This window comes from Gallibacterium sp. ZY190522, assembly GCF_054166015.1.
Window position 1 is genome coordinate 1,032,783 of the sequence record NZ_CM135118.1, and the last position, 57,671, is coordinate 1,090,453.

Below are 57,671 nucleotides of genomic sequence, written 5' to 3' on the forward strand. Positions count from 1 at the left end.
TGGTTGTTCTGTACTCATCGCCGAAAGTGATTTGCTTGAATTTATGAAGCCACATCAGAACGAAGCTCATCAAACAACCCTCTAGCATATTCCTCTACATAATCTGCCCAAGCCTGAAAGGTTTTAATATTCCGCCCTATTGTAAGCATTACGAACTTTGTCGCTATCTAAATGGCTTAGGCAGATTTCAATCACATCCTTATCCAACCCCAATTCAAGACGGTTATCATTACAATAACTACTAAATACGGTTCTAATGCCGTGATTTGTCATCACCCCTTTAAATTTCCCACCTGCCATTGTTTTAATAACATCATTAGGTGTTTGCGCATTTAAATGCGACAACGGTGCGGTTCTTTTCACCGCAGGAAATAAATAACTATTTCTAGCCTGTTTTTTGGCATAATGAAGTAAGGTTTTCGCCTGTTTGCTTAATGGCACAAAATGTTCTCGTTCCCCTTTCCCACCTTTTGACACTTTGACGATCCATACAGGCATCCCATCCATTTCCACAATATCATCCAGTTTCGCACTCACGGTTTCACTTGCTCGGGTGACATTTAATAGCCCCCACAAAATCGCCAACAGTGAAGAATAAGCTAATCTGGCTTGGCGCAAGGTTTGCAGAAAATCAGGTAAATCTTTATAACGTATCGCAGCGTGATGACTATCTTTTGGCGGTGTAGGCAAATCTGTCCCCAAATAACGCCAAACATTCTTATCCCAATAACCGAAACGCTCTGCATATTCCGCAATCATTTTCAGCACAAGATAACGTTTTTTTAATTCAAACAATGCACCAGCAGTTCGGAACGGCTCTAAAACAGCAAGACCGTGCTTCAGCGTAATATGATCAAACGGAATCTCGCCAATCACATCAATCGCCCCATTCACACGGCGAGTCGTATCAATTCTTGTTCTTTCCGAATAATTCTTTTGCTCTTTACCGATCTTCTCACGATAAATAAGCCATTCACGCGCCACCGCTGCAAACGTATTGGTTAGCTTATTCCTTTCGATAATCTCCTTTTCCTACTCAACGGTATGCGGATCAAGATTTTTCGCTAAATATTCTCGATACAATAGCTAAACGCACCCCTTGCCCATCAGAAAGGTAGTAAACTTTTTCCCTACTTTTTGCATTATTAATTTGAGTAACGGTAAGCTGTTTGACGGTTCGTGCCATATAAATCCTGTCTTCTCATCATTTTAGTAGTAAAAAATATTACTACTAAAAATCTTACTACTATTTTTACTACTAAAATTTTAAATTCATATGATACCGATTGACACTTTATGACGCAATAAAAAAGCTCAAATCCTTATTTTTCCTAAGATTTTGAGCCATTTGACACTTGATGAAATATTTGAGTGGTGGAGCTGGGGGGAGTTGAACCCCCGTCCGAAATTCCTCTACCTTCAGCACTACATGTTTAGTCTAGTCTTTAATTTCACTTAATCACTGCGGACAGACACGCGATAACTAAGCTAGTTTGATTCAATTTAGTGTTTCGATCCTCAAACGGCGGCTTCCACACGATCTCGTTTAAGTTGACTCCTCTTTAATCCCCGTCTTACGAGCGGAAGCTAGGGAGAGAAGGCTTTACGCAGGTTATTAAGCTGCTAAAGCGTAGTTTTCGTCATTTGCGACTATTGTTTTGCGGTTTATTTACGAGGCCTACCGCACCTCGACATGCACCTTGGGCTTTGCTAATCCCGTCGAATCCTAGATCAGCCCCAAAATTGGGCAACAGTTTAACAGAAAGAAAAAAAAAGAAAAGTTAAAGTTATCCTTTCTTTATTAGAAAGAATAACTTTTAAGCTATAAATTTAATAAACGTTCTAGAGAAGGTGCAAAATAGTAACTGCCTGTTACTGGTTTAGTAAAACCTAATAGTCGATCTGTTTTTCCGTCTAATTCTCCAAACATACTAAGTAACTGCTGTTCAATATTGTGAAGCTTACTGCAATAAGCAATGAAATATAAACCGTGTTTACCACTTGCTGTACCATAAGGTAAGCTTTGGCGAATGATTTTTAAGCCTTTTCCATTTTCTTTTAAATCAACACGTCCAACATGCGAAGTTGATGGAACGTCATCTAATTCAACACTATCCGGTTTCGTTCTTCCAATAACTTGTTCTTGTTTTTGCTGATCTAATTTTTGCCATTTATCCAATTGGTGTTCCCAACGTTGAGCGAATACATAACTACCATCTTTATCTATTCCGTCAGCCACCAGCCCAATTGATCTGCGTAATTCATCTCCTACTGGATTTTCAGTTCCATCAATAAAACCTGTAAGATCTCGTTCTTCTACCCAGCGGAAACCGTGAGTTTCTTCTTTAACCTCAATTGCTTCACCAAAAATTTGTAACGCTTGCTGTGCAAGAGAAAAATTTACATCATGTCGCAACGAGAGAATATGAATTAATAAATCATTCTGTGTTGAAGGCGCTGCCAAATTTCCCTTTCCTAATTGAGTAAAAGGTTTTAATTCTGTCGCATCAGTTTGATTAGATAACTCTCTCCAGGCATCATTACCAAAGGCTACAATACTATAAAGATGTGCATCAGGATATTGTTGTTGTAATGCTTCTGTTGCTTTGACCAAAGCTCTGCAGGATTGAGCAACTATCGAAAAATCAATAATGTTTGCTTCAATAAAAATTGCTGCTTTGCAGTGTTCTAATAAAATGCCTGTTTGTGCTGTCATACTTTCCCCTATTGTTTCAATAAAAATAATTAAACGTTATTATAATGCAAATGGGGAAAAGGTTGAGTCATTATTTTTAAGCAAACGTTTGCTTAAAAATATTAAAAGAGATTTTCATTTCAATCAAAAATCTGTATAATGCCGCCGCAATATTTTTCAATCATTTTATTTATTAACTTTTAACAAAGAGAGATATTGCAAATGCTTAGAGTAATTAAAGAAGCCCTCACTTTCGATGATGTTCTTCTTGTTCCAGCACATTCCACCGTATTACCGAATACGGCAAATCTTTCAACCCAGCTTACTCAAAAGATCCGTTTAAATATTCCTATTTTATCTGCTGCAATGGATACCGTAACTGAAGCAAAAATGGCGATTGCATTAGCACAAGAAGGCGGAATTGGGTTTATCCATAAAAATATGAGTATTGAGCGTCAAGCGGAGCGCGTTCGTAAAGTGAAAAAATTTGAAAGCGGTATTGTTAATGATCCAATTACCGTACGCCCAACTACGACACTCGCTGAAGTAGCAGAATTGACAAAGAAAAATAAATTTGCTGGATATCCAGTGACTTCAGAAGATGGGGATTTATTAGGAATCGTAACCGGTCGTGATACTCGTTTTGTTTCTGATTTATCGTTACCAGTTACATCAGTAATGACACCAAAAGAACGACTTGTAACTGTAACTGAAGGCAATTCATTCGATCGGGATCATATTTTTGCCTTGATGCATCGTCATCGTGTGGAAAAAATTTTAGTGGTTAATGAGCAATTTAAATTAAAAGGGATGATTACCCTTAAAGATTACCAAAAATCTGAACAGAAACCAAATGCCTGTAAAGATGAATTTGGACGTTTACGCGTTGGTGCAGCGGTTGGTGCCGGAGCTGGTAATGAAGCTAGAATTGATGCTTTAGTAAAAGCAGGTGTAGATGTTTTATTAATTGACTCGTCTCATGGTCATTCTGAAGGTGTGTTACAGCGTGTGCGTGAAACACGTGCAAAATATCCTGATTTACAAATTATTGCTGGTAACGTAGCGACTGCTGAAGGTGCGATTGCTTTAGCTGATGCTGGTGCGAGTGCAGTGAAAATTGGAATTGGGCCAGGTTCAATTTGTACAACTCGTATTGTGACAGGGGTAGGTGTGCCGCAAATTACAGCAATTGCTGATGCAGCAGAAGCATTAAAAGATCGCGGTATTCCTGTTATTGCAGATGGTGGTATTCGTTATTCAGGTGATATTGCCAAAGCGATTGCTGCTGGTGCATATTGTGTTATGGTGGGGTCAATGTTAGCTGGAACAGAAGAAGCTCCAGGCGAAATTGAACTTTATCAAGGACGTGCTTTTAAATCTTACCGTGGTATGGGGTCTTTAGGGGCGATGGCAAAAGGTTCATCAGATCGCTACTTCCAAAGCGATAACGCCGCCGACAAACTCGTGCCAGAAGGCATCGAAGGACGCATTCCATACAAAGGCTACTTAAAAGAAATTATCCACCAACAAATGGGCGGTTTACGTTCTTGTATGGGCTTAACGGGCTGTGCCACCATTGAAGATCTCCGCACCAAAGCCCAATTTGTGCGAATCAGCGGTGCAGGTATTAAAGAAAGCCACGTCCATGATGTTACCATCACCAAAGAAGCGCCAAATTATAGAATGGGGTAATTAGGCTTAAGAGATGAATAATATTTCTTTGCTAGAACGAGCCAAAGGTTGTCTTTTAGGATTGGCTTGTGGCGATGCTGTTGGGACAACCTTAGAGTTTAAGGCAAGAAAATGGATTAAAACACCACTAACCGATATGGTTGGTGGTGGGAAGTTCAACCTCGAACGAGGAAAATGGACTGACGATACCTCAATGGCTATTTGTTTAGCAGAAAGTCTTATTCATTGCGATAAGTTTGATCCAATAGATCAATTAGAACGTTACTATTTATGGGCAAGTACAGGGTATAACTCAAGTACAGGTAATGCTTTTGGAATAGGTAAACATACGGTTCAAGAGTTAATTAACTTTCATCGTACCAAGCGAGCATATAGTGAAAATATAAATCCTAAATATTCAGGGAATGGTTCATTAATGCGTTTAGCTCCAATAGCTTTATATTATTTTAATCACCCTGATTTAGGAAAGTATGCTCAGCTAAGTTCTAAAACAACACACGCTTCATCAGCTTGTTTACAAAGTTGTGAATATTTTGCGTATCTGTTGCAAAATGCACTGCAAGGAAAAGCTAAAACTGAATTATTTGTTATTGATGATGATCTTGATCGTTTTGATACATTGCAAGGAGTTATTGATTTAAGTTTTCAAACAAAAAGTGCCGAAGATATTCAAGGGAATGGTTATGTCATTAATAGCCTTGAAGCTGCTTTGTGGGCTTTTTGGCATACTGAAACATTTAAAGATGCGATTTTATTGGCAGCAAATTTAGGTGATGATGCAGATACAACTTCAGCAATTTGTGGACAGATTGCTGGTGCTTTTTATGGTATCAACCAGATCCCTCAGACTTGGTTATCTTGGTTATATCGTAGGTATGATATTGAAAGTTTGGCTATGAATTTAATCTCACGATCGATGGATAACGATACCTGTGTATGAACCAGAATGAGATACAGGTTATGCTGCTGGTAATTCGTTACAAATAAAAGCAATAAAAACAGATAAGGGAAAGAATATAATTATGCTGCAAGCAATTATCTTTGATATGGATGGCGTCATTGTCGATACTGAATATGTTGAGTTTAATGCACAACGAGAATTTATTGAACGTTTAAAGCAACATAATCAACCAATTACATTGGCACAACAATCAGAGGTTGTTGGCAAATCATTAAAAGATATTCCAGCTGTGATTAAAAAATTATCTGGTTCATCTCTATCATTAGATGAAATTAGAGAACAGTATTATCTTTTTTGGGATGAGCTGTTTGAACGTCTAGATTATCGTGCAATTTTTCGTGAAGAGATTAGTTATATTATCCAATTTGCACAACAACAGCAGATAAAACTGGCGGTTGCCTCTTCTTCTTCACAACAGCACATTGAACGAATTTTAATGACTTGCGGAATTAAAGAGGTGTTTGATTGCATTGTGAGTGGTGAGATGTTTGTTCGTAGCAAACCCGATCCAGAGATTTATCGTTATACCTTAGATAAACTAGGTGTGGCAGCCGAAAATGCGGTCGCAATAGAAGATTCATTTTATGGTATGCAAGCAGCAAAAGCAGCGGGATTAACCGTGATTGGCTATGAAGAAAAGCGTATGTTAATTGATCAATCATTAGCTGATTATATGGGCAAAGATATGCAAGAAATTTTAGGCATAATTTGTCAATTACATCAGGAAAAGTAACTAATTTTAGCAGTACATCAGTAATTACTTTAATCAACTAGAGAAATAACATGAACAACATTCACCAACATAAAATTTTAATTTTAGATTTTGGTTCACAATATACCCAATTAATCGCACGCCGTATTCGTGAAATTGGCGTTTATTGTGAATTATGGGCATGGGACGTTGCAGAAGACGATATTCGCCATTTTGCACCAAATGGGATCATTCTTTCAGGTGGTCCGGAAAGTACAACTGAAGCAGGAAGCCCACGTGCACCAGAATATGTATTTAAAGCAGGTGCACCTGTACTTGGTATTTGTTACGGAATGCAGACAATGGCAATGCAGTTAGGTGGTTTAACAGAAAGCTCTGATCACCGCGAATTCGGCTATGCTTCCGTTACGTTAAAAAATGAAACTGCATTATTTAAAAATTTGAATGACGGTGAACATAAGCTTGATGTTTGGATGAGCCACGGCGATAAAGTCACTAAACTTCCACCTAAATTCCAAGTAACCGGCTCTACACAAACTTGTCCTATCGCTGCAATGTCGGATGAAAAACGGCATTTTTATGGCGTGCAATTCCATCCTGAAGTAACACATACACAAAGCGGATTGGCACTTCTAACCAATTTCGTTGTTGATATTTGTGGCTGTGAGCGTAACTGGACGCCTGAAAATATTATCGAAGATGCCGTTGCTCGCATTAAAGCACAGGTGGGCGATGATGAAGTGATTCTCGGTTTGTCTGGCGGGGTGGATTCCTCCGTTACCGCACTGCTGTTACATCGTGCCATCGGCAAAAATTTGCATTGCGTGTTCGTGGATAACGGGCTGCTTCGCTTAAATGAAGCGGATCAAGTGATGGAAATGTTCGGTAATAAATTCGGTTTAAATATCATTCGTGTCGATGCGGAAGATCGCTTCCTTGACGCATTAAAAGGCATTGCTGATCCTGAAGCCAAACGCAAAATGATTGGCAAAGTGTTTGTTGATGTATTTGATGACGAATCGAAAAAACTCACGAATGTCAAATGGTTAGCACAAGGCACGATTTATCCTGACGTGATCGAATCTGCCGCGAGCAAAACGGGCAAAGCACACGTTATCAAATCTCACCACAATGTGGGCGGCTTGCCTGATTATATGAAACTAGGTTTAGTTGAACCATTACGCGAATTGTTCAAAGACGAAGTGCGTAAAATCGGTTTAGCACTTGGTTTGCCTGCTGAAATGCTCAATCGTCATCCATTCCCAGGTCCGGGGTTAGGTGTACGTGTACTTGGTGAAGTGAAAAAAGAATATTGCGATTTACTTCGTCGTGCCGATGCAATCTTTATCGAAGAACTTTACAATTCGGGTTGGTACTATAAAGTTAGCCAAGCGTTTACCGTATTTTTACCAGTCAAATCCGTTGGTGTAATGGGAGATGGACGTAAATATGATTGGATTGTTTCCTTGCGTGCGGTAGAAACTATTGATTTTATGACAGCACATTGGGCTCATTTACCTTATGATTTGATCGGTAAAATCTCCAACCGTATTATTAATGAAGTAGATGGCATTTCCCGTGTAGTCTATGATGTCAGCGGAAAACCTCCTGCAACGATTGAGTGGGAATAGAAGCTATTTCATCGACAATGACTTTACAAAGTAAAATAAAAATTAGACCGTAGCTTAGTCGTTACGGCCTTTTTATGCCCTTCAATTGCCAAGAGTGATAAAAAAATTTGGAAATGTAGCGTGAAAATGATATGAAAGCAAAAGAAATAAACCAAATAACAGATCTATTGAAAAATATTTAAAGAAAGGATGGTGAATAAATTGAAGTTAGGAAAATTAGAGGAAGTTGACATTAGAGAACTATGGAAGCACGAACAGTATGATTTTTCTGAATGGCTTGCCAAAGAAGAAAATATAGAAATGCTAAGTAATAAAGTAGGATTAACATTGACTGATATAAATAAAGAGGTTTTTGTTGGTTCATATCGCTGTGATTTAGTTGCAAAAGATGAAACTACAGAAATTAAGGTTATCATTGAAAATCAGTTGGAAACGACCAACCATGACCATTTAGGAAAAATTATAACGTATGCTTCTGGGTTAGATGCAAATGTAGTAATTTGGATTGTTAAAGAAGCAAGAGAAGAACACAGAAGTGCGATAGAGTGGCTAAATAATAAGACAACTACAGATATTTCCTTTTTTCTAATAGAAATACGTGCATTTAGAATAGGAGATTCTTTGCCAGCACCTCAATTTGTGGTTGTAGAAAAACCTAATGATTTTGTCAAGGTAACAAATGTGGGCGTAGATAATGGAGAATTAAGCAAAGCTCAATCCGAAAGATTTAACTTTTGGAATAAATTTAATGAAATTGTAGCTTCAAGGAATAAACCTTTTAATATAAGAAAAGCAACAACAGATCATTGGTATAATGTTGCTCTTGGTACAAGTGAGGCACATATATCTATTACATTAGTAAATAAAACAAACAGCATTGGGATAGCAGTTTATATAAATGATAATAAAAAACTTTTCAACAAGCTGTACTCTGAATCCGAATCAATACAAAATGAATTAGGATTTAATATGGATTGGCAAAGATTAGATGATAAAAAAGCTTCTAGAATTATTTACTATATTGATGGATTAGATTTTAATAATCATAAAAACTATGATGAACTTATAAATAAAGTAATAGATAAAGTGATTGCTATCAGAGATGCTTTTAAAGATCGCTTATAGTAGAACTAGAATAGGAAGAAAAAATACAAACGAGCTTCAATTAAACAAATTTGCCAGTAAGTAAGCTAACCCAACGCAAGAAAGAAATTTAATTGGAACTTGCGTTGGGATATTTTTAGATAAAAGGAAAATTATTTTCGGCGTTGTTGCAATTCTACCTGACGCATTCCCCAGATACATAACGGAATAAAGACAAGTAACACAAGTGAACCTAAAATAACGCTATGCCAAGTAAAATGTCGCCATAAGAAAATCAGATAGAAACCGACAACGCTGGAACCAAAATAATAAAAAGAAAGATATAACGCTGAGGCTAATGCTCTCGCTTGTTTAGCTTGTTTGCCTACCCAACCACTTGCCAATGCGTGTGTAGTAAAAAAACCAACACTACAAATTAATAATCCAACAATAATTAATGGCAATGATGACACCAACAACCATAACACACCAATAACCAATACACACCATCCTAAAAACATCCCTTGCAAAGGCGAATAACGCTGTGTTAATTTCCCGGTCAAACTGGCTGCGAAAGTTCCGCTTAAATAGCATAAAAACAGCAAAGATACTTGTGTGGTTGAAAAATTATAAGGTTCGCTAAGCAGACGCAAACTCACTACAGAATACAAATTAATAAAGACACCGAAACCTAACCCTCCAATAAAAAATGTCCTCCATAATTTTGGATTTCGGATATGTCCGCACAAATTATTTCTTAAATTAGTAAATTCCAATGTCTGTTTCTGAAAATTCTGTTCTTTAGGCAGGCAATAAATAATCAGCAACGCACCAATGACTGCTAATACCCCACAAAATAACATTGGCATATTCAGACCAAAATGCTCGGCGAGGAATCCACCCAACAAACGTCCTGAAATACCACCTAATGAGTTTGCTGCTATATATGAACCGACAACAGAAGTAATAGAACGAGGTTCAAATTCCTCACTAATGTAAGCCACCGCCACTGCCGGCAAGCCTCCCAATGTTATTCCTTGAATAACACGCAATGTAATCCAACTGCTTACGCTATCTGCAAAATAAAGAATTATCCCCAAAATTGCCGTTAAAATAAGACTAATCATCATCATTAGTCTACGACCGAAACGATCTGCCAATAATGCCCACGGAATTAAACTCAAACTTAAACCTAATGAAGCACCAGCAAAAATCCAATTCGATAATGTAATAGATACTTGATAGGTTTTAGCAAACTCAGCCAGAATTGGTTGTGCCGAATATAAATTACAGAACACTAAAAAAGAAGAAAATGCCAATGCAACACTAGCAAAATAGAATTCTCGGGAATGGAGTGTAATCATAATGTTTTATCATTTTAGGAAAGCGTGATTTTATCTTAATCCTTTAACATTTCTTTTACAAATATTTTATTCCGCACAATATTGCAATACAACCACTTCATCGCCGACTCGCACTACTCCACTATTTATCGGCACTAAATTAATACCGAATAATGGCTCACCATCAGCATTAGTATGAATTTTCTTCAAGGTACGAAAAGGCTCACACTTTGCATCCAATTCTCCACTTTGCAAATTTCTCGTTGTTAAAACACAACGAGATGATGGCTTGGTGTGTAAAAATTCTATTTCTCCAATCTTAATTTTTAGCCACTGCTCTTCGGCAAATGCCTCCTCTCCGGTTACCACCAAATTAGCACGGAATTGATCAATGCTGATTGAGGCAGGACAAACCGCCTGCACTGCATCAAAGGAGCTTTGCGTAACTAATAACAATGGATAGCCATCCGCAAATGAAACACTTTTGTTAGGCATTTTTTTTACAAAACGTTGATCCATTTCCCCTAACCAGCGTAATACCACTTCTTCTTGCAATTTCTCGCTAAACCAACGATTAATATTCGCTGGAGCAATGAATGAAGGGAAATGCGTTCCCCAAACTTCACAGCTTTCCTGAACATTAAAATCACGATAACGCACAACAATTTTCGACCCATCACAATGACGCACAATCAATCCCTGAGCCACAGGAAATGCAGACAGTTGATACAACGCTCCGTGCTTACGCGCAGTAATAAATCTTCCATTAACATCCGTTAACATAAATTCACGATCAAAATTCAAACCGCGAGATTGTACATAAGCTTGTTGCACAAAATAGGGTTGTGTCGATTTAATTGGGAATAGGGTAATTTTTTGCACTTGATTCATTTTGCGTTTCCTCTTTTTTCTCCTGTATCGGCACTAATCTATAACGTTTTCAACTTAAAAACCATATTTTTAATAAAAACATATCTTTTAAGCAGATCTGATAAGGATTAAACAAAAAAATCGTGATATCTTAATTTCTTTATAAAAATTACAAAAAATTATTTGACATCATCTAATTTTTGATTTTATTATCTATAAAAAATTTAAATAAAAACCAATTTTAATAAAAAATATCTAATTAAAATTAGATTTTATTAGAAAAACCACGATTACCCCATAGATTCTTATAAAAACATACAGGAGAAAATTATGAAACTCGTTAGTGCAATTATTCAGCCATTCCGTTTGGATGAAGTTCGTGAAGCTTTAACCGACATTGGTGTACACGGCATCACGGTTAGTGAAGTCAAAGGTTTCGGCCGTCAAAAAGGACATACTGAAATTTATCGTGGCAGCGAATATACCATCGACTTTTTACCAAAAATTCAGATCGATATTGCTGTCAGCAATGATTTGGTGGAAAACGTGATTGAAACCATTGTGGAAGCTGCCCAAACCGGTCGTGTCGGTGATGGCAAAATTTTTGTATTGCCACTTGAACAAGTCGTCCGCATCCGTACACGCGAAATCGGAGATGATGCACTCTAAATTTATTCAATAATGCAAATACAACACTTAGGGGAAATTAAAATGAGAAAATATCGTTGGTTATTAGCATTTCTACCAATCACTGCTCACGCAGAACTAACTGATTGGATACAACCAATCTCCGCTATCAGTGCTGGAGATACCGCTTGGGTAATGTTAGCTGCCATTTTAGTGCTATTTATGACTATTCCGGGGTTAGCTCTCTTTTATGCTGGAATGGTTCGTAAGAAAAATATCCTTGCCACAATGGTGCAAAGTTTTGCTGTTTGCTGTTTAGTGGCTGTTATTTGGTTGATCTGTGGATATAGTTTAGTCTTTACACCAAATAACGCCTTTATTGGTGGATTGGATCGCCTATTCTTAAACGGATTGAATGTTTTTACTGAACAAGAAAAACTCACTATTTATCCGGGTGCCGCTTCGATTCCAGAATCAGTATTTATGGTATTCCAAATGGCATTCGCCATCATTGCCGGTGCGATTATTACTGGTGCTTTTGCTGAAAGAATTAAATTCAGTGCAGTTTTAGTTTTTGTTGGAATTTGGACATTATTAGTTTACGTCCCGACTGCCCACTGGGTATGGAGTATCGGAGGTTGGTTAGCGGAAGATGGCGTTCTCGACTATGCAGGTGGAACCGTTATCCATATTAACGCCGGTGTTGCCGGATTATGTGCAGCACTCTTTATAGGCAAACGCATTGGTTATGGCAAAGATGCAATGCCTCCATACAACCTTACATTAACCTTAATCGGTTGCGCAATGCTTTGGATTGGTTGGTTTGGTTTTAACGCTGGTTCTGCCCTTGCTGCCGACAGCCGTGCCGGAATGGCATTAGCCACCACACAAATTGCTGCTGCTGTTGCTGCATTAACTTGGATGCTTTGTGAAGTGATCAGCAAACATAAACCTTCCGCATTAGGTTTGGCATCCGGTGCAGTTGCAGGATTGGTTGGCATTACGCCTGCAGCAGGTTTCGTATCAGCACAGAGCGCAGTTTGGATTGGCTTAATCACTAGTGTATTCTGCTTCATAGCAGTAACAAAAATAAAATATAAATTAGGCTATGATGATTCACTCGATGCATTTGGTATTCACGGAATCGGCGGTATTGTCGGCGCAATATTGACAGGCGTCTTCGTTTCAACTGACATCACTGGCGGCGATGCCAGCATATTAGCTCAAGTAGAAAGTGTCCTCATTACCCTGATCTACAGCAGTGTAATGTCTGTCTTCATCCTTTGGGTAATGAGCAAATTTACAGACATCCGCGTTTCAACCGATGAAGAACGCCAAGGTTTAGACCTCGTTTCTCACGGCGAACGCTTAGAATAATAAGAACCGAATACTTTCCTATTGCTGTACCAATAAAAAAGGTGCAGCTTTTTTGATCTGCACCGTTCTCTATTCTGCTTATTCAGCAGCAAACTTAATAAAGATTAGCCCGTTTAGAATGCAAAATCGTCCGTAAATTAGAAGAAGTAAGATAATCTTTTTGTTTCATATCAGAACTCCTAGAGACAAAAAAGTGCGTTTACACGCACCTTTCATTATTTAATGTTCACTAATTCTATTTAATAATTTATAAAAAATAGTTTCCTGATGACTTGCCAACGTTTGAAAATCGCCTTGCTCAACCACTTGGGCATTATCCATTACTACAAGTTGATCAAACTGTTCCAAACCGCTTAACCGGTGGGTCACCATAATCAATGTTTTATCTCGGCAGTGTTGCAATAACAGGGCAAGAATATGACGTTCCGTTTCACAATCCAAGCCCTCCGTCGGTTCATCTAATAAAATTATCGGAGGAGATGATAATAAAACTCGTGCAATGCCCAAACGGCGTTGTTCACCACCAGATAACGTTCTGCCACCATCACCAAGCCAGCTATCCAACCCCTGCTCTTGTTCAAGCAAATACTCTAACCCCACTTGCTTAATCACCTCATTAAGCTTTTGATCATCGGCATTAGGATTTGCCAGTAACAAATTTTGACGTAACGTATCACTAAAAATATGAACACGTTGTGTCAGTAGGATCATCTGTGAACGCAATGTTGGCTCACTATAAGCCGCTATCGGTTCACCTGCCAACAAAATTTGCCCCTGTGTTGCATCATAATTACGAATCAGAAGCTGCAATAATGTTGATTTACCACTACCGGTTTTTCCCAAAATGGCTATTTTTTGTTGTGCGGTGAAAGTGAGATTAATGCCTGATAACGCCTGTTCGGTACGATCCGGATAATGAAAATGAACATCTTGAAATGTTAATAATTTATCTGTGTGGCTTAGGTTGATTTGTTCAAGGTTGCCGTCAAATGTGACTAACGGCTGCTGCGTAATAATATCATTTACACGTTCCGCCGAAGCAATAACCTGCCCTAAGTGTAAGAATGCCGCACCAATCGGCATTAAAATTTCAAACGAGGCTAACGCAGAAAAAGTGACCAAGGCAATCAATGCCAATTTAAATTCATCATTGCCCATTGGCGTTGCTGCCGCCATCCATAACGTGCAAACAATCATTAAGCCATTGATAAACAACAAAATCGCACTGGATAAGCCTGATAACTGTGCCTCTTTTTGTTGATATTGCAACCAACTTTTTTCTGTTGTTGCTAATTGTTGTTTTAAATTATCGCTGGCATTAAACAGCAATAATTCAGCTTGAGCTTGGATATATTCAACAAATTGACTGCGGTATTGCGCTCGGCTTGCCGTCAATTTTGCCCCGAACTTTCTGCCCAAACGATAAAAAATTGTCGGTAGCACCACTAATAACAATAAAAGCGTGCCTGCAATGAAACAGGCAATAGTTTTATCGAGAAAACTTAAGCCAATGCCGATAAAAAGAATCATCAAAACTGCACTGACGAACGGTGCAAACAACCGTAAATAAAGGGTATCCAGCGTATCCACATCCGCTACTAACCGATTCAATAATTCGCTATTACGATAACGACTCAACACTGCCGGACTTAACGGAATAATTTTGGAAAAAATCATTACGCGCAATTTCGCTAAGATCTCAAAGGTCACATCGTGGGTTACTATTTTCTCAAAATAACGTGCCACCGTGCGTCCGATCGCCAATCCTCTTACTCCAGCAGAAGGATAGAAAAAATTGAACATTAACGACACCCCGGCAATAGCCGCTGCTGCTAAGAACCAACCGGAAAGGGTTAATAAACCAATACTCGCTGCCAAACCGGTCAACATCAAAATAATGCCTAACACCAAACGTGCCGGTGAATGTTTAAACATCGCTAAAAATGGTAATAATGATCGCATCACTTTATCCTTAATTCACTTCCGTTTGTCGTTGTGCCAACAATTCAGCAAAAAATCCTTGATGTTGTAACTGAGTAAATTGTCCCTGTTGCACAATTTCCCCTGCTTGCATCACTAAAATACTATCGGATTGTTTCAAATCCTCAATGCGATGGGTGATCATTAATGTAGTTTTCGCTTTGCCTAATTGTTGCAAACTGTTCAACACCTGATTCTCAGAACGGGCATCCAAACTAGCAGTTGGTTCGTCCAACAGCAATAATGGCGTATCCTGCTTCAATAACGCTCTTGCCACCGCTAAACGTTGTGCTTGCCCAACTGATACCCCCAAACCGCCATCCTGTAGTGATTTATCCAATAAAGGGATCAGTTCTTCAACATAAGCCTGTTGCAAAGCAGATTTGAGTTGTTCATTGCTAGCATTCTGATTAGCAAGACATAAATTTTCACGAATTGTGCCTTGCAACAACAATGGATTTTGCCCAACCCAAGCCAGTTTTTGTCGCCATACATTCAAATCCAGTTGATTCAGTTCAATACCATTAATCAATAAACTTCCTCGATAAGGTAAAAATCCCAATAACACATTCATCAATGAGGTTTTTCCAGCACCACTTTGCCCTACCAATGCGATATTTTCACCTGCATTAATGGTGAAAGTTAATGGTTTGGTCAATGCCTTACCTGCCGGAGACAACACCTCTAACGCTTTTGCTTCGATATGAATCGTGTTGCTATTAATTGTTTCATTTCCTTGCTGTGCGATTAAAAAATCTTGAGAAAGGAACTCTTCTATCGTATCCGCCGCCCCGATTGCTGCAGCTTTGTCGTGATAATAAGTACCGAGATCACGCAATGGCTGATAAAATTCGGGCGCTAAAATTAAGCAAAAAAAGCCAGCAAACAATGTTACCCCCGTATCATAACTACCGAATTCGATTTGACCTAAATAACTGAAACCGAAATAAACTGCCGTCAAGGCAATAGAAATTGAAGTGAAAAATTCAAGTACTGCTGAAGAGAGAAAAGCGATTTTCAATACATCCATCGTTGTTTCACGGAAATCTTCAGTACTATCTTCAATTTGTTCCGTCTGTTGATGCGTTCGGTTAAAAATACGTAAATTTTCCAATCCCTGTAAACGATCTAAAAATTGACCACTTAGGCGAGAAAGCATAGTGATATTACGCTGATTGGCTTCCGCTGCCTTCATACCCACCAACGCCATAAAAATAGGAATCAATGGTGCCGTCAACAATAAAATCAAACCTGCCGCCCAATTTACCGGAAAAATAGCGATCAATAGGATCAATGGTGCCACAACCGACAAATATTGTTGAGGTAAATAACGAGCATAAAAATTATGTAGATTCTCTACCTGCTCCAAAGCCAGTGTTGTCCAACTACCTACCGGTCTATAAGCCAATGTTGCCGGTCCGACTTGTTGTAATTTATTTAAAATCTGTTGGCGTAAATGCTGACGTAACAGTTGCCCGCTGTAAAAGCCAACTTTCTCTCGAGCATAAAGCAACCCTGCCCTAACAAGAAAAATAATCGGCAATACGATAAATGAAGGTAAAAGCTGTTCACGCGGTAACTGTACAATAATGAGGTCGTGCAGTAATCCTGCCAATAACCAAGTTTGAACAACTAATAGAATTGTTGAAATAATCGCAAATAGAAGGTTTAATCTTAATGGTTTGCGAATCAGATTATTCTGCTGTTTTAGCCAGTTTTGTAATTGCTTTTGGCGTGATTTTTCCATAACGGTTTAAAGACAAAAAGAGAAACAAAATCCCCTCAAAAGATTGAGGGGAATGACATCATTAAGCACCTTTCGCTGATTGTGCATCAAGATAACGTTCAGCATCCAACGCTGCCATACATCCAGTTCCCGCTGAAGTAATTGCTTGACGATAATGTTGATCCATCACATCGCCGGCAGCAAATACCCCCTCAACGGAAGTAGCAGTTGCATTGCCTTGTAAGCCTGATTTCACCACAATATAACCATTATTTAACGCTAATTGACCAGCAAAAATATCGGTATTCGGTGCGTGACCAATCGCTACAAAAACACCATCTACACTCAAAGTTTCTTGTTGTTCAGATTGTGTGTCTTTTAACTGTAAGTGAGTAACCCCCATATTGTCCCCACAAACCTCCGCTAAAGTACGATTAGTGTGCAACACGATTTTCCCCTCTTCCACCTTCTTCATTAGACGATCTAAGAGAATTTTTTCGCTACGAAATTCATCACGACGATGCACTAAATGTACAGTGGACGCAATATTAGCTAAATATAACGCCTCTTCTACAGCAGTATTACCACCACCAATCACAGCTACCGGCTTATTGCGATAGAAGAAACCATCACAAGTAGCACAAGCTGATACACCGCGACCTTTATAATTCTCTTCCGATGGTAAGCCTAAATATTTTGCTGATGCTCCAGTAGCAATAATTAGGGCATCACAAGTAAATGTTTGGCTATCACCATATAAAGTAAATGGACGCTTGGCGAGATCAACTTTATTAATATGATCGAACACAATTTCTGCTTCAAATTTTTCGGCGTGTTCCAACATTCTTTGCATTAATTCGGGGCCTGTGGTTTCACCTGCATCACCTGGCCAATTTTCAATTTCATTGGTTGTAGTTAATTGTCCACCTTGTTGTAAACCGGTTACCAATACTGGTTTTAAATTTGCACGCGCCGCATAAATTGCAGCAGTGTAACCTGCTGGGCCGGAACCTAAAATTAATAATTTACTATGTTTTGTTTCCATTTTTTGCCTCTACTCTTGTTCTTACAAAAACGCCGTTAATACAACAATGAATATACTAACCGACGATATTTATTCGTTAACGGATCACTATTTCCTAAAGCTGATAAAATCGCCAAATATTGACGTTTAACCTCTCCCTCTTCAGCATTTAGATCTTTTTGTAAAATTGATAATAACAAATTCAATGCTTCTTCATTACGATTCGCTTGATGCAGTTGTACCGCTAATTTAATCGCAATTTCCGCTGTCGGATTTTTTTGATAATCCTGCTGTAATTGCTGAATTTCCGGTGTATCTGCCGCTTGAATTAATAATTCGATTTGTGATTGCAAACCTTGCCAACGACTATCCCTATCTTGTAATGGAATCTGATTAAGAATTTCCTGTGCCGGCTCAACCTTTTTCATTGCAATATAGGTTTCAGCATATAACAGCGCAACCTCACTGTTTTTCTTATCGGAAAGTTCCCACGCCTGTTTTAACAGTGGTAATGCTTGCTCATAATTTTCTACTGCTAAATAATCCAACGCTTGATTAAATTTGATTTCGTCCTCTTTCGGCAAGATTACTTGCAAACGTTGTTCCAATTCCGCCTCTGGTAACATACCTTGAAAACCATCCACCGGTGCGCCATCTTTAAAAAGATAGGTGGTAGGCAGCGCTTGAATACGAAATTGCGCAGCAATCATCTGTTCCGTTTCACAATTAACCTTCGCCAGAATAAACTGCTCCGCATATTTTGCAGCAAGTCGCTCCATTGTAGCGACAAAATCAAGCGAAGTGCGATCTGAAGCCACATAAAACAGAAATGCCAATGGGTGTGTTTTGCCCATATCCAACACTTCTGCCAGATTCTGCCCGTTTACCTCAATAATTTGTTGCATATATTATCCCTATTCTTCCAACAAAAGTCGTTAGAGTTTAGCAAAAAGAAAATACATTCGCAGTATCAATTTAGAATGATTCTGTCTATTGTAGGATTTTTCAGCGGAACACTTAATCAAGAAAGAAGTTATAAGTACTTTTGTGTATAATTTGCCGGTTAAATTTATTATGAGAACGATTATGGATTTATTAAAACTAAAATGGCAAGCATTGGCACCTACTTTCTCTTTTTCTCAACCTGTAGATCCGCAACAAACCTTTTGGGATCTTCAACCAAGAGCCACTGCCGCTATTGATAATTGGCTAGCACAAAATAGCAATGCAATTTTAGTGCTAAAAGGCGAAGAGCAGTTTGTCGATTTGCTAAGACTGCAACACTATTTAATAGAGCATTATTTTGCCGATAAACCTGTAACAGTGAATGGCGTGCATTACCAATTTCAGCAGCCTGATACCAATGATTTTCCGACAATTGAGATACGTCCGGCACAATCCGTGCAAGATAACTTTGCTCAACGTTATTGGGTGAAATGTGCCGATTATCTCTCTCCGCAATATCTTTTTGGGCAAGTGTTACAGCTGGTTAACAGTAATAAAATCCAACTGATACCAGGCTTAATTCACCAAATAAACGGCGGTATCCTCATTTTGTCCGCCTCGCAATTACTCTCACAGTTTGACCTTTGGCAACGTTTATTAAGCATTCTGCAACAGCAACAATTTCATTGGCAACTAGATGATATTTTACAGCGTCAAACCTGCGTTATTCCGCCAATGCCATTGAAATTAAAATTAATTATTGTAGGCAGTCGAGATAATCTTGCCGAATTTGAAACTTTTCAGACGGATCTTTATCAATTAGCAGATTATGCTGAAATCGCTGCTTATACAGAGATTGAAGATGAACAGCAACAACAGCAATGGGCAAGCTATCTTATTGAGTTAGCAAAAAATGAGTTGCAATGTAATCTTGATCTTTCCGCCATTAATCGGATTTATCAATGGCTGACCAGAGAAAGTGAAGATCGACATTTAATCGCCAATTCACCAACACAGCTTATCACTATTCTGAAAGGTGCATTAAGTTATCAAGCAAATAGTAACGATAACAGCATTAATGCTGAAATGGTGGAACAGTTCTATCAACAGCAGTGTTATCAACGCAATTTGTTACAACAACGCAGTTACCAAAGCATCCTTTCTGAACAGGTCTACATTGATACTGATGGCGAGGAAATCGGGCAAATTAACGGTCTATCTGTGATTGAATATCCGGGAGTTCCTTATAGCTTTGGCGAACCATCTCGCATTAGTTGTTTAGTTCAAATCGGCGAAGGTGGAGAAATTATCGATGTTGATCGCAAAAATGAATTAGCTGGCAATATTCACAGTAAAGGAATGATGATTGCACAATCTTGTTTAAGTAATATTTTGCAGCTACCGAGCCAACTTCCATTTTCTGCGTCACTGGTTTTTGAACAGTCGTACACTGAAATTGATGGCGACAGTGCCTCATTAGCAATGTTATGTGTACTTGTCAGTGCGCTTGCCGAATTGCCGTTACCACAAAATATCGCCGTAACAGGAGCTATCGATCAATTCGGCTTGGTTCACGCCGTTGGTGGTGTCAATCAGAAAATTGAAGGTTTCTTTGCCATTTGCCAACAACGTGGTTTAAATGGTAACCAAGGAGTCATTATTCCTGCCGTTGTCTGCAATCAGCTCAGCCTAAATCAAGAAGTGATTGATGCAGTGAGAAATCAACAATTTCATCTTTGGATTGTGGAGGATGCGGCACAAGCATTACAAATTTTATTACAACGTGATTTAATCGAAATGCCGGATAAAATTTATCACACCGATAATCGTCCTTTAAATCAACTCATTTTGCAGAATATCGAACAAAAATCAGAACATAAATCAGGTTGTTCAAAGTGGTTTTCCTGGTTAAGTGCGATGAAAAAAGCCTAAAACGAGCAAAAACTGATCCAACCATTCAGCTAACAGATGTAAGCTATTTTAAAAAGTATTTTTCCTTGCTAAAATAGCTCACATCTCGTTTTCCCTTTTCAGAAAACTATTTTTATGCATATCGCAGGAGATCAGTATGCCTAACACAAGTACACAAAAAAGAAATTTCACCGCTCAGAAATCATTTAATTATGAAGATTTATTAGCCTCCGGTCGGGGCGAATTATTCGGCGAAAAAGGACCGCAACTACCAGCACCATCAATGTTAATGATGGATCGTATTGTCGAAATAGATGAATATAAAGGTCGATTTGGCAAAGGTTATATTGAAGCTGAACTTGATATACGCCCAGATTTACCATTTTTCGGTTGTCATTTTATTGGCGATCCTGTGATGCCCGGTTGCTTAGGTTTAGACGCAATGTGGCAATTAGTCGGTTTCTTCTTAGGCTGGATTGGCGGAGAAGGTAAAGGTCGTGCATTAGGTGTGGGCGAAGTAAAATTTACCGGACAAATCCTACCAACTGCCAAAAAAGTCACTTACCGTATCCATTTAAAACGCGTCATTAATCGTAAATTAATTATGGGATTAGCAGACGGAGAAGTAGAAGTTGACGGTCGTATTATTTATACTGCGGCTGATCTAAAAGTAGGATTATTCCAAGATACAACAATGTTCTAATAATCAAATCAAATAAAGATGGGAAATTTTCCATCTTTATTATTATAAAAATTATTTTTAGTTATTAAATGTCAAACCTATTTTCTAATGACATACTGACAAAAATTATAATAATGATTACTAAAAATCATATTTTCTTATAAATCTCATTCTTTAATTTTTTAAATTATCTCATTATAATAGTTTCCTTTTATCAATTGACAGGAGAAGCTATGTCACAAAATACAGAAAATGTTAACAATCAAGTTAGCAATGCTTTAGATTTACAAAATGTTGATTGGCATTCATTATTAGATGAACAACATTTACTTAATATTTTTAATGACTGGATTGTTCCTTATTCAATTAAAATTTTATTAGCTATCGTTATTTTCTTGGTTGGGAAGCGATTAGCAAAATTTATTAGTAAATTATTAGCAACAATGATTCATCGCACAGTAAAAGATGAGATGTTAAGTGAATTTATTCGATCAATTGCCTATTTTGCTTTATTATTAATTGTAGTAATCGCATCACTCTCTCAACTAGGCATTAATACTACCTCTTTGGTAGCATTAATTGGTGCTGCTGGTTTAGCTATCGGTTTATCCCTACAAAATTCACTGCAAAATTTTGCTGCCGGTGTAATGATTTTAATATTTAAACCTTTCCGTAAAGGGGACTTTATCGAAGTTGCCAGTGGTTCCGGAACAGTAACACAAATTGGTTTATTAATGCTGGAACTAAGAACTGGAGATAATAAAACTGTATTAGTGCCGAATAATCAAATTTTCACACAAAAAATTACCAATTATTCTTTAAATTCGACTCGCCGTATTGATTTTATTTTTGATATTTCTTACGAATCGGATATTACCAAAGCAAAAGAAATTATTGCACGTTGTTTACAAGAAGAACCTCGTGTATTAAAAGAACCGGCACCATTAATCGCAGTGGGTGCATTAGCGGCAAGTAGTGTTCAGTTATTTGTTCGTCCTTGGGTAAAAACTGCTGATTACTGGGGTGTACATTTTGATATTATGGAAAAAGTAAAATTAGAGTTTGATGAAGCTGGTATCGATATTCCGTTTAATCAACTGGATATTAATTTTCCTGAAAAAGCAGTAGAAATTATTAAGCAAAATTCAGAAAATAAATAAACTTTAATTCCAAAAATCAAGGCGTGTTCAAATTAGCACGCCTTTATTGTTGCAATAATCGTTTGGTATATTCGGTCTGTGGATCAGAAATTACTTCTAATGTATCTCCATATTCAATGATTTGCCCATCCTGCAACACTAATAATTGATCAGAAATATGTTTAATAATTCCAATATTTTGCCCAATATAAATATAAGCGATACCTAATTGTTCCTGTAATTTCAGTAATAAATTAATTAATTGAGCGCGTACTAAAGAGTCAAGAAAATTAAGTGCATCATCGACAATAATAACTTCCGGCTCTAAAATTACTGTTCTTGCCAGTGCTACCCGTTGTTTTTGACTGATCGTTAAATCACTGAAACGAATATTGGTATGATTCGGTGATAACCCGACTAAACGTAATGTATGAAAAATTTTCCGATTCCGCTCGCGTTCCGAAAGCGGTGTTGCTAATCTTAACGGTAAATCTAATGTCTGTCCCACATTTAAATGTGTATTAAATGTTGAGTTCGGATCTTGGAATAACATACGGATATGTTTAGAACGAAATGAATAGTCACCAAATTTCAGCAATTTATTTTTAAAATAAATTTCACCTCGGCTTGGCTCAGTAATGCCCATAATCATTTTTGCCAAAGTTGATTTACCCGAACTGTTTTCGCCAATAATTGCTAATGTTTGCTTTTGTTCCAATTGAAATGAAATATCTCTAACTGCATCAAAAGCTCGATTAAATAAGGATTTGCCGCTAGTCGGGAAGGTTTTAGTCAAATTCTCAATGCGTAATACTACTTCACCCATCTTATTACTCTTCTTTTCCAGTTAATGTTGCTTGGATCGTAATCGGCTCCACTTTCTCTTTTGTTTCAGAATGAACACGAATATTTAACGGATAATAACAAGCATATTCGTGTTGTTTTAATTTCCGCAACGGTGGTTTTATCACACATTTACGTTGAGAAAATGGACATCGTGGCCCTAAACGACAACCAATCGGAATATTCGTTAATAAAGGTACCATTCCCGGTAATGCATTAAGCTGAGTTTTAGGCGCCAACGGAATATTATAATCCGGATTGGAATTCATTAACGCCATTGTATATGGATGAAATGGCGAATTCATAATAATCTCTTTCGGTCCACTTTCCACTGATTGACCACAATACAAAACATTAATTGTTTCACACCATTCGCTGACAGAAACTAAATCACTGCTTAAAAATAAAATCGTAGTACCGTGATTTTGATTCATTGCTAATAAAAGACGGTAAATTTGACTTTGTGTATTAGTTCCTAGTGCGGTTGTTGCTTCGTCAGCAATCAATAAACGGGGCTGATTAGCAATTGCCATTGCGATCATCACTTTTTGTCCTTCACCTTCCGTAATTTCGTTAGGATAACTTCGCATAATATCTTTATGATCACGAATACCAACACGATGCAACAATTCCACAACACGTCGCTTTTTCCAACCAAACCAACGCCACCATTTGCCTTTGAAAGTCCAATTTGGAATAGATTGAATCAGCTGATCTCCAATGGTTTTACTTGGGTCGAGATAAGTCAAAGGATCTTGATAAATTAGTGAAATTTCTCTGCCAACCAGTTTACGTCTCTTTGCCGGTGAAAGTTTTAATAATTCAATATCATTAAAACGGAACCGATCCGCACTAATAATCCAATCATCTTTTACAGCATTACAAATTACTTTAGCAATTAAACTTTTCCCTGAACCCGATTCCCCAACTAATGCATAAATATCTTCTTCATTAATAGTTAAGTTCACATTATCAACAATGCGAATTTTTCCATTTGCTGTTTTAATATCAATACATAAATTACGAATATCCAATAAAGCCATTATTTTCTCCCTCCTATGAATAATATTTATAGAAGGATCGTAATAAGCTGTTACTTAATACGTTAATGACCAAAATAGAAAACATTATCGCAGTTCCTGGTAACACAACCGCCCAAGGCGCAATATATAATAAATCAACCGAATCTCTTATCATCGCTCCCCATTCCGGCATTGTTGATGATGCTCCCAAAGAAATAAAGCTTAATGCACTCACATCCATAATTGCTAGAATAAATATTCTAGCTGTCTCTCTGACAAAAACCGGAAAAATATTAGGTAAGATAGTTTCTTTTAATAAAATATATTTTGAAATACCTTCCAACCGAAGTAATAATACATAATCTTTTTGTAATTCCTGTTGTACAGCATTATCTATTTGATGAATAAAATGAGGTAATAAAGCTAAAAAAATAGCCAACATTGCATTGGTTAACCCACTATTAATTAATGCCGCAATAATAATAGCGACCAATAAAATTGGAATGGATAAAAATACATCACCAAGATATTTTAATGTTCTAGATTTTACCCCTTGATTAATTCCAATGATTAACCCTAGACCACCACCAATTATTAAAATTGCTAACACAATAATCAATGCAGAACCGAATGTATAATGAACTCCCCATAAAATACGACTAAATAAATCTCGTCCGATATCATCAGTTCCCAATAAAAAAACTAAATTACCACTTTTATCCCAAAATGGTGGCATTAATTCATTACCTATAAATTGTTGATCCGGAGAATATGGTGATAAAAATGGTACTAAAATAGCAATAACTACCAATCCGGAAAAACAGAATAAACTGAATAAAGCAATACGATCTTTACTGAATATTTTCCAAATTGCTTTTTTTGCTTTCGTATTCCGGAAATCTTCTACCCTCTGCTCAATCATACCAAGCCTTTTTCTTAAACGGATCTAAAATAAATTCACTTAAATCTGCTAATAAATTAATAAATAATACCACTATTCCAATTACAATAACCCCACTTGCTACCGCATTATAATCCTGTTCAGAAAGTGCAGCAATTAACCACTGACCTATGCCAGACCAATTAAAAATATTTTCAATCAACATACAAGCTGCTAGTGTCAAAGTAAATGTACGAATAATATAAGGCAATATAGGTGCTAATGTGTTACGTAATAAATAAACACGAAGAATCTTAAATTTTGACCAACCACGAGTTAAAGCAGTCTTAGTATAATTGGCCGAAATAACCTGCTCCGCCCTATGCTGTGTTAATCGGATAATCTCCATCATCGGCATAATCATTAAAACCAATGTCGGCAATACCAAATGTTGTAATACACTTTGCACAATTTTAATTTTATACGGTTCTTCCACAAACCAAACATCAATAATCGCAAAACCGGTTACCGGTTTAATTTCATATAATGCATTATATTGACCAACTGATGAAATTTCCCAATTATAAATTGCTGCCAAATATAATAAAATTAAACCAATCCAATAAACTGGAATAGATAGCCCTACTGAAGAAAAACCTCGTATGAATTTACTAACAGAACGATTACTTAATGCTCCTATAAACCCTAATGGAATTCCAAATAACAAAGCCAAAATCATCGCAGCAATACATAATTCTAAAGTTGAAGGTAAAACAGATAAAATTTGATCTCTTAAGAGTTCACCACCGATATATGTAATACCAAAATCTGCATTTGCTAATTTTTCAATATACTGCAAATATCCTTGAAGGGTTGAACCTTCAAATAAGACTTGATTAAGAGGATCTTTCAACATAATGGTATATGCTAATATTGATAAAATCACTAAAGAGATAAAAATCAGTAATAGTCGTCTAATCAAAGCAATAATCATTTTTTACCCTCATTTAAAGACAATGACGAAAAATGAATATTTCCAAATGACGTCATATTTAATCCTATTACCCGATTATTTGAAACTAATACATTATTTACTGTAGCAATCGGGATAATCGGCACTTGTCTAATAATTAATTGCTGTGCCATATCATAGTCCAATGCTCTTAATAACTGTACATTAGTTTGCAATGCTCTAATTAATAATGCATCAAGTGGTGGATGACACCAATTACTTAAATTAGAGATAGTATTTTGTGATGGACAACTTAATATTGGTCTTAGGAAACTATCCGGATCTAAATTATTTGTAATCCAACCTGTTAAAATCATATCATAATTATCCGTACCATCCTCTACACTCTGTTTAAGAAAATTATAAGACACTACTTTTACATTCAATTTTATACCTAATTGTTCCAAATCATATTTTATCATTTCTGCTAATTTGACTGGATTAGGATCATAAACTTGCTCTTCATTAATTACCCAAAGAGAGAGATTAAGTAATTTATCAGATAATAATGATTTTGCCTTTATTGGATCATAATTATATTCAAATGAAGTCGCATTAAAACGCGAAGCCCACGAAATTTGCGGAATAATACTTTGTGCAATTTTAGCCGTATCATAAAAAATATGTTTAATAATCCGAGGTCGATTAATTGCATAAGCTATCCCTCGTCTTACATCAATATTTTGCATAATTGGGCGCTTCATATTTAATGCTAAAAAAGATAAATTCATACTATCGGAAGAACTTATTTGCACACTAGGCAAACGTTCATTTAATAATTTGAGCTGGCTTGCATCTGGAAATGCGACAATATCACATTCACCATTTAAAAACCTTGCCAAGCGTCCTGTTTTTGTTGTTGAAACATCAATGACAATATTTTTAATATTCGCTTTTTCTCCCCAATAACCATCATTTCTTACTAAGCGAATATTTTTATCGCGAAAATAACTCTTTAATTGATAAGGCCCAGTACCGATAGGCAAAATATCCAATTGTGCCAAATTATCATCAGCATTGAGTTGTAGAGCATATTCATACGACAAAATCACGGCATTAGGTCCGGAAAGATGGGAAAGCACTGAAGCATCTGGGGAAACCAGATTAATCTGAACTTGATAAGGATTTAAAGCGACAACCGAATTAATTTTATTCCTTAATTTAATACTTTCAAAATAGGGGAAATGTTTATTTTTTGCTTTCTCATTGAACAACTGATATTGCGAAATTTTACTGTTTTCCTCATCAAAATCATCATTCACAGGCAAAATACCGTCATTTTTCCCTAAAATACGATTTAAAGAAAAAACAACATCTTCCGCATTAAAATCTCTTGTTGGCGTAAACCAACCTGTACTGTGAAATTTCACACCTCGACGTAAATTAATCAAAATATGTTTACCGTCCGCTGAGATGTGATACGAAGTTGCCAACGAAGGTACGACCTGATTATCATTTCCCGTCAGTTCAAATAATTTATTATATATCTGATCAGCAACAATATTGGTATGACTACCAATCTCTGCCGTTTGTGGATTCAACGACACAGGTAAATCGTGTGTACAATAAACTAAACCATTATTCAACACCTCTTTTGGAACTCTTGGTGCCGAAAATGCCGTCTGTACGAAGATAAAGCAGATAAAAATTGTAATATATTTAATCAAAGCCATTGAAAAACCAGCTTACTTACTAATCTATTCTCATCTAAATTCAGCAAACCAGCATATTAACTAGCGATTGCTCCTTTGTAAAAGGATATTATCGTTAATAGTCTATTAAATCATCAAAATCACGATCTTAATCAATACTTTGTTTTTAATTCTAGATACAAAAAATATCATAATCTTAATTAAAATACTCCAAACAGAATAAATTTCATTCCTTAATTTATAAAAAAATCATCACTAAACCGATTTAGCCTTAATAAAATTGGTGTAATTTTTAACCAAATAACTCCTATTGATTATTTTTTTATTGTATAAAATATTTTTTGTTTTATCATTTCGTCAGTTATCATTTCAACAAAATGAAAGCTAATAGTAAAAAATACTATATCTTATTGATAAAATTAGGAAATTTTTATGATTAATCTATTTCAACAAACAGAACCGAGTCGCCGTCGTTATGGTGTGGCGATTTTTGTCGGTATCATTGCCGGTATTATTTCAGCATTTGTAAAATGGGGAGCAGAACATCCTTTCCCACCTCGTAGCCCATTAGATCTTTTCGTGGCAGCGTGTCAAGATCCGTCACAGGCGCTTGAAGTTTGTTCACGTGCTTTCTTAAATCCACCACACGTTTTCTTAAGAGATTATTTAGGTATCGATCCGACTGCCGCTGCATTTACCTTTGCAGATCAAGCGTTTAACTGGATTGGTGTAACTCACATTATTTTCTCCCTTGTTTTTGCTATTGCGTATTGTGTGGTTGCGGAACGCTTCCCTAAAGTCAAATTATGGCAAGGTGTATTGGCTGGTATTATCTGCGATATCTGTGTTCACTATATTACTTTCCCTCTACTCGGTTTAACGCCACCGGTAGCAGAATGGCCATTCTATGAACACGTTTCAGAATTTGTTGGTCACATTTTCTGGTTCTGGACTATTGAAATTATCCGCCGTGATTTACGTAATCGTATCACTCACGAACCGGATGCAGAAGTTCCACTTGGCGAAAATCGCTAGTCTAATTTAAATACGAACCTCCTTTGAAAATACGTTTTAACAGGATGTTAAAACGTATTTTTCTTTTATATACTTCTGAAAAATGATCGCTTAATGCTTTATTATTTTTGACAAAACACAATTCATCCCCATATTTAAAACAAACGCTTTTTTTGACACTAAAAAATCAGCTACACTAACAACAATTAAATCAATTTAAGTCTATTATGCTAAAAACGTTACAAAACGAACTGGATAATTTGATTGAACGCAGTTTGGATCAAACACTGCGTCTGGCGGTAACCGGCTTAAGCCAAAGTGGAAAAACCACGTTTATCACCGGATTTATCAATCAGCTATTATCATTAAATACTGTAGAACAACCGCAACTACCCTTGTTCAGTGCGGCTCGTCATCACCGTATTTTGGGCGTTAAACGCCTAACCCAAAAAAATTGGCAGCTTCCTCGTTTTGAATATGAAGAGAATTTGTTATCACTGCAACAATCTCCACCACAATGGCCGCAGTCAACTCGAGGTTTAAGCGAAACCAGATTAGAAATTCATTACCAACATAGCCAGAGTTTATTACGTCATATTAAAGCAAACGGTGTGCTTTATTTGGATATTTTTGACTATCCCGGAGAATGGCTGCTTGATTTGCCTTTATTATCACAGGATTTTCAGCGTTGGTCGCAAGCGATGCACCAATTGTTGCAAGGGGAACGAAAACAACTGGCGCAACCTTGGTTGGAAAAATTACAAAAACTCGATCTTACACAGACCGCAGATGAACACTTTTTAGCTCAACTTGCCAAAGATTACACTGACTATTTGCATCAATGTAAATCCGCCGGTTTTTACTTTATTCAACCGGGACGCTTTATTCTTCCCGGAGAAGCGGAAGGCGCAATCGCTTTGCAATTTTTTCCATTGGTTCATCTTTCTGAACAACAGTGGCAACAGTTACAAAAAAATGCCGACAAACAGAGTTATTTTTCGGTGTTGCAACAACGTTATTGCTATTACAGAGATCAAATTGTCAAAACCTTTTACCAGCAACATTTTTCACGTTTTGATCGTCAAATTATTCTGGCTGATTGTCTAACAGCGCTTAATCATAGCCATCAAGCGTTTATTGATATGCAAATGGCATTACGGGCTTTATTCCAAAGTTTTCATTACGGGCAACGCAATTTTTTCAGCCGTCTGTTTTCGCCAAAAATCGACAAATTGTTGTTTGCCGCAACTAAAGCGGATCATATTACAACCGATCAAATTCCCAATTTGATCAGTCTGTTACGACAATTAGTTCAGTCAGAAGGTGAGCATCTACAATTTTCACATATTGATATTGATTTCACCGCATTTGCGGCGATTCGTGCCACACAACAAGTGATTGTCGAAGAACAGGGACAGCAATTTAAAGCCATTCAAGGCGTTAGAAGTATAGATAAAAAATCGGTAACACTCTTTCCCGGATCGGTACCGCAACGGTTACCAACTGCCGATTTCTGGAAAAATTCCGCTTTTGAATTTGATCAGTTTGAACCGCAAACGGCGCTTGAAAGCGAGCCATTACCACACTTACGACTTGATTCAGTTTTAGAATATTTATTAGGAGACAAATTAACATAATGAACGATAAACACCTATTTCAACCCCAAGACAGCGAACCGCAGCAGGAAAAGCTAAAAACAAAACGAGAATTTCACCCTACCCAAGTTGAACTCGATCAAAGCGTATATCAGGAAGAAGGTGAAATGGAGCAACAATTACAACAAGCCATTCAGCGTCCGCTTTCTTGGTGGCAAAAAGGATTAATTGGCACTGTTGCCCTGTTTGGTGCGGCAACCATTGCGCAGGCAATTCAGTGGTTGGTCGATGCTTGGCAGCAGCACCAATGGATTAATTTCGCCTTTGCACTCGTTTTTGCTTCCATTGTCGTCTTTGGTATCAGTGCCGTAGTAAAAGAGTTTCGTCAATTACGACAACTAAAAAAGCTAGCAATATTACAACAACAGAGTCAACACTTGCAGCTTAATTCGCCAATCAGCAACATAGAAGATAGTACTAAGCTGACAAAGCAATTACTAAGCTATATGCAAATATCACCACAGCAACCGCAATACCAACAGTGGCTGCAGTATGCAAATCAAGGTTATAATTCATCAGAATTGCTCAAACTATTCAGTGAAGAATTTCTGCATCCGCTCGATCAACAAGCACAAAAAATAGTCAACAAACAAGCCATTGAAGCAACAATGATTGTAGCAATTAGTCCATTAGCACTGGTGGATATGGCATTTGTTGCTTGGCGGCATCTACGTTTAATCAACAAATTGGCAGCATTATATGGGGTTAAATTGGGTTATTTTAGTCGCATCCGTTTAATCAGAATGGTGTTATTCAATATTGCTTTCGCCGGTGCAACCGATGTTATTCGGGATATTGGAATGGATTGGCTTTCACAAGATCTTACTGCAAAGCTGTCAGCACGCGTAGCACAAGGCATTGGTGTCGGTCTGCTTACAGCACGATTAGGCATTAAAACGATGGAATTTTGTCGCCCCGTTCCTTTCACTGCAAAAGAGAAACCAAGATTACATACCATTCATAAATTATTAATTACTGAAGTTAAAAATGTGATTAAAGATAATATTTTCAAAACCGCAGAAAAAGAAGCACGTTAATATTATTACCTAGTGGCATGATGACTAACATTTTTTTGATGGGCAACATATGAAGGTTGCCCTATAACTAATTTATATTTATCCGTATTAGTTGTTGCCTTATTTGCCCACACTTTATAGAATAGCTTACCTTGTCTAAATGTGGTTTCATTGAAACTCTTCTTCACCCTTTCGGGTAGAATGCTTCACTAGAAGTGAATCTCACTTCGAAGTCAGAATAGTGCATCAAATGAGTTCCATTTAATGCACTGTTTGATGAGTTGAAACATTTACACATTGTTCAAGTACCAATAAAAATCGTAAGATTTTTTAGTCGCTTGGCATTGGTCGAGCTATGGCATTAACTCACTACTGTAATGGAGAATTTTGTGAAAAAAATCACTACTTTATTAGGTATTAGCGCACTTGCTCTTGGTATCAATACGGCTGTTCACGCTGATGCGGACACCGTTTACCTTTATACTTGGACAGAATACGTACCTGACGGTTTGTTGGATGACTTTACTAAAGAAACTGGCATTAAAGTTAATGTTTCCAGTCTTGAATCCAATGAAACAATGTACGCTAAGTTAAAAACTTTGGGTGATAGTGCAACTTATGATGTCATTGCGCCATCAAATTACTTTGTATCCAAAATGGCAAAAGAAGGGATGTTACAACCTTTAGATCACAGTAAATTACCTGTGATTAAAGACCTTGATCCAAATATGTTGGATAAACCATATGATCCAGGTAATAAATATTCTCTTCCTCAATTGTTAGGCGCACCTGAAATTGCTTTCAATACTGACACCTACAAAGCGGAACAATTCACCTCTTGGGCGGATCTTTGGAAGCCTGAATATAAAGGTAAAGTGCAATTATTGGATGATGCCCGTGAAGTCTTTAACATCGCTTTATTAAAACTTGGTGAAGATCCAAACACTAAAGATCCAGCCATTATTAAAAAAGCATACGAAGAGTTATTAAAACTCCGCCCGAATGTATTGGCATTTAATTCCGATAATCCAGCAAACTCATTTATCGCTGGTGAAGTTGAATTAGGTCAATTGTGGAACGGTTCTATTCGTATTGCGAAAAAAGAAAATGCACCTATCAATGCCGTTTATCCAAAAGAAGGTCCAGTTTTATGGGTAGATACTTTAGCTATTCCTAAAACATCTAAAAATCCTGATGCTGCACATAAATTAATTAATTACTTATTAAGCCCTAAAATCGCTGCTCGTTTAGCAACCGAAATTGGTTACCCAACAACCAACTTGAAAGCAAAAGAATTATTGCCAAAAGAAATTACTGAAGATCCAAGCATCTACCCACCAACAGATGTATTGAAAAACAGTTATTGGCAAGACGATGTTGGTGATGCAATTCAATATTACGAAAACTATTATCAACAATTAAAAGCAGCTGAATAAGTGATATAACAATAAACTTTTTAATTAACGCCCTCATTTTTGAGGGCGTGTTATTTCTACTTTTTGATTTATAGTCTATTTTCTAATTTATTAAAATGAAACAAAGAAATACCACTTTTTTAATTTTAGGCATTATGATGATTGGCGTAGTGCTAAGAATGCCATTTACTGCTATTCCGCCTATTCTGCATGAAATTGCTACTGAATTTTCTATTCCAATCAGTCAACTTGGTATACTAACAACCTTACCACTTATTATGTTTGCTTTAGTTTCGCCTTTTGCGGCAAAACTCAGTCAACGCTTCGGTTTAGAAAAACTATTTGCAATGGCGTTGGTTTTAATGTTAATTGGCTCTACATTAAGAATTTTCTCTTTATCACTGCTCTTTACTGGCACCGTACTAATCGGTATCAGCATTGCAGTACTCAATGTACTGTTACCAAGCACTATTATGGCGAATCAACCAAACCGCTTAGGCAAACTCACTTCACTCTATTCTCTATCAATGACCTTTGCCACTATCATCGGCTCATCATTAGCAATGCCAATTACTACAGCTTACAGTTGGCAAACTATGATTCTGCTGATTTCTGCTATTTTGCTGATTGCATTGTTGATTTGGTTGCCTAATATCAAACATAACCACTATTTAGACATGCACAATAAAAACCAAAATAATCCGACGCTATGGAGAAATAAATATGTATGGTGTTTCGTGATTTTCGGTGGCTTACAATCGCTTTATTTCTATACTACGTTGGCGTGGTTACCGACAATGGGGCAACAGGCCGGTCTGTCAGCCAACACAACTGGCTATTTGCTTGGTGTTTTTATGTTGGTAACAATTCCATTAATGCTGTTTTTACCCACTGCTTTTATCCGTTGGTCAAGCCAAAAACGCCAAATCGTTATTATACTTTTTATGTTAATCGCTTTACTTGGCGTAATGATGATGTTATTAAATTACCAAAGCATTACCTATTGGCTATTTGTCAATATTTTTACCGGATTAGCAGGTGGTGCATTATTCCCTTATCTTTTAACAATGCTATCTGTAAAAACTACCTCACCAACCAATACGGCTAGATTATCAGGGGTTGTTCAATCCGGAGGATATCTCTTAGCTGCCTGTGGGCCGGTATTATTCGGTTACGGCTATGGTATTTGGCATAGCTGGTTACCACAAATCTGGGTTCTTTGCGGTTTAGTATTAGTAATGGCTATCGCAGCGTGGTTTATTGAAAAAACAGACAAAATTATCTAATTCAATCGACATCGCATAAATTAAATCGCGATGTCGATTTTCTTTGTTAAAATAACGTTTCCTTAATTAGGTTATTGATGATGTTATGATTATTACCACTGATATTATTACTATTTTACAATATACTATTCCTATCACTATCTGGATTTGTCAAGTTTCTATCACTTTACGTCTGTTATTCAAACAGCAGGCAATGTCGGTTACCTTATCGTGGTTATTAATTGTTTATATCGTGCCAATTGTTGGTATCATTGCTTACTTTATTTTCGGTGAAATCAAATTAGGTTCTCGCCGTGCCAAACTTTTCCACCAATTAAGACCTAAATATGTCGCTTGGTTTAATCAATATAAAGATTATAAAAATCTTGTCGAAAATAAAGAGGCATTACGATACAAATCACTGTTTGATCTTTGTCAACGTCGCCAAAACATTCCTTGTATTATTGGAAATGATCTACATATTTTGCAAACACCACAATCCATTATTCAAAGTATTATTAAAGATATTGAGCAGGCTAATTTTTCTATCAATATGACTTTTTATATTTGGCAAAGTGGAGGGCTTATCACTCAAGTTGAACAAGCATTATTAAAAGCTAAACAACGTGGTGTGCAAATTCATATTCTACTTGATTCTGTAGGTAGTCGAGATTTTCTGTTAAGTAAGCATTGCCAACAATTACGCGACCAAGGAATTGAATTTTTAGAAGCATTACACGCTAATCCATTACGAATGTTTTTAGAGCGTATTGATCTTCGTCAACATCGCAAAATTGTAGTGATCGATAATCAAATTGCCTATACCGGCAGTATGAATATGGTAGATCCAAGCGAATTTAAACAGGATGCTAACGTTGGGCAATGGATTGATATTATGGTTAGAATTGACGGGCCGGTTTCCTCTATTCTTAATCATCTACACGCGTGGGATTGGGAAATCGAAACTGAGCAACAGCAGCCTTTTGCTTTTGCACTTTGCCCATTATTGCCGATTGAAAATGACAATTCGCACGCTGTACAAATTGTTGCCACAGGCCCCGGCTTCCCAGATGATTTAATGTCGCAAACACTTTCAGTAGCCATATTTTCTGCTAGAAAATCAATCACAATCACCTCACCTTACTTCGTGCCAAATCAAAGCATTGAGGATGCTTTAAAAATCGCAGCACAACGTGGCGTGGAAGTGAATATTATTTTGCCGAAGAAAAATGACTCTACTATGGTGCAATGGGCAAGTCGTGCGCTTTTCGATAATTTATTAGCTGCCGGTGTTAAAATTCATCGCTTTAAAGGCGGATTGTTGCACACTAAAAGTATTTTGATTGATCAACGATTAGCATTAGTCGGTAGCGTTAATATGGATATTCGCAGTTTTATGCTTAATTTTGAAGTAATGATGATTGTAGAAGATCGCGATTTCGCCAAAGAAATTTTGCAGCTACACCACAACTATTATCAGCAAACTGAAACCATCGATTATCAACAATGGCAACAGCGCCCTTTATGGCAACGCTTTTTTGAACGCTTATTTTTCTTTTTCAGCCCACTTTTGTAAAAACATTATGCAACACAAGTTAGAACATTTAATCAATTGACTACACGGGAGCTTTTCCAGATTTATCAGGCTCGTACGGCAGTTTTTGTCGTTGAACAACAATGTTCATATCAGGAAGTGGATGAAATTGATCTATGCGTATTTCATCTCTGGCTATCGGAACAGCAACATCTTGTCGCTTATACTCGTATTTTTTCCAAAATGAGTACGTTCATTTTGGACGCGTTTTAGTAATGCCAAATTTTCGTGGCAAAGGCTATGCTCAAACACTATTAAGAAGCACATTAGCTTTTATTCAACAGCAATTTCCAAACTATCCCATTGAAATTCAGGCACAACACTATTTGCAAGAATTTTATCAGAAATTCTGTTTTGTTGTGGTTTCAGATATCTATCTGGAAGACAATATCCCACATATTGATATGCGTAAATTTTGATGGCATTCTTCTGCCATCAATCATTAACCAAACCTTTTTTCCACCACAATACCAACCGATTTTGCTTGAGCAACGGCACTGGGCTTACTTAGTTTTAAACGAATTTGTGAGATTTGAAAACGCTGATGTAATTGATCCACCACCTCATATGCTACTCTTTCAATCAATGCAAATGATCGGTTACTGACATAATCAATGATAAATTCGCTAACCTCTGCATAATTTAGACAAAATTGAACATCATCTGTCCGTGCCGCCTGCTCACTATCCCACGCCATTTCTAAATCAAACACTAATTTTTGTTTGATCTGTTGTTCCCAAGCATAAACGCCAATAGTGGTAAAAATAGTTAACTCTTCAATAAAAATAAATTCTTTCGTCATATAAATTTCGCCGTTTAATGAATTAATTGTAGCTATACTAACAATTTTGGTTACAATAAACAAAAGCCCAAATGAGTGAAAAGGAAAAGTTATGAGTCTATTTGCTATTTTTTATATGCTAATTGCCTATTTGATAGGTTCTATTTCGAGCGCAATCATTTTATGCAAACTCTTTCATCTTCCTGATCCTCGAGAAAACGGCTCTCATAACCCCGGAGCAACCAATGTGTTACGAATTGGTGGACGTTTGCCAGCATTACTGGTGCTAATTTTTGATATTCTTAAAGGAATGTTACCAGTTTGGCTCGGTTATTACCTACAACTAACGCAGTTTGAATTAGGAATGGTGGCTTTAGGTGCCTGCCTAGGGCATATTTTCCCAATTTATTATCACTTTCGTGGTGGCAAAGGTGTAGCAACCGCATTTGGTGCAATTGCACCGATTGGCTGGTCTGTAGCCGGATTTATGCTTGGTGTCTGGTTATGTGTTTTCCTACTCACCGGTTACTCTTCTCTCAGTGCAGTAATTGCCGCATTAACCATTCCATTTTATGTCTGGTGGTTTCGCCCCGAATTCACCTTTCCAACCGCATTAGTTTGTTGTCTTCTTATCTACCGCCACCACGACAATATTCAACGTTTATGGCGTGGACAAGAAGACAAAATGTGGGATAAATTAAAAAATAAAAAGAAGAAATAATTATCTCAGCATAAATTTAATCGGGATTTTCTGTTCTGTAGCTAAACCTGCCGGACGTATGCCAACACTATTAGCTTTCGCGACTGCATCCATTGCCGACTTATCCAAATCTTCATAACCAGAAGAACGATGTAACCGCACATTTTGGATTGTTCCGTCATCCATCAAAGTAAACTGCACCACAACAGTACCTTGACGATGCAACATTTTTGCTCGTTGCGAATAACGTTTATGTTTTTCAATTTCTCGCCGTAATGCAGAACGATATGCTGCAAGCTCATCACTATTTGTTCCTGTTCCTTGTAAATTTTGTTGCTGTGTTGTAACAGGTGCACCCTGTGCTTTAGATTGTACTGCCTGCGAAACAGGGCGATGATTTTTCTTATGATCACGATGTTTTTTATGTTCCTTTTTACGCTCTACAACTTCTTTTTTAATCTCTTTTTTAGGCTGTTTCGATTCTTTTTTTATTGTCGGATCAGGAACAACTTCTTGTTTCTGAGTTTCAACTATCTTTTCTGGTTCAGGCTTGATTTCTATTTCCGGTTGAGGTTCTGGTTGAGGTTCCTCAACAATATTGGCAGAAAGCAATTCCATTGAAATGATTGGTGAAATTTCTCCATTTATGCTATTTGCTGACTGTTGCGTTCCATCAAATGACCAAACCGCACCGGCAAATAATGCACTATAAATAGCAGTGGTAACATAAAAAGCAGGCTTGGTGTAATGCACTTAATTGCCTCCTTTATCCTTTACAGTAACAATGGCAACATTTTTGATCTCATTTTTACCTAATAAGTCGGTAATACTAACAAATTCTTGGAAAGTAGCTTCAGAATCTACTTTTAATGTTACTTTTTGTGATTTATCCCAACTCGCCATCTCTTTCTCTAAATCGGTTCTATTGATCGGCTTATCATTGAAATAAAGCTCACCATCTTTAGTGATAGTGAGCAGTTTCGCAAGTTCATCCGATTTAAATGCTACCGTGCTACTTGCTTTCGGTACATTCACCTTGATTTTACCTTGCGAAATAAAAGATGCAGTAATCAAAACAATTGCCAACAGTACTAACATAATATCAATGAAAGGAATGATATTAATTTCATCGAACTTCTTCATATCTCATTCCTATCTTGATTGTTCCGCCTGTAAAGATTTCCACTGTAAGCGTTTCACTTCCACTTTACGCCCTAAACCGTTGTAAAACATCATTGACGGAATAGCGACTAAAATTCCCACAGCAGTTGCTTTCAGTGCTAATGACAAATGAAGCATAATGGCACTAGCATCGATGTCGCCACCCGATTGCCCTAACTGGTAGAAAGTGAGCAAAATACCAATAACTGTTCCCAACAATCCCACATATGGTGCGTTTGCACCAATAGAGGAAATAATGGTTAAGTGCCGTGTAAGATCAATTTCAAGATCGTGGATATTCTGATAATTTTTAATATTGATTTTATGTAAAAACAATAAGCGCTCAATCACCATCCAGACCATTACAAAGCTCATCAACGCCAACAGACCTAAAATAATGTAATCAACATATTGTTGTAAGAAATCAAATAATGCATCCATTTTCCAACCCTTTAAAAACAACAAATATAAGGCATCATTGCGATGCACTTATATAAATTAACACAGAGGAATAAAGACTTTCCGCCAACCTTTAAATAAAGGCGGAAAGTCAAATCATTACTTAGAATTTATAAGAAACGGTGAATTTATAGTTACGACCGAGTTCATTATCTGAAGCAGCATAATATTTAGTTGCTTGATCTTTATAGGCTTTATCAAAAATATTATCGATACCAGCCGTCAATTCTAAACTAGGTAATTGTTTTGGTGACCAAGTTGCATAAACATTGCTGACAGAATAACTGTCTTTATAAGTTGACATTTTCTTTGGTGTTCTGTCACAATTTTTCCCTTTACAACGTTCGATTCCAGCAGTGTATGTTGTGATATTTCTTACCCAAATGGTATTCCAGCCAAGTTCTACGCCATAATCTGGCATAACATAACTTAGACCTAAAGTATATTTATCACCGGTATCCGGCAAGGCGGTTAAATTATAAAAACCAAATAACGGGTCAAGCTGTTCACTTCTTGCTCTGGCATAACCGGCATTAATGGAAAAATTATTGATACGATAAGCAGTAGAAACCTCAACCCCCTTAACCTTTACTTCACCAATATCTTGATAACCGCTTCCCTGATCGGTTGTTGTGTTGGTGTTGAAATGATTATATTTAGTTTGGAAATATTTTGCGGTTAAAGAGAAATCATCATTGCCAAAAATATCTGCCTTAGCAAAACTCATACCAGCTTCTTTATTATTTCCTCGAATAGCATCTATACTTGGCAAATAATTTCGGGTTCCACGTAAATAAATCTCACCAGCATCAGGTCCTTTAAAGATTTCAGTATAGTTGGCAAATACTGCTAAATCGTCTGTTAGTAAATATTTTAAACCTAGTGCTTTAGAAAAACGTTGGTAGCTTTTATCAAAATTCTTATCAAGATCTGCCTGATAATAGTCATAACGTATACCCGGAGTGATTAAGAAATTACCAAGCGCAATTTTATCCTCCAAATAAACAGAAGTACTGTCAGTTCTTGGTTGATAAGGTTTATCTGGCGCATTTAATGCTCTAGATTTAGTATTGTAATACTCTCCACCAACGGTAATAGTATGGTGAGTACTGGATAAATCAACTTCTGAAACATTAGAAAGTGTTCCGCCAACAGTACGAATATTCGTCTGAGGTTTTCCCATTGAACTCATATCAGTTTCAGTATTATATAAATTAATTTTGAAATTAAGGTATGGATTATCTTGCGGATCGATACCATAACTTAACGTATAAGTTTTACGTAATAACTCTGTTAAGGCTTTGCTGTGATCAGTCTCACTATACCCCAGTTCTCCAGGTCTCGGAATATCCCCTAAACAAGAGTTAAAATTAGCACGATAGCAACTTACCGCCGTATTATTATACCGTTCCGCTGAGAATTTCACCCATTGTGCTTCATCAATATTGTATTTCGCTTTGAATAAATAGTTGGATAAATGGCCTTTATTTGCATTTGCTACGCCATTACCATCTTTACCGTTTTCTTGGTGACGATAATTAAAATAGCCTAAAACATCTAACCCACCGGCACGACCATAAAGTGTGGTTGCTGCTTGGTTGGAGTCAGCATTGCTACCATAGCCCCATTTGAATTTCGCGCCAAAGTTTTCGCCATCCGCTAACAAATCTGCCGCTTCAACGGTTTCGAAACGAATCGCACCGCCCAATGAACCTGCGCCAGTTACCACAGAATTTGCACCAACATCAACATTCACACGTTTTAAAATATCCGGATCGATACCATAGTTTCCAGCGTGATGGAATGCGTAACCATTTTGTCTTGCACCATCAACTGTTACCGTTAAATATTCTTCACTTACACCACGAATACTGTAACGTTGCACCACAGAACGTGCGCCATTCACATTTACACCAGGGACGGAACGTAAAATATCTGCGGTTGTAGTCGCTTGGCGAACTTTTGCTAAACTACCGGCGGATAAACTTGCTTTTTGTGGTGAAAGGTTATCACTCACCACTTCAATTGCATCTAAATTATCGGTTTCATCTGCAACAACTGCACCACTAATAAAAGCAGCAAGCGGTAATAATACAAATGAGGTTTTCTTCATTTGGAGGTTCTCCTTAGGTTATTTAGGGTTAAAAACTATCAATTAAATTAATGAGAACCATTATCAATAAAAAATTTATTGCTTTCAAGATCTTTTTAGGAATTATTATCATTTTCTTGCAAAGGATTAGAATGAGATCATTTTGTAAGTTTTTTATAGAATTTATAAGAAAGATTAGGTCTAGAAAGATTAGGTCTAGAAAGATTAGGTCTATATAGTGATGAAAGAAACACTGATGAAGAGATTTTACTTTTTTATGCCGACGAATTTTATACTCCATTTATCTTTGAAAGAATCAATCCTGTCGGCAAAAATAAAAAACGAATAACTATACTGACTAAATGATACCCTGTTCTTCCAATTTACTTAGAAAAAATGGCATCTGTTTCTTCCACCACGGCCAATCGTGATCAACATCGTATCCCCAAAAATCAAACCAAGCAACAATGCCTTTCGCCTGAAAAGCCTCTTGCAAACGTGCAGTATCTGCAACGTGCTGCTCTTCCCAAGCGCCTTGTCCTACTGCCACAATATAGTGATTTTGTCGATAACGATCTAAAAACCAACTATCCTGCTGTCCCCAAAGATAATCTATCGGCGAATTGAAATATATCGCCTGATCCCCATAAAATTCCCCAGTAAAGAAACGAGCATCATAAACGCCACTTAGCGCAATCGCCACATCAAACAAATCCGGATGACGCAATGCAAAATTAATGGTATGAAACGCCCCCATACTGCAACCGGTCGCCATCATTGCGCCACCCCATTGCGATTCGTGCCGAATTAATGGCACCAATTCATTGATGATATAACGATCATAAGCATCGTGTGCTAATGCCATATCGTGTCCGGATTTGTAAGTTGCCAACCACGACTCTTTATCATAAGAATCAGGAGTATAAAACTTTAGTAATCCACGTTCGATAAAAGAGTGACACGCCTCAATCATTCCGAAATTACCATATTCATTTTGATCACCTCCTGAGGATGGAAACACAATTACAGGCTTACCGGCGTGACCATAAACATTAAAATACATTTCACGACCTAATTCTCCACTCCAATGACTTCTTCTCTCAAAATGCATAATTCACTTCCTCTCAATTATTGTTTTTGATGTGCAAATTGAATAATTTCCCGCATCTGCTCCAGAGTTTCAGTTCTCGCTAAAATCCCTTCTTCGCCCATAATTTTCGCAAAAATGCCAGGCACTTGTTGCACGCTGATAATACTGTTACCGAACTTCTCACAAATCGCCTGTGTTGTATTCACATAATTTTTATTTGCTTTACGCGAAATATAAGCCACATTCCACGGATGAGTAATATGTGCATAGAATCTATTTTCTTTAACAATATTGGCATATTCATTAAATACATCAAAATCATTGGCATAATTCCACATATCAATGGTTAAACCACCCGGTGGACGGCAGTTAATTTCAAGGGGTAATATTTCGTTGCTGCCCTTAACACGGAAAAACTCAAAATGGAAAAAACGTTCTTTAACATTAAATGCCTCTACGCAAACTTTACCTAGCTCAATTAATTTTGGTGAAATTTCACGTGGCACAAAATAGAACATATCACCGTCTTTCTCCACTGTATCTAACACTGCTTCAGAATATTCTAAACTGGAATAGAATACGATATTCCCATTGTGATCGGCTAAACCATCAAACGTCACAATATCTCCATCGATAAATTCCTCCATAATATATTCAACATTTGGTGCTTTATGTTCAAAGAAATGTATTAAATCTTGTTTTGTACGAATTTTATAAGTGTCACTCGCTCCAACACCCGAATTCGGTTTAATAATCACTGGCAATTTTAATTCTGCAGCCAAACGATGAGCATCCTCTTCATCAGAAAAAACACGCCCTTTCGCCACTTTCAGCCCTGCTTTTTTAAACACTTCTTTCATTTGTGATTTGGTTTTAATCATTTTCATATCTTCGTTTTTATAACCAAACACATTAAAATCAGTACGAAGTTTTGCATCCAATTCCAACCAATATTCATTATGCGATTCAATGCGATCAATGCGTCCATACTTATGCGCAAAATAACCAACCGCACGATAAACCTGATCATAATCTTCCATATTATCAACACGATAATATTCTGTTAGCGAATTGCGTAACCCCTCGCTTAATGACTCATAAGGCGCATCGGCAATTCCTAATGTATTAAAACCGCTTTCACGCAATCTATGTGCAAACGTTTCAAAATTGGTGGGAAAATGGGGTGAAATCATTACAAAATTTATTGGTCTTGACATCAAAGATTCCTCAAATAGCAATAGTGATTAATATAATGCTGTGTTGCACTATTTATATAAATAGCTTGATTGATATTACTATTCCAATGTTCCCTGTTGCAATCATATTTTATATATAAAAGCATATTTTTATGTTTTATTTAGCCAATATGATTCATAAGATCTTTTCATTTTTTCGGTGTTACTTAAATTTTCATCGTGAAATGGTCAAAAGCAATAATTTCCAGTAAAATAACGGTTTTATCCAATCACAAAACAAACAGCGAGAACTATGTCCACACAATTTGTTTTTACAATGCATCGCGTGAGCAAAGTTGTGCCACCGAAGCGTCAAATTTTAAAAGATATTTCGTTAAGTTTCTTTCCCGGTGCAAAAATCGGTGTACTAGGTTTAAACGGTGCCGGTAAATCTACCTTATTGCGCATTATGGCAGGCGTAGATAAAGAATTTGAAGGGGAAGCCCGTCCACAACCTGGCATTAAAATCGGTTATTTGCCACAAGAACCAAAACTAGAACCACAACAGACCGTGCGAGAAGCGATTGAAGAAGCAGTTCACGAAGTGAAAAATGCATTAACCCGATTAGATGAAGTTTATGCACTATATGCTGATCCGGATGCGGATTTTGATAAATTAGCAGCAGAACAAGCTGAATTAGAAGCGATTATCCAAGCTCACGACGGTCATAACTTACAGAATCAATTAGAGCGTGCAGCAGATGCCTTACGTTTACCAGATTGGGACAGTAAAATCGAACATTTATCCGGTGGTGAACGTCGCCGTGTTGCGCTTTGCCGTCTACTATTAGAAAAACCGGATATGCTGTTATTGGACGAACCAACAAACCATCTTGATGCGGAATCTGTGGCTTGGTTGGAACGTTTCTTACACGATTATGAAGGCACTGTTGTAGCTATTACCCACGACCGTTACTTCTTGGATAATGTCGCCGGTTGGATTTTAGAGCTTGATCGTGGTGAAGGTATTCCTTGGCAAGGTAACTATTCTTCCTGGTTAGAGCAAAAAGAAAAACGTTTAGCACAAGAGGCAGCAACCGAATCAGCTCGTCAAAAATCAATAGAAAAAGAGCTTGAATGGGTTCGTCAAAATCCAAAAGGACGTCAAGCAAAAAGCAAAGCCCGTATGGCTAGATTTGAAGAATTAAATAGTAGCGATTATCAAAAACGTAATGAAACCAACGAACTCTTTATCCCACCTGGTCCTCGCTTAGGAGATAAAGTCATTGAAGTGGAAAATTTATCCAAATCATATGGTGATCGTACTTTAATTGATAATCTATCTTTTAATATTCCTAAAGGTGCAATTGTCGGGATTATCGGAGCAAACGGAGCTGGAAAATCTACGCTATTCAAAATGTTATCCGGTCAAGAACAACCTGACAAAGGCACTGTTACATTAGGGGACACTGTGGTTCTCTCTTCTGTCGAACAGTTCCGTGACAAGATGGATAATAGCAAAACTGTGTGGGAAGAAGTTTCCGGCGGTTTGGATATTATGAAGATCGGTAACTTTGAAATTCCAAGTCGTGCTTATGTAGGACGCTTCAATTTTAAAGGTGTTGATCAACAAAAACGTGTCGGTGAATTATCAGGTGGTGAACGTGGTCGTTTGCATTTAGCCAAATTATTACAACGTGGCGGAAATGTGCTGCTCCTTGACGAGCCAACCAACGATCTTGATGTGGAAACCTTACGTGCATTGGAAAATGCTATCTTGGAATTCCCGGGCTGTGTGATGGTTATTTCTCACGACCGCTGGTTCTTGGATCGTATCGCTACTCACATTTTGGATTATGGTGATGAAGGTAAAGTCACTTTCTATGAAGGTAACTTCTCTGATTATGAAGAGTGGAAGAAGAAAACCTTTGGTGCTGAAGCTGTCCAACCAAAACGTATAAAATATAAACGTATTACGAAATAAATCACTACCAAATAAAATATACCGCCTATATAGTTTTATACACAACTAATAGGCGGAATTATCCATTATAAAAAGCTGAATTAACTTGCCAACGCTAACATCTCCTGTGCATTTGCTAACGATAACTGCGTTACTTCACTACCACCAAGCAATCTACCCAACTCTTTTACTCGTTCCTCAGCATTTAATAAACTGACCTGTGTTTCTGTTTTTCCGGCTTTGCAATATTTTTCAACTTTATAATGTTGATGCCCGTGTGATGCGACCTGCGGCAAATGCGTGATACATAGAATCTGCACTTTTTCACCTAATGAACGCAAAAGTTTACCGACAATATTGGCTGTTGCACCACTGATACCTACATCAATTTCATCAAAAATCAAGGTTGGAACAGTACTTTGATCAGAAGTTAATGTTTGTAACACCAATGCAATTCGAGATAATTCGCCACCAGAAGCATTTTTATGCAAAGGTTGAAAACTCTCTCCTAAATTGCTCAATAGCATAAACGTGATTTGATCTATACCTTTATTAGATAATTTTTGTGATTCCATAGTGCATTGAATATCAAATTCAGCATTTTCCATTGCTAACTGTTTAATTTCTTCGGTTACCGCTTTCGCTAATAAAATGGCACCTTGTTGCCGACGTTCCGAAAGCTGTTTCGCAATTCTCATTGCCTGTTGATAAGCTTGCTGTTCCGCTTCGACTAACAACTCTTCGCCATCAATATATTCCGCTAACTGTTCATATTCATGCTTTAATTGCTGATGATAAACCGGTAATTCTGAAACATTAACCCGATGTTTTTGTGCTAATTGTAACGCCTGTTTTAAACGCATTTCCGTATTAGCCAATAACTCCGGATCATCCTCGATACGATAGGCAAGATGCTGCACTTCAGAAAAAGCTTCTCGAACGTAAATCTGCGCCTGTTGGATTAATTGTTGTGCCTCTTTAAATTGCTCATCCGCCTCAACCAATTCATCTAAATAGCTCACTGTTTTATTTAATAAATTTTCGATATTCGCGGTTTCATTTTCCGACAACAACTGTAAAACAGATTGCGACCCTCGACTTAACAATTCACTATTTGCTAATCGTTTTTGTGTTAAATCCAATTCTTCAAACTCACCCTGTTTTAAGGCAAATTCATTCAATTCTTCAATTTGATAATGTAATAGCTGTTTTCTTGCCTCGTTTTCTGCACATTGTTGACGAAAATCCGCCAATTTTTGCTGTTGTTGCTTCCACAAATGAAATTGATGATTTAACTGCTGTAATAAACTTTGGTTATGACAAAAAGTATCCAATAGCTGTAATTGATATTCAGGCTTCAATAATTGTTGAGAACAATGCTGTCCACTGATTTGCACTAATAATGCGCCTAACTCACGTAATTGAGCAGCAGGCACCGGTTGATTATTAATAAATCCTTTTGAGCGCCCATCCGCACTAATTGTACGGCGCAAAACACACTCTTCCGGATTTTCTTCATCATCCAATTCGTGTGCTTGTAACCATTGCTGTGCCGCAGAATTATTTTGTAATGAAAACAATGCACTAACATCCGCTCTTGATTCGCCGGAGCGCAACATTCCGCTCTCAGCACGCTGCCCCAAACAGACCTCTAAGGCATCCAATGCAATTGACTTGCCGGCACCGGTTTCACCGGTAATAACAGACATTCCTTGTGCAAAATCTAAGGTAAGACGATTAACAATAGCAAAATTATTGATGCGTAATTGAGTGAGCATAAGAAACCTCCAATACTGTATAAATATCAGTATATACTGTTTTTTTATACAGTAAAGTGTTTCTTGAAATTTAAAATAATTTTTTTAGCCAACCTAATTTAGAACTGAGGATGTTATAGTAGTTATAATCTTGTAAATGCAGCAGTTTCATCCGCAAATCACTCTTTTTCACCACAATCACATCATCAATACAGAAAGGAATATTCACCTGGCTATCACAACTCACTTCTAACTGCCGCACGTTATACTGTGCAAAACGAAAGTGCAATTTGCTGTCGCCATCCACCACCAACGGGCGTGAAGATAAGGTATGTGGGAACATTGGTACCAATGTAATCGCATTTAATAGTGGCGTTAAAATCGGTCCGCCGGCAGACAATGAATAAGCGGTTGAACCGGTCGGTGTAGCAATAATCAAGCCGTCAGAACGCTGCGAAAAACAAAATTTATCATTAATATAAACTTGAAAATCAATCATATGTGCAATTTTTGCTGGATGAATCACAACCTCATTAATCGCTTGATTTGACGCAATAACCTGTCCTTCTCGTTCCACATTCACATCCAATAAAAAGCGTTCTTCTACAAAGAATTCACCACGATCCAAACAGGCAGATAACTGTTCATACACCTGATCTGGGTCAATATCAGTTAAAAATCCCAAATTTCCACGATTAATCCCGATCAACGCTGTATCATAACGGGCAAGTATGCGTGCTTTCCCCAGCATATTGCCGTCACCGCCAATCACAATCACTAATTCTGCCATTGAGCCAATCTCATCCAACGTAGCAATATGTTTTGCACTCAATTGCAGAGCTTTACCGACTTCCTGTTCAACTAAAACGTGATAACCACGATGCTTTAGCCAAATAAATAGATCTTGATGCATTTGCAGGCGATCATCGTGTCGAGGCTGCCCTACAACACCAATCGTACGAAACGAACGATGTAATGTATGCTGTTGCAGTTTCATTCTAAATTCTTGCATAACAATTACCCAATTGATAACAACGCAATCCTTGAATTGCACTAAATGAGGCTTATATTAACATAACTATCGGCGATAATTTTGACTTAATTAATATCTCATGCCGAATAATTGGCGGTAATAGTGTTTTTTGTTAAACTAGTCGCCGTAAAATGCCCCTTTTTGATTTTGGAGAATATTATGTCTGAACAACAAAACAATGAACAAAACGTTATGAATGAAGAAGTCAATCAACAATCAATAGAAACAGAACAAACGAACGAGCAAGAAAAAAACACCGAAATCGATCCATTAAGTGAAGCACTTGCCAAAATCCAAGATTTAGAAAGTCAATTAGAAAAAGCTGCAAAAAAAGAACAGGATATTATGTTAAGAGCTCGTGCTGAAATTGACAATATCCGCCGCCGTACCGAAGCGGATGTAGAAAAAGCACATAAATTTGGCTTAGAAAAATTTGCTAAAGAAATTCTTAATGTAATTGATAATTTAGAGCGAGCTGCTGCAACGCCAAACACCTCTGAAGATGAAAGCGTAAAAGCTCTTTTTGATGGAGTAGAACTTACCCTAAAAGACCTCCTTTCTACCGTAGCTAAATTCGGTATCGAACCAGTCGGCGTTGTAGGTGAAACGTTTAATCCAGATCTTCACCAAGCAATCTCAATGCAACCAACCGAAGGCTTCAACGCTAATCAAATCACTACCGTTCTACAAAAAGGCTATCTACTAAACGGACGCGTTATTCGTCCTGCGATGGTAATGGTTGCCTCTTAAAAAAACAAAAAACCTCTTAAGCTGAACCAAGCAGCCTAAGAGGTTTTCTCATATTATTTATTAGTGTATCTATCAGAAGTTAGATTGATATTTTCAAATAAAGAGGTTAATTGTGATTGAAGCTACTCCACTAACTGTTCCGAACCCAGCACAATCCGATTAGCTTCAACATTAATCTCTTTGATAATAGATTGGTATTCATTGATAGCCTCCAATAATGTTATCGGGATATGCTTTTCTATTTGTTTCCAAGCTTCTGAAGGGATAAATTTTGTTGCTTCTTAATAGAGCGAAACAAACGCAATCTTGCAGGAAATTTCTAATGACATAGTTACTCCTTTGTAAAGTTTGTTACAAATAATAATACTAAAATCCCCCTAAAAAACGAAATTACAAATTTGTATTTTAGCCCTATTTTCTTTTTTTAATCATCATTATGCGATATGGAGCACACTTTTCTCTTTGATAACTTATTAAATTATTTTCTTATAAAAACTTACTGAAAATACCCTATAAAAATGATGAAAAATCAACCTTCAATTGGCCGTTTTTTATCCTAAATATTGCTCTCCTTTCCATCCCATCCACTTTTGATTAAAATATCACTCTCATCTCTCATATCAGGAATAGACAGTGAATATTAAAAAGACAGTACGGCTCGGTTTATTATCGGGATTAACCTTATTATTTATAGGTTGTGCAAATGATGGACAATTCGTTACCCCTCAGGTTACATTATCTCACAATGATCCAGTATGGTTACACCATCAGCAAATGGTAAATGCAATTAACCATTATATAGCAGAAGGACAATTAGGATATATCAGTAAAAAAGAACGTTTTTCTTCCTCTTTTCAATGGCAATATTTAGATGAGCAACATTATCGTTTATATTTTTCTTCCTTATTAAGTCGCAATACATTAACAATTGAAAAAACAGTAACAAATACCATAATTTTCGATAATAAAGGCAATTATTATTCTGATAAAAATATTCATCAATTATTGCAAGATATTATCGGTTTTGATTTTCCGGTAGAACAATTTCCGAATTGGTTAAAAGGGTTGCCGGGAAACACACAAAATTATGTTGTTAATCAGCAGGGTTTATTAAGCCATTTTGATTATCAATGGCAAAATGAAATATGGCAAGCAAAATATGTGAATTACAATCAACAATCTCCAAAGTTGCCGCAAAATTTATTTATTAGTAGCCCAGATAAAACATTAAAAATTCAAATTAAAAAATGGACTTTCTAATGGTTAAAAATAACTCTTTTTTAAATCGTTCTTTTTCATTTCCCTGCCCGGCAAAATTAAATCTTTTTTTATATATTAATGGGCGACGTGAAGATGGTTATCACGAATTACAAACATTATTCCAATTTTTAGATTTTTCAGATCAGCTCACGGTAACAATAAATAACAGTGGCAATATCACTTTGGAAAATCAATTAGATAACGTTGTTCTTGAAGATAATCTTATTTTTCGTGCCGCAAAATTATTACAACAATACACGCAAACTTCGCTAGGTGCTTCTCTCTCCATTGAGAAAAAGCTACCAATGGGTGGCGGCGTTGGCGGTGGTTCATCCGATGCGGCAACAACATTAGTCGCCTTGAATTATTTGTGGCAAACAAATCTTTCGCTCTCTCAATTAGCCGAACTCGGTTTAAAACTCGGTGCGGATGTGCCGATTTTTGTTCACGGTAAATCTGCTTTTGCCGAAGGTGTCGGTGAAAAAATCAGCTATTGTGAACCAGATGAAAAATATTATGTAGTATTAAAACCGGAGGTAGCAATTTCTACCGCAAAAATCTTTCAAGATCCGAAATTGCCAAGAGATACGCCGAAACGATCTTTATCACAACTATTATCTTGCATTTATACAAACGATTGCGAAAAAGTTGTGCGAGATCATTATCCTGAGGTTGAACAAGCTATTCAGTGGTTGGTACAATATGCACCGACCCGTTTAACAGGGACTGGCGCGTGCATTTTTGCTGAGTTTGATTCGCAAGATGCTGCAATAGCCGTATATCAACAACGCCCGACCCACTTATCAGGGTTTGTTGCTAAAGGGGTAAATCGTTCTCCGTTATACCTTGTCCTTGAGAATATGCAACAAAATTGTTAACGTGTGGATTGCACTGCAATCTGAATATTAAAAAACCAACTCTGAGGTTAAAAATGCCTGACATTAAGCTGTTTGCTGGTAATGCAACACCAGAACTAGCCAAAAAAATTTCTGAACGTCTTTATACTTCACTTAGCGATGCCATTGTGGGTCGTTTCAGTGATGGTGAAATCCAAATCCAAATCAATGAAAATGTACGTGGTTCCGATGTATTTATCGTTCAATCCACTTGTGCACCAACTAATGATAATCTAATGGAATTAGTGGTAATGATAGATGCTCTTCGCCGTGCATCTGCCGGAAGAATTACTGCGGTAGTACCTTATTTCGGTTACGCTCGTCAAGACCGGCGTGTACGTTCTTCTCGAGTACCGATTACAGCAAAAGTGGTGGCAGATATTTTATCTAATGTCGGCGTTGACCGTGTTTTAACCTGCGACTTACACGCAGAGCAAATTCAAGGTTTTTTTGATGTGCCAGTAGATAATGTTTTCGGTTCACCAGTTCTATTGGATGATATTTTGAAGAAAACTGATTTAGAAAATCCTATCGTTGTTTCTCCGGATATCGGTGGTGTAGTTCGCGCTCGTGCAGTAGCCAAATTATTAAATGATACCGATATGGCGATTATTGATAAACGTCGCCCTCGTGCAAATGTTTCTCAAGTAATGCATATTATCGGTGATGTTGCTGATCGTGATTGTATCTTGGTTGATGATATGATCGATACCGGTGGTACATTATGTAAAGCGGCAGAAGCATTAAAAGAGCGTGGTGCAAAACGTGTATTTGCTTATGCAACGCACGCTGTTTTCTCTGGTTCAGCACCGAAAAATATTGCTAGCCCAGCATTAGATGAAATTGTTGTTACTGACACTATCCCTCTTAGACCAGAAATTATTGCGTTGAATAAAGTAAGGGTATTGACACTGTCTGGTATGTTAGCAGAAGCAATCCGACGTATCAGCAATGAAGAATCCATTTCAGCAATGTTCAAATAACGGCATAGTAGACAAAATTGTTGCTAAAAAGTGGCTTAAAGCCTTATAGTACAAGGCTTTAAGCCCTCTTTTTGAAATATGAATAAAAAACTGCCCATTTTGCCAAAGTGCAGAAATAAAGAAACATGGCAAATTAAATAATTTTCAACGTTATTTTTGTCACCAATGCCATAAAACATTTACGTTCAAAAAGAAATTAGATCCAATAAAAATTTGGTCTGATTACACTTGTGGAAAACAAACTTATCAACAACTTGCAATTAAATATCATTGTTCCGTTAGAACCATTCAAAGATATATAGATAAATCCCCCAAAACACCCTTAAAATTACCTCAAAATCGATACCTGAACATTATTATGGATACCACCTTTTTTGGTCGCTATTTTGGTGTTTTAGTGCTGATGGATTCAAAAACAAATAAGGTAGTTTGTTATCACTTTATACGAACAGAAAAGGATATTTATTACAAATTAGCATTAAATCGACTAAGAGAAAAAGGCTATATAATTCAAGCTATTACTTGTGATGGGAGAAGAGGATTAATGAAAGATCTTTTTAATACTCCGGTACAGATGTGTCAATTTCATATGATAGCTATTGTAATGAGAAAATTAAGAAAAAAACATCAATCATCAGCAGGTAAGGAATTAAAAATTATCACTAAAACAATAACAGAAAGTACAAAAAATGAATTTTATCTTCGCTTACATACATGGTATTTAAAGCACGAGATTTTTTTAAAAGAACGAAGTGAAAAAGCGAATGAAAAAGGCTATTTCCCATATAAGCATCGAAACATAAGAGGCGCTTATGCCAGTTTAAAATGGTATATGAATTATTTATTCTATTTTGAAAAGTATACTGAAATAAATATTGAAAAGACGACAAATAGGATTGAAGGATTATTTAAACATCTAAAACGTCAATTAAATAATCATAATGGCTTAACAAAACAGCATAAGATCATGTTTATAAAGGATTTTTTAAATAAAAAGAGTTGCTAATATTTTGAAAAATAAATATTAGCAACAAAATTGTCCACATGGCATAGTTTTTGATAGATCAGCAACAATTTTGTCTACTATGCCCAAATAACTGGCAGTTCCATAATAATTGACACAAAAAACCTGCTTTTTTCAGCAGGTTTTTTCATCTTTACTTGGCTTATTTTAAAAAATCGGCTACAAGCGACGAACTTGCCAAAATGCTTTATTCCAATAAGGATTATTCAGCGAGGAATAGATAACACCACCTTTGGTAGAAGCGTGCAAAAATTGGTTATTTTTCACATAAATACCAACGTGATAACCGTTAGGACCTCTGCCGGTTTTAAAAAAAACCAAATCACCGGTTTGAATTTCATCCAAACCAACTTCAATGCCTACTTTAGATTGTGCCGTAGTTGTGCGTGGTAATTGAATCGCAAAACGATCCGAAAACGTTCTCATCACAAAGCCGGAACAATCAACACCACTTTTCGTATTGCCGCCTATTCGATAAGGAGTACGATACCATTCGTGTTGCTGCTCACTAAGTTGCGCCATCGTATAAATCGGATCAGGCATTCGACTGTTATATGAATGGCGATATGATGAACAAGCTGCCAATCCAAAGACTAAACCAATAATTAAACTTGTTTTAACAGAAGATGTTAGTTTTATTTTTAACACGGACATTCTCCATTCTTACAAGAAAAAATAAAGAGCATTCCTGTTCAAGGAATACTCTTTTTATTCAATCAATCTTTTGGTTTAGATTTCTCAACTCGTGCGCGCAATTTTTGCCCTGCTTTAAATACCACAACACGGCGCGCAGTAATCGGCACATACTCGCCTGTTTTAGGGTTTCTCCCCGGACGCGGTGTTTTATCTCGCAACTCAAAGTTTCCAAAACCGGATAACTTCACCTCTTCACCGGACTCAAGCGCCTGACGAATTTCTTCAAAAAATGATTCAACCAGTTCTTTTGCATCATTTTTATTTAGATTGAATTTCTCAATCAAATTTTCAGCAAGTTCTACTTTTGTTAGTGTCATAAATTAATCTCTCAAATAAGCGTTTAATTTTTCTTTCAATGCAGATAACACGGTATCTACCACTGCTGAAATATCTTCATCACTTAGCGTTTTTTCATTATCTTGCAAAATCAAGCTAATCGCTAAACTTTTCATTCCTTCGGCAATTCCTGCCCCTTGGTAAACATCAAATAAATTGATTTGTGTTAATTGTGTTCCGGCAGCCTCACGACAAACTGTTAACACCTCATCGGCAGTCACATTCTCAGCCACAATAATCGCCAAATCTCGGCGGTTGGCAGGAAAACGGGAAACTTCTTTGGCTTGAATAACATCTTTATATGAAATTTTATCCCATAAAACTTCAAACACCACGACCTTTCCATTTAAATCCAATTTTTGTGCTACACGAGGATGGATTGTACCAATAAAGCCGATCTCCTCATCACCCAACATAATGGCAGCTGATTGCCCAGGATGTAAGGCTGGATACGATTTTGCAACAAATTTAATATTTTTTCCAGCGTTGGAGAGATCAAAAATACTTTCTAAATCCCCTTTCAAATCAAAGAAATCCACAGATTCCGACTTAATTGCCCAATGTTCATTATGACGGTTTCCTGAAATTACCCCAGCAATCACAAATTCCTGACGCACACCAATTGGATGATTTGAATCAACGACAAAACGCAAACCACTTTCAAATAGACGAACACGAGATTGTTGACGATTTTGGTTATATACCACCGCACCAAGCAGTCCACTCAATAAAGAAACACGCATTGCTGACATCTCAACAGAGATCGGATTTGGCAGAATTAACGCTTCTTGTTCAGGGTGCAATAAACGCTGAACTTTCGGATCAACGAAACTATAAGTAATCGCTTCTTGATAATCGTGTTCTACAAATGCTGTTTTAATACGGCTTAATGAAATATCGGATTCCTTATGTTCACGCATCATTAAATGTGCCAACGGTGCATTATTAGGAATTGTGTTATAACCATAAATACGAGCCACTTCTTCGATTAAATCTTCTTCGATTTCAATATCAAAACGCCAACTAGTAGGTACCACAGTCCAAACATCGTTTACATAGGAAACCTGGAAGCCTAAACGCTGCAAAATATCAGTAACACTTGCAGTTTCAATGTGATGACCTAGCAAGTTATCCAATTTTTCACGACGCAATGTTACCGGATTTAATTTTGGTAATGCATTTTCATCAACAACCTCACAAATTTCACCAGCTTCACCACCACAAATTTCAATTAACAATGCAGTAGCACGCTCCATCGCATAACGCTGTAATTCAAAATCAACACCACGCTCAAAACGATGAGAAGAATCTGTATGCAAACCATACTGTCTAGCACGCCCAGTAATAGCCAACGGAGCAAAAAAGGCAGATTCTAAAATCACATTTTTTGTATTTGCACTCACACCGCTTGCTTCACCGCCAAAAATGCCAGCCATTGCTAATGGCCCATTTTGATCAGCGATTAACAATGTATTCTCTTTTAACTCTGCTGTTGTACCGTCCAACAATACTAATTTTTCGCCGGTTTTCGCCATTCTGACTTGAATAGGTTGAGCAACTTTATCCGCATCAAACGCGTGCATTGGCTGACCTAACTCCAACAAAATATAATTGGTAACATCAACCACTGGATCGATAGAACGAATACCGCAACGGCGTAATTTTTCCTGCATCCAAATCGGTGTTGATGCTTGCACATTAACATTTCTTACCATACGCAATAAATAACGTGGGCAAGCCTCAGGTGCATTTAATTCAATCGCTACTTTATCACTGATGGTTGATTTTACTGGCGTAAACTGCAATTGGTTCATCGCTAATTTATTCACCACAGCCACTTCTCGAGCAATTCCACGGATACTCAAACAATCCGCACGGTTCGGTGTTAAACTAATTTCAATCGCTTTATCATTTAATTTGAGATATTCACGAAAATCCATACCGATAGGAGCATCTGCCGGTAACTCAATGATGCCATTACCGTCAGTTGAAATTGCCAACTCAGCATAGGAACATAACATTCCTTCAGAAGGTTGCCCTCTTAACTTGGCTTTCTTGATTTTAAAATCACCCGGTAACACTGCACCAACTTTCGCACAAGCCACTTTTAATCCTTTACGACAATTTGGTGCACCACAGACAATATCTAACAGCTCACCATCACCGACATCCACTTTAGTTACACGCAGTTTATCAGCATCCGGATGTTGTGCACATTCAACCACTTCACCAACCACCACGTTACTAAAGTCACCAGCAACCGGTTCAACGCCATCAACTTCCAAACCTAGCATTGTGATTTGATCACATAACTGTTCGGTGCTAATCGCAGGATTAACCCATTCTCTCAACCACGATTCATTGAATTTCATTTTTTCAAATATCTCCCTGCAAATTAGTTAAACTGTTTTAAAAAACGTAGATCATTTTCGAAGAAAGCGCGTAAATCAGTCACGTTATAACGCAACATTGTTAAACGTTCTACCCCCATACCAACTGCAAAACCGGAATATTCATTCGGATCAATGCCGACATTGCGTAACACATTTGGGTGTACCATTCCACAACCTAACACTTCCAACCATTTTCCATTTTTTCTCATCACATCCACTTCCGCAGAAGGTTCGGTGAATGGGAAATAAGAAGGACGAAAACGCACCTGCAAATCTTCTTCAAAGAAGTTTCGCAAGAAATCGTGTAACAAGCCTTTTAATTCAGTGAAATTAGCCTTTTTATCAACAAACAATAATTCGATTTGATGAAACATTGGTGTATGTGTTTGATCATAATCGTTACGATAAACACGACCTGGTGCAATAATACGAATCGGAGGACGCTGTTTTTCCATTGTCCGAATCTGTACGCCTGAAGTTTGGGTACGTAATAAACGTTCCGCATCAAACCAAAATGTATCGTGATCAGCACGTGCCGGATGATGTGCCGGAATATTCAACGCATCGAAATTATAATGATCAGTCTCAATTTCTGGACCTGTTTCCACAGCAAAGCCGAGTTCAGAGAAAAATTTCACCACGCGCTCAATTGTTAATGTCACCGGATGAAACCCACCATTTTCTAATTTACGTCCCGGTAAAGTGACATCAATCCGCTCTTTTGCCAATTTAGTATTTAACTCCGCCTCTTCCAACTCAGCTTTTTTCGCATTCAATGCGGATTGTGCTATCTGTTTTGCTTCATTAATTTTCGCCCCCATCGCCGGACGCTCTTCGGCGGATAGTTCACGAAGCCCCTGCATTAATAATGTATAAGGTCCTTTTTTTCCGAAATACTCAACACGAATAGCCTCTAATGCCTTTCCGTCCTGAGCTGCTGTAATCGCCGCTAAGGCTTGCTCTGTAATCTGCTCTAGGTTTTGCATACCTTTCCTCTGTGATTTAAATAACTCAATAATCGTCCAAAATTTGTCATAAAAAAAGCCTCCATACCGAGGAGGCTTGTCAGTTTAATTGCCAATATTTTAGTTAAACTAATCGCCTCTTAGATACTAAGAGTAAAAAAATCGAAAACTAAAAAATAATGTGGTCATAATTAAACTGAAATGAAATAGTTAAAAGTGAAGTAATGATAATACTAACCGCTTAAAAAATCACGTTTTATTGTTGTATTTCTGTCATTTCTTGTTGTAATGCTGCCTCAATTTGTACTTTTACACACTCTCGTTCAAAATAAACACCTTGTGGTAAAACCGAATAACAAAACCGTTCTCCGGCAAATGAAAACGCCAATAT

At 37.2% G+C, this 57,671-nt stretch carries 52 protein-coding genes, 1 other RNA gene and 1 pseudogene (2 of these 54 cut by a window edge); 25 read left to right on the top strand and 29 right to left on the bottom strand.

Annotated features, from left to right (window positions below; translation table 11 throughout):
- On the top strand, nt 1–85 hold the 3' portion of the coding sequence (locus ACXPAV_RS05135) for a helix-turn-helix domain-containing protein (protein ID WP_458004242.1). Its footprint begins 113 nt before the window's first position; the window shows 85 of its 198 coding nt (coding positions 114–198); its start codon lies off the left edge, out of view; it ends in the stop codon at nt 83–85.
- A 38-nt stretch (nt 86–123) separates the two neighbouring features.
- On the opposite strand, the gene ACXPAV_RS05140 is transcribed toward ACXPAV_RS05135, so the two are convergent.
- From ACXPAV_RS05140 to ACXPAV_RS05155, 4 genes are all read right to left on the bottom strand, one after another.
- Nucleotides 124–984: a tyrosine-type recombinase/integrase gene (locus ACXPAV_RS05140; RefSeq protein ID WP_458004243.1), complete on the bottom strand. Its 861-nt coding sequence runs from the start codon at nt 982–984 to the stop codon at nt 124–126.
- A 67-nt stretch (nt 985–1,051) separates the two neighbouring features.
- Entirely contained in the window at nt 1,052–1,186 is a 135-nt protein-coding gene (locus ACXPAV_RS05145; RefSeq protein WP_458004244.1) for a hypothetical protein, read from the bottom strand.
- Between the two features lie 186 nt (nt 1,187–1,372).
- Nucleotides 1,373–1,739, bottom strand: a transfer-messenger RNA (tmRNA) gene (gene ssrA, locus ACXPAV_RS05150).
- A gap of 83 nt (nt 1,740–1,822) precedes the next feature.
- Nucleotides 1,823–2,716: a Dyp-type peroxidase gene (locus ACXPAV_RS05155; protein WP_458004245.1), complete on the bottom strand. Its 894-nt coding sequence runs from the start codon at nt 2,714–2,716 to the stop codon at nt 1,823–1,825.
- 201 nt (nt 2,717–2,917) lie between these two features.
- On the opposite strand from ACXPAV_RS05155, the gene guaB reads away from it, so the two are divergent.
- The 5 genes from guaB to ACXPAV_RS05180 all read left to right on the top strand — a co-directional run bounded on the left by guaB (nt 2,918) and on the right by ACXPAV_RS05180 (nt 8,816).
- The gene (guaB, locus tag ACXPAV_RS05160; RefSeq protein WP_039135764.1) at nt 2,918–4,387 is read left to right on the top strand and encodes an IMP dehydrogenase; all 1,470 of its coding nucleotides are present in this window, start codon (nt 2,918–2,920) and stop codon (nt 4,385–4,387) included.
- 13 nt (nt 4,388–4,400) lie between these two features.
- The gene (locus tag ACXPAV_RS05165; RefSeq protein ID WP_458004246.1) at nt 4,401–5,327 is read left to right on the top strand and encodes an ADP-ribosylglycohydrolase family protein; all 927 of its coding nucleotides are present in this window, start codon (nt 4,401–4,403) and stop codon (nt 5,325–5,327) included.
- A gap of 82 nt (nt 5,328–5,409) precedes the next feature.
- Nucleotides 5,410–6,081, top strand: a complete 672-nt coding sequence (locus ACXPAV_RS05170) for an HAD family hydrolase (RefSeq protein WP_458004247.1) — start codon at nt 5,410–5,412, stop codon at nt 6,079–6,081.
- A gap of 50 nt (nt 6,082–6,131) precedes the next feature.
- Nucleotides 6,132–7,691 (top strand): glutamine-hydrolyzing GMP synthase, encoded by a 1,560-nt coding sequence (gene guaA, locus ACXPAV_RS05175; protein WP_458004248.1) that lies wholly within the window; start codon nt 6,132–6,134, stop codon nt 7,689–7,691.
- A gap of 192 nt (nt 7,692–7,883) precedes the next feature.
- Nucleotides 7,884–8,816 carry a DUF4268 domain-containing protein gene (locus ACXPAV_RS05180; RefSeq protein WP_039135790.1) on the top strand — a complete coding sequence of 311 codons (933 nt, stop codon included), beginning with the start codon at nt 7,884–7,886 and terminating at the stop codon, nt 8,814–8,816.
- Between the two features lie 131 nt (nt 8,817–8,947).
- Here the strand turns inward: ACXPAV_RS05180 and ACXPAV_RS05185 are convergent, their stop codons facing one another.
- Both ACXPAV_RS05185 and ACXPAV_RS05190 read right to left on the bottom strand, forming a co-directional pair.
- A complete protein-coding gene (locus ACXPAV_RS05185; RefSeq protein WP_458004249.1) occupies nt 8,948–10,138 on the bottom strand; it encodes an MFS transporter in 1,191 nt (396 codons plus the stop codon).
- 66 nt (nt 10,139–10,204) lie between these two features.
- On the bottom strand, nt 10,205–11,008 hold the full coding sequence (locus ACXPAV_RS05190) for an MOSC domain-containing protein (protein ID WP_458004250.1): 804 nt from the start codon (nt 11,006–11,008) through the stop codon (nt 10,205–10,207).
- Between the two features lie 309 nt (nt 11,009–11,317).
- Between ACXPAV_RS05190 and ACXPAV_RS05195 the strand changes: the two genes are divergently transcribed.
- Both ACXPAV_RS05195 and ACXPAV_RS05200 read left to right on the top strand, forming a co-directional pair.
- The gene (locus tag ACXPAV_RS05195; RefSeq protein ID WP_458004251.1) at nt 11,318–11,656 is read left to right on the top strand and encodes a P-II family nitrogen regulator; all 339 of its coding nucleotides are present in this window, start codon (nt 11,318–11,320) and stop codon (nt 11,654–11,656) included.
- Nucleotides 11,657–11,698: 42 nt separating this feature from the next.
- Nucleotides 11,699–12,991 (top strand): ammonium transporter, encoded by a 1,293-nt coding sequence (locus ACXPAV_RS05200; RefSeq protein ID WP_458004252.1) that lies wholly within the window; start codon nt 11,699–11,701, stop codon nt 12,989–12,991.
- 219 nt (nt 12,992–13,210) lie between these two features.
- On the opposite strand, the gene cydC is transcribed toward ACXPAV_RS05200, so the two are convergent.
- From cydC to ACXPAV_RS05220, 4 genes are all read right to left on the bottom strand, one after another.
- Nucleotides 13,211–14,953, bottom strand: a complete 1,743-nt coding sequence (gene cydC / locus ACXPAV_RS05205; RefSeq protein ID WP_458004253.1) for a heme ABC transporter ATP-binding protein/permease CydC — start codon at nt 14,951–14,953, stop codon at nt 13,211–13,213.
- A 10-nt stretch (nt 14,954–14,963) separates the two neighbouring features.
- A complete protein-coding gene (gene cydD, locus ACXPAV_RS05210) occupies nt 14,964–16,718 on the bottom strand; it encodes a heme ABC transporter permease/ATP-binding protein CydD (RefSeq protein WP_458004254.1) in 1,755 nt (584 codons plus the stop codon).
- A gap of 61 nt (nt 16,719–16,779) precedes the next feature.
- Nucleotides 16,780–17,742 carry a thioredoxin-disulfide reductase gene (gene trxB / locus ACXPAV_RS05215; RefSeq protein ID WP_065231209.1) on the bottom strand — a complete coding sequence of 321 codons (963 nt, stop codon included), beginning with the start codon at nt 17,740–17,742 and terminating at the stop codon, nt 16,780–16,782.
- 35 nt (nt 17,743–17,777) lie between these two features.
- Nucleotides 17,778–18,626: a co-chaperone YbbN gene (locus ACXPAV_RS05220; protein WP_039135773.1), complete on the bottom strand. Its 849-nt coding sequence runs from the start codon at nt 18,624–18,626 to the stop codon at nt 17,778–17,780.
- Nucleotides 18,627–18,807: 181 nt separating this feature from the next.
- Between ACXPAV_RS05220 and ACXPAV_RS05225 the strand changes: the two genes are divergently transcribed.
- The 3 genes from ACXPAV_RS05225 to ACXPAV_RS05235 all read left to right on the top strand — a co-directional run bounded on the left by ACXPAV_RS05225 (nt 18,808) and on the right by ACXPAV_RS05235 (nt 22,419).
- Nucleotides 18,808–20,598, top strand: a complete 1,791-nt coding sequence (locus tag ACXPAV_RS05225; RefSeq protein ID WP_458004255.1) for an AAA family ATPase — start codon at nt 18,808–18,810, stop codon at nt 20,596–20,598.
- Between the two features lie 136 nt (nt 20,599–20,734).
- On the top strand, nt 20,735–21,280 hold the full coding sequence (fabA, locus tag ACXPAV_RS05230) for a 3-hydroxyacyl-[acyl-carrier-protein] dehydratase FabA (RefSeq protein ID WP_458004256.1): 546 nt from the start codon (nt 20,735–20,737) through the stop codon (nt 21,278–21,280).
- Between the two features lie 212 nt (nt 21,281–21,492).
- Nucleotides 21,493–22,419: a mechanosensitive ion channel family protein gene (locus tag ACXPAV_RS05235; protein WP_458004257.1), complete on the top strand. Its 927-nt coding sequence runs from the start codon at nt 21,493–21,495 to the stop codon at nt 22,417–22,419.
- 43 nt (nt 22,420–22,462) lie between these two features.
- On the opposite strand, the gene ACXPAV_RS05240 is transcribed toward ACXPAV_RS05235, so the two are convergent.
- From ACXPAV_RS05240 to ACXPAV_RS05260, 5 genes are read right to left on the bottom strand one after another with little or no spacing between them, the layout of a single operon-like run.
- Nucleotides 22,463–23,224: an ATP-binding cassette domain-containing protein gene (locus ACXPAV_RS05240; protein ID WP_039135776.1), complete on the bottom strand. Its 762-nt coding sequence runs from the start codon at nt 23,222–23,224 to the stop codon at nt 22,463–22,465.
- A 4-nt stretch (nt 23,225–23,228) separates the two neighbouring features.
- Nucleotides 23,229–24,284, bottom strand: a complete 1,056-nt coding sequence (locus ACXPAV_RS05245) for a peptide ABC transporter ATP-binding protein (RefSeq protein ID WP_039171409.1) — start codon at nt 24,282–24,284, stop codon at nt 23,229–23,231.
- 13 nt (nt 24,285–24,297) lie between these two features.
- Nucleotides 24,298–25,185, bottom strand: coding sequence for an ABC transporter permease subunit (locus ACXPAV_RS05250; RefSeq protein WP_039135778.1), 888 nt, complete (start codon nt 25,183–25,185; stop codon nt 24,298–24,300).
- Nucleotides 25,178–26,137, bottom strand: coding sequence for an ABC transporter permease (locus ACXPAV_RS05255; protein WP_039135779.1), 960 nt, complete (start codon nt 26,135–26,137; stop codon nt 25,178–25,180). Before ACXPAV_RS05255 ends, ACXPAV_RS05250 begins: the two co-directional genes overlap by 8 nt.
- A complete protein-coding gene (locus ACXPAV_RS05260) occupies nt 26,134–27,828 on the bottom strand; it encodes an ABC transporter substrate-binding protein (protein WP_458004258.1) in 1,695 nt (564 codons plus the stop codon). Before ACXPAV_RS05260 ends, ACXPAV_RS05255 begins: the two co-directional genes overlap by 4 nt.
- 411 nt (nt 27,829–28,239) lie before the next feature.
- Here ACXPAV_RS05260 and ACXPAV_RS05265 point away from each other — a divergent pair, with 411 nt between their 5' ends.
- From ACXPAV_RS05265 to ACXPAV_RS05295, 7 genes and pseudogenes are all read left to right on the top strand, one after another.
- On the top strand, nt 28,240–28,842 hold the full coding sequence (locus tag ACXPAV_RS05265) for a YagU family protein (RefSeq protein ID WP_458004259.1): 603 nt from the start codon (nt 28,240–28,242) through the stop codon (nt 28,840–28,842).
- Between the two features lie 206 nt (nt 28,843–29,048).
- Nucleotides 29,049–30,458 carry a YcjX family protein gene (locus tag ACXPAV_RS05270; protein WP_458004260.1) on the top strand — a complete coding sequence of 470 codons (1,410 nt, stop codon included), beginning with the start codon at nt 29,049–29,051 and terminating at the stop codon, nt 30,456–30,458.
- The gene (locus tag ACXPAV_RS05275) at nt 30,458–31,513 is read left to right on the top strand and encodes a YcjF family protein (RefSeq protein ID WP_458004261.1); all 1,056 of its coding nucleotides are present in this window, start codon (nt 30,458–30,460) and stop codon (nt 31,511–31,513) included. Before ACXPAV_RS05270 ends, ACXPAV_RS05275 begins: the two co-directional genes overlap by 1 nt.
- Nucleotides 31,514–31,881: 368 nt before the next feature.
- Nucleotides 31,882–32,928: an extracellular solute-binding protein gene (locus ACXPAV_RS05280; RefSeq protein ID WP_458004262.1), complete on the top strand. Its 1,047-nt coding sequence runs from the start codon at nt 31,882–31,884 to the stop codon at nt 32,926–32,928.
- Between the two features lie 95 nt (nt 32,929–33,023).
- On the top strand, nt 33,024–34,193 hold the full coding sequence (locus ACXPAV_RS05285) for an MFS transporter (protein WP_458004263.1): 1,170 nt from the start codon (nt 33,024–33,026) through the stop codon (nt 34,191–34,193).
- Nucleotides 34,194–34,278: 85 nt separating this feature from the next.
- Nucleotides 34,279–35,748, top strand: a complete 1,470-nt coding sequence (gene cls, locus ACXPAV_RS05290) for a cardiolipin synthase (RefSeq protein WP_458004264.1) — start codon at nt 34,279–34,281, stop codon at nt 35,746–35,748.
- Nucleotides 35,749–35,784: 36 nt separating this feature from the next.
- Nucleotides 35,785–36,185 (top strand): annotated as a pseudogene (locus ACXPAV_RS05295) (GNAT family N-acetyltransferase).
- A gap of 23 nt (nt 36,186–36,208) precedes the next feature.
- Here ACXPAV_RS05295 and folB read toward each other — a convergent pair.
- Nucleotides 36,209–36,568, bottom strand: a complete 360-nt coding sequence (gene folB, locus ACXPAV_RS05300; protein ID WP_039136238.1) for a dihydroneopterin aldolase — start codon at nt 36,566–36,568, stop codon at nt 36,209–36,211.
- Nucleotides 36,569–36,659: 91 nt separating this feature from the next.
- On the opposite strand from folB, the gene plsY reads away from it, so the two are divergent.
- Nucleotides 36,660–37,268: a glycerol-3-phosphate 1-O-acyltransferase PlsY gene (gene plsY, locus ACXPAV_RS05305; protein ID WP_039136240.1), complete on the top strand. Its 609-nt coding sequence runs from the start codon at nt 36,660–36,662 to the stop codon at nt 37,266–37,268.
- Here the strand turns inward: plsY and ACXPAV_RS05310 are convergent, their stop codons facing one another.
- The 6 genes from ACXPAV_RS05310 to ACXPAV_RS05335 form a co-directional block, all read right to left on the bottom strand.
- On the bottom strand, nt 37,269–38,000 hold the full coding sequence (locus ACXPAV_RS05310) for a TonB family protein (protein WP_458004265.1): 732 nt from the start codon (nt 37,998–38,000) through the stop codon (nt 37,269–37,271).
- Nucleotides 38,001–38,390, bottom strand: a complete 390-nt coding sequence (gene exbD, locus ACXPAV_RS05315; RefSeq protein ID WP_039136244.1) for a TonB system transport protein ExbD — start codon at nt 38,388–38,390, stop codon at nt 38,001–38,003.
- A 9-nt stretch (nt 38,391–38,399) separates the two neighbouring features.
- A complete protein-coding gene (gene exbB, locus ACXPAV_RS05320; protein WP_018347365.1) occupies nt 38,400–38,849 on the bottom strand; it encodes a TonB-system energizer ExbB in 450 nt (149 codons plus the stop codon).
- Nucleotides 38,850–38,970: 121 nt separating this feature from the next.
- On the bottom strand, nt 38,971–40,980 hold the full coding sequence (locus ACXPAV_RS05325; RefSeq protein WP_458004266.1) for a TonB-dependent receptor domain-containing protein: 2,010 nt from the start codon (nt 40,978–40,980) through the stop codon (nt 38,971–38,973).
- Between the two features lie 337 nt (nt 40,981–41,317).
- Nucleotides 41,318–42,070 (bottom strand): esterase family protein, encoded by a 753-nt coding sequence (locus ACXPAV_RS05330; protein WP_458004267.1) that lies wholly within the window; start codon nt 42,068–42,070, stop codon nt 41,318–41,320.
- Nucleotides 42,071–42,087: 17 nt separating this feature from the next.
- The gene (locus tag ACXPAV_RS05335) at nt 42,088–43,266 is read right to left on the bottom strand and encodes an ATP-grasp domain-containing protein (RefSeq protein WP_458004268.1); all 1,179 of its coding nucleotides are present in this window, start codon (nt 43,264–43,266) and stop codon (nt 42,088–42,090) included.
- Between the two features lie 271 nt (nt 43,267–43,537).
- Between ACXPAV_RS05335 and ettA the strand changes: the two genes are divergently transcribed.
- On the top strand, nt 43,538–45,208 hold the full coding sequence (ettA, locus tag ACXPAV_RS05340) for an energy-dependent translational throttle protein EttA (RefSeq protein WP_039171388.1): 1,671 nt from the start codon (nt 43,538–43,540) through the stop codon (nt 45,206–45,208).
- Nucleotides 45,209–45,288: 80 nt separating this feature from the next.
- On the opposite strand, the gene recN is transcribed toward ettA, so the two are convergent.
- Both recN and ACXPAV_RS05350 read right to left on the bottom strand, forming a co-directional pair.
- Nucleotides 45,289–46,965: a DNA repair protein RecN gene (gene recN / locus ACXPAV_RS05345; protein ID WP_458004269.1), complete on the bottom strand. Its 1,677-nt coding sequence runs from the start codon at nt 46,963–46,965 to the stop codon at nt 45,289–45,291.
- Nucleotides 46,966–47,035: 70 nt separating this feature from the next.
- The gene (locus ACXPAV_RS05350) at nt 47,036–47,956 is read right to left on the bottom strand and encodes an NAD(+) kinase (RefSeq protein ID WP_458004270.1); all 921 of its coding nucleotides are present in this window, start codon (nt 47,954–47,956) and stop codon (nt 47,036–47,038) included.
- A gap of 180 nt (nt 47,957–48,136) precedes the next feature.
- Between ACXPAV_RS05350 and grpE the strand changes: the two genes are divergently transcribed.
- The 5 genes from grpE to ACXPAV_RS05375 all read left to right on the top strand — a co-directional run bounded on the left by grpE (nt 48,137) and on the right by ACXPAV_RS05375 (nt 52,872).
- Nucleotides 48,137–48,727, top strand: a complete 591-nt coding sequence (grpE, locus tag ACXPAV_RS05355; RefSeq protein WP_458004271.1) for a nucleotide exchange factor GrpE — start codon at nt 48,137–48,139, stop codon at nt 48,725–48,727.
- A gap of 633 nt (nt 48,728–49,360) precedes the next feature.
- Nucleotides 49,361–49,987, top strand: a complete 627-nt coding sequence (gene lolB, locus ACXPAV_RS05360) for a lipoprotein insertase outer membrane protein LolB (RefSeq protein WP_458004272.1) — start codon at nt 49,361–49,363, stop codon at nt 49,985–49,987.
- Nucleotides 49,987–50,865, top strand: coding sequence for a 4-(cytidine 5'-diphospho)-2-C-methyl-D-erythritol kinase (gene ispE, locus ACXPAV_RS05365; RefSeq protein ID WP_458004273.1), 879 nt, complete (start codon nt 49,987–49,989; stop codon nt 50,863–50,865). Before lolB ends, ispE begins: the two co-directional genes overlap by 1 nt.
- Before the next feature lie 53 nt (nt 50,866–50,918).
- Nucleotides 50,919–51,866, top strand: a complete 948-nt coding sequence (locus ACXPAV_RS05370; RefSeq protein WP_039136268.1) for a ribose-phosphate pyrophosphokinase — start codon at nt 50,919–50,921, stop codon at nt 51,864–51,866.
- A 115-nt stretch (nt 51,867–51,981) separates the two neighbouring features.
- Nucleotides 51,982–52,872 (top strand): IS256 family transposase, variant Zn-binding type, encoded by an 891-nt coding sequence (locus tag ACXPAV_RS05375; RefSeq protein ID WP_458004394.1) that lies wholly within the window; start codon nt 51,982–51,984, stop codon nt 52,870–52,872.
- Between the two features lie 177 nt (nt 52,873–53,049).
- On the opposite strand, the gene ACXPAV_RS05380 is transcribed toward ACXPAV_RS05375, so the two are convergent.
- From ACXPAV_RS05380 to ACXPAV_RS05400, 5 genes are all read right to left on the bottom strand, one after another.
- Nucleotides 53,050–53,544, bottom strand: a complete 495-nt coding sequence (locus ACXPAV_RS05380; protein ID WP_335796403.1) for a C40 family peptidase — start codon at nt 53,542–53,544, stop codon at nt 53,050–53,052.
- Between the two features lie 62 nt (nt 53,545–53,606).
- Nucleotides 53,607–53,903, bottom strand: coding sequence for an integration host factor subunit alpha (locus ACXPAV_RS05385; protein ID WP_013747046.1), 297 nt, complete (start codon nt 53,901–53,903; stop codon nt 53,607–53,609).
- 3 nt (nt 53,904–53,906) lie between these two features.
- Nucleotides 53,907–56,294 (bottom strand): phenylalanine--tRNA ligase subunit beta, encoded by a 2,388-nt coding sequence (gene pheT, locus ACXPAV_RS05390; RefSeq protein ID WP_458004274.1) that lies wholly within the window; start codon nt 56,292–56,294, stop codon nt 53,907–53,909.
- Between the two features lie 23 nt (nt 56,295–56,317).
- On the bottom strand, nt 56,318–57,301 hold the full coding sequence (gene pheS / locus ACXPAV_RS05395; protein ID WP_039089775.1) for a phenylalanine--tRNA ligase subunit alpha: 984 nt from the start codon (nt 57,299–57,301) through the stop codon (nt 56,318–56,320).
- 235 nt (nt 57,302–57,536) lie between these two features.
- Nucleotides 57,537–57,671 carry the 3' end of a TIGR01621 family pseudouridine synthase gene (locus ACXPAV_RS05400; RefSeq protein WP_458004275.1) on the bottom strand. 564 nt of this gene lie beyond the right edge of the window, so the window shows 135 of its 699 coding nt (coding positions 565–699); the start codon falls outside the window, past its right edge; its stop codon occupies nt 57,537–57,539.

Excerpts from the sequence above, each read along its gene's own strand:
- ACXPAV_RS05190 (WP_458004250.1), bottom strand. The coding sequence starts at position 11,008 with ATGAATCAAGTGCAAAAAATTACCCTATTCCCAATTAAATCGACACAA.
- cydD (WP_458004254.1), bottom strand. The coding sequence starts at position 16,718 with ATGGAAAAATCACGCCAAAAGCAATTACAAAACTGGCTAAAACAGCAG.
- guaB (WP_039135764.1), top strand. The coding sequence starts at position 2,918 with ATGCTTAGAGTAATTAAAGAAGCCCTCACTTTCGATGATGTTCTTCTT.
- trxB (WP_065231209.1), bottom strand. The coding sequence starts at position 17,742 with ATGGAAACAAAACATAGTAAATTATTAATTTTAGGTTCCGGCCCAGCA.
- exbB (WP_018347365.1), bottom strand. The coding sequence starts at position 38,849 with ATGGATGCATTATTTGATTTCTTACAACAATATGTTGATTACATTATT.
- ACXPAV_RS05265 (WP_458004259.1), top strand. The coding sequence starts at position 28,240 with ATGATTAATCTATTTCAACAAACAGAACCGAGTCGCCGTCGTTATGGT.
- ACXPAV_RS05220 (WP_039135773.1), bottom strand. The coding sequence starts at position 18,626 with ATGCAACAAATTATTGAGGTAAACGGGCAGAATCTGGCAGAAGTGTTG.
- ACXPAV_RS05260 (WP_458004258.1), bottom strand. The coding sequence starts at position 27,828 with ATGGCTTTGATTAAATATATTACAATTTTTATCTGCTTTATCTTCGTA.
- ettA (WP_039171388.1), top strand. The coding sequence starts at position 43,538 with ATGTCCACACAATTTGTTTTTACAATGCATCGCGTGAGCAAAGTTGTG.
- folB (WP_039136238.1), bottom strand. The coding sequence starts at position 36,568 with ATGACGAAAGAATTTATTTTTATTGAAGAGTTAACTATTTTTACCACT.
- ACXPAV_RS05350 (WP_458004270.1), bottom strand. The coding sequence starts at position 47,956 with ATGCAAGAATTTAGAATGAAACTGCAACAGCATACATTACATCGTTCG.
- grpE (WP_458004271.1), top strand. The coding sequence starts at position 48,137 with ATGTCTGAACAACAAAACAATGAACAAAACGTTATGAATGAAGAAGTC.
- ACXPAV_RS05225 (WP_458004255.1), top strand. The coding sequence starts at position 18,808 with ATGGATTTATTAAAACTAAAATGGCAAGCATTGGCACCTACTTTCTCT.
- ACXPAV_RS05380 (WP_335796403.1), bottom strand. The coding sequence starts at position 53,544 with ATGTCCGTGTTAAAAATAAAACTAACATCTTCTGTTAAAACAAGTTTA.
- cydC (WP_458004253.1), bottom strand. The coding sequence starts at position 14,953 with ATGCGATCATTATTACCATTTTTAGCGATGTTTAAACATTCACCGGCA.
- ispE (WP_458004273.1), top strand. The coding sequence starts at position 49,987 with ATGGTTAAAAATAACTCTTTTTTAAATCGTTCTTTTTCATTTCCCTGC.
- ACXPAV_RS05235 (WP_458004257.1), top strand. The coding sequence starts at position 21,493 with ATGTCACAAAATACAGAAAATGTTAACAATCAAGTTAGCAATGCTTTA.
- ACXPAV_RS05385 (WP_013747046.1), bottom strand. The coding sequence starts at position 53,903 with ATGACACTAACAAAAGTAGAACTTGCTGAAAATTTGATTGAGAAATTC.
- plsY (WP_039136240.1), top strand. The coding sequence starts at position 36,660 with ATGAGTCTATTTGCTATTTTTTATATGCTAATTGCCTATTTGATAGGT.
- ACXPAV_RS05200 (WP_458004252.1), top strand. The coding sequence starts at position 11,699 with ATGAGAAAATATCGTTGGTTATTAGCATTTCTACCAATCACTGCTCAC.
- ACXPAV_RS05245 (WP_039171409.1), bottom strand. The coding sequence starts at position 24,284 with ATGGCTTTATTGGATATTCGTAATTTATGTATTGATATTAAAACAGCA.
- pheS (WP_039089775.1), bottom strand. The coding sequence starts at position 57,301 with ATGCAAAACCTAGAGCAGATTACAGAGCAAGCCTTAGCGGCGATTACA.
- cls (WP_458004264.1), top strand. The coding sequence starts at position 34,279 with ATGATTATTACCACTGATATTATTACTATTTTACAATATACTATTCCT.
- guaA (WP_458004248.1), top strand. The coding sequence starts at position 6,132 with ATGAACAACATTCACCAACATAAAATTTTAATTTTAGATTTTGGTTCA.
- ACXPAV_RS05270 (WP_458004260.1), top strand. The coding sequence starts at position 29,049 with ATGCTAAAAACGTTACAAAACGAACTGGATAATTTGATTGAACGCAGT.
- ACXPAV_RS05240 (WP_039135776.1), bottom strand. The coding sequence starts at position 23,224 with ATGGGTGAAGTAGTATTACGCATTGAGAATTTGACTAAAACCTTCCCG.
- ACXPAV_RS05145 (WP_458004244.1), bottom strand. The coding sequence starts at position 1,186 with ATGGCACGAACCGTCAAACAGCTTACCGTTACTCAAATTAATAATGCA.
- ACXPAV_RS05195 (WP_458004251.1), top strand. The coding sequence starts at position 11,318 with ATGAAACTCGTTAGTGCAATTATTCAGCCATTCCGTTTGGATGAAGTT.
- ACXPAV_RS05155 (WP_458004245.1), bottom strand. The coding sequence starts at position 2,716 with ATGACAGCACAAACAGGCATTTTATTAGAACACTGCAAAGCAGCAATT.
- ACXPAV_RS05335 (WP_458004268.1), bottom strand. The coding sequence starts at position 43,266 with ATGTCAAGACCAATAAATTTTGTAATGATTTCACCCCATTTTCCCACC.
- recN (WP_458004269.1), bottom strand. The coding sequence starts at position 46,965 with ATGCTCACTCAATTACGCATCAATAATTTTGCTATTGTTAATCGTCTT.
- ACXPAV_RS05250 (WP_039135778.1), bottom strand. The coding sequence starts at position 25,185 with ATGATTGAGCAGAGGGTAGAAGATTTCCGGAATACGAAAGCAAAAAAA.
- ACXPAV_RS05285 (WP_458004263.1), top strand. The coding sequence starts at position 33,024 with ATGAAACAAAGAAATACCACTTTTTTAATTTTAGGCATTATGATGATT.
- exbD (WP_039136244.1), bottom strand. The coding sequence starts at position 38,390 with ATGAAGAAGTTCGATGAAATTAATATCATTCCTTTCATTGATATTATG.
- ACXPAV_RS05325 (WP_458004266.1), bottom strand. The coding sequence starts at position 40,980 with ATGAAGAAAACCTCATTTGTATTATTACCGCTTGCTGCTTTTATTAGT.
- ACXPAV_RS05170 (WP_458004247.1), top strand. The coding sequence starts at position 5,410 with ATGCTGCAAGCAATTATCTTTGATATGGATGGCGTCATTGTCGATACT.
- ACXPAV_RS05330 (WP_458004267.1), bottom strand. The coding sequence starts at position 42,070 with ATGCATTTTGAGAGAAGAAGTCATTGGAGTGGAGAATTAGGTCGTGAA.
- pheT (WP_458004274.1), bottom strand. The coding sequence starts at position 56,294 with ATGAAATTCAATGAATCGTGGTTGAGAGAATGGGTTAATCCTGCGATT.
- ACXPAV_RS05370 (WP_039136268.1), top strand. The coding sequence starts at position 50,919 with ATGCCTGACATTAAGCTGTTTGCTGGTAATGCAACACCAGAACTAGCC.
- ACXPAV_RS05275 (WP_458004261.1), top strand. The coding sequence starts at position 30,458 with ATGAACGATAAACACCTATTTCAACCCCAAGACAGCGAACCGCAGCAG.
- fabA (WP_458004256.1), top strand. The coding sequence starts at position 20,735 with ATGCCTAACACAAGTACACAAAAAAGAAATTTCACCGCTCAGAAATCA.
- ACXPAV_RS05255 (WP_039135779.1), bottom strand. The coding sequence starts at position 26,137 with ATGATTATTGCTTTGATTAGACGACTATTACTGATTTTTATCTCTTTA.
- ACXPAV_RS05165 (WP_458004246.1), top strand. The coding sequence starts at position 4,401 with ATGAATAATATTTCTTTGCTAGAACGAGCCAAAGGTTGTCTTTTAGGA.
- ACXPAV_RS05185 (WP_458004249.1), bottom strand. The coding sequence starts at position 10,138 with ATGATTACACTCCATTCCCGAGAATTCTATTTTGCTAGTGTTGCATTG.